Source organism: Halorubellus sp. JP-L1 (assembly GCF_011440375.1).
Classification (GTDB): Archaea; Halobacteriota; Halobacteria; order Halobacteriales; family Natrialbaceae; genus Halorubellus.
The window spans coordinates 953,909-1,008,767 of the sequence record NZ_JAAOIR010000002.1 but is presented as its reverse complement, the minus strand read 5'-3'; the positions used below and the strand labels follow the sequence as shown (position 1 = coordinate 1,008,767).

At 69.6% G+C, this 54,859-nt stretch carries 60 protein-coding genes (1 of these 60 only partly in view); 35 read left to right on the top strand and 25 right to left on the bottom strand.

Annotated elements, in window-relative coordinates; all coding sequences use genetic code 11:
- Positions 1–27 precede the first annotated feature (27 nt).
- On the top strand, positions 28–324 hold the full coding sequence (locus tag G9C85_RS13625) for a hypothetical protein (RefSeq protein WP_166040837.1): 297 nt from the start codon (positions 28–30) through the stop codon (positions 322–324).
- 20 nt (positions 325–344) lie between these two features.
- Here G9C85_RS13625 and gdhB read toward each other — a convergent pair whose 3' ends face one another.
- Positions 345–1,625 (bottom strand): glutamate dehydrogenase GdhB, encoded by a 1,281-nt coding sequence (gdhB, locus tag G9C85_RS13620; protein ID WP_166040835.1) that lies wholly within the window; start codon positions 1,623–1,625, stop codon positions 345–347.
- Between the two features lie 312 nt (positions 1,626–1,937).
- On the opposite strand from gdhB, the gene G9C85_RS13615 reads away from it, so the two are divergent.
- Complete coding sequence (locus G9C85_RS13615; RefSeq protein WP_166040833.1) at positions 1,938–2,195, top strand: hypothetical protein; 258 nt, start codon at positions 1,938–1,940, stop codon at positions 2,193–2,195.
- 41 nt (positions 2,196–2,236) lie between these two features.
- Here the strand turns inward: G9C85_RS13615 and G9C85_RS13610 are convergent, their stop codons facing one another.
- Entirely contained in the window at positions 2,237–2,944 is a 708-nt protein-coding gene (locus G9C85_RS13610) for a DUF2270 domain-containing protein (protein ID WP_166040832.1), read from the bottom strand.
- A 44-nt stretch (positions 2,945–2,988) separates the two neighbouring features.
- The gene (locus G9C85_RS13605; RefSeq protein WP_166040830.1) at positions 2,989–4,038 is read right to left on the bottom strand and encodes a pentapeptide repeat-containing protein; all 1,050 of its coding nucleotides are present in this window, start codon (positions 4,036–4,038) and stop codon (positions 2,989–2,991) included.
- Positions 4,039–4,141: 103 nt separating this feature from the next.
- On the opposite strand from G9C85_RS13605, the gene G9C85_RS13600 reads away from it, so the two are divergent.
- The 3 genes from G9C85_RS13600 to G9C85_RS13590 are packed head-to-tail and all read left to right on the top strand — an operon-like array spanning position 4,142 to position 7,054.
- Positions 4,142–6,028, top strand: a complete 1,887-nt coding sequence (locus G9C85_RS13600; protein WP_166040828.1) for a cation:proton antiporter — start codon at positions 4,142–4,144, stop codon at positions 6,026–6,028.
- Between the two features lie 55 nt (positions 6,029–6,083).
- Positions 6,084–6,629, top strand: a complete 546-nt coding sequence (locus G9C85_RS13595; RefSeq protein ID WP_369680816.1) for a MaoC family dehydratase — start codon at positions 6,084–6,086, stop codon at positions 6,627–6,629.
- Positions 6,629–7,054: a DoxX family membrane protein gene (locus tag G9C85_RS13590; protein ID WP_166040824.1), complete on the top strand. Its 426-nt coding sequence runs from the start codon at positions 6,629–6,631 to the stop codon at positions 7,052–7,054. The genes G9C85_RS13595 and G9C85_RS13590 overlap by 1 nt, the downstream gene beginning before the upstream one ends.
- 64 nt (positions 7,055–7,118) lie before the next feature.
- Here the strand turns inward: G9C85_RS13590 and G9C85_RS13585 are convergent, their stop codons facing one another.
- From G9C85_RS13585 to G9C85_RS13575, 3 genes are all read right to left on the bottom strand, one after another.
- Positions 7,119–7,736: a DUF4382 domain-containing protein gene (locus G9C85_RS13585; RefSeq protein WP_166040822.1), complete on the bottom strand. Its 618-nt coding sequence runs from the start codon at positions 7,734–7,736 to the stop codon at positions 7,119–7,121.
- 178 nt (positions 7,737–7,914) lie between these two features.
- Positions 7,915–9,660 carry an acyl-CoA carboxylase subunit beta gene (locus G9C85_RS13580; RefSeq protein ID WP_166040820.1) on the bottom strand — a complete coding sequence of 582 codons (1,746 nt, stop codon included), beginning with the start codon at positions 9,658–9,660 and terminating at the stop codon, positions 7,915–7,917.
- A gap of 190 nt (positions 9,661–9,850) precedes the next feature.
- Entirely contained in the window at positions 9,851–10,147 is a 297-nt protein-coding gene (locus tag G9C85_RS13575) for a hypothetical protein (protein WP_166040818.1), read from the bottom strand.
- Positions 10,148–10,383: 236 nt separating this feature from the next.
- On the opposite strand from G9C85_RS13575, the gene G9C85_RS13570 reads away from it, so the two are divergent.
- Positions 10,384–10,698, top strand: coding sequence for a winged helix-turn-helix domain-containing protein (locus tag G9C85_RS13570; RefSeq protein ID WP_166040817.1), 315 nt, complete (start codon positions 10,384–10,386; stop codon positions 10,696–10,698).
- A gap of 19 nt (positions 10,699–10,717) precedes the next feature.
- Here G9C85_RS13570 and G9C85_RS13565 read toward each other — a convergent pair whose 3' ends face one another.
- The 4 genes from G9C85_RS13565 to G9C85_RS19265 all read right to left on the bottom strand — a co-directional run bounded on the left by G9C85_RS13565 (position 10,718) and on the right by G9C85_RS19265 (position 13,777).
- Positions 10,718–11,575, bottom strand: coding sequence for a class 1 fructose-bisphosphatase (locus tag G9C85_RS13565; protein ID WP_166040815.1), 858 nt, complete (start codon positions 11,573–11,575; stop codon positions 10,718–10,720).
- Positions 11,576–12,373: a class I fructose-bisphosphate aldolase gene (locus tag G9C85_RS13560; protein WP_166040813.1), complete on the bottom strand. Its 798-nt coding sequence runs from the start codon at positions 12,371–12,373 to the stop codon at positions 11,576–11,578. It abuts the gene before it with no gap.
- A 185-nt stretch (positions 12,374–12,558) separates the two neighbouring features.
- The gene (locus G9C85_RS13555; RefSeq protein ID WP_166040811.1) at positions 12,559–12,960 is read right to left on the bottom strand and encodes a hypothetical protein; all 402 of its coding nucleotides are present in this window, start codon (positions 12,958–12,960) and stop codon (positions 12,559–12,561) included.
- A gap of 247 nt (positions 12,961–13,207) precedes the next feature.
- Positions 13,208–13,777 carry a helix-hairpin-helix domain-containing protein gene (locus G9C85_RS19265; RefSeq protein ID WP_166040809.1) on the bottom strand — a complete coding sequence of 190 codons (570 nt, stop codon included), beginning with the start codon at positions 13,775–13,777 and terminating at the stop codon, positions 13,208–13,210.
- A 169-nt stretch (positions 13,778–13,946) separates the two neighbouring features.
- On the opposite strand from G9C85_RS19265, the gene G9C85_RS13545 reads away from it, so the two are divergent.
- From G9C85_RS13545 to G9C85_RS13530, 4 genes are all read left to right on the top strand, one after another.
- Positions 13,947–14,936: a hypothetical protein gene (locus G9C85_RS13545; protein WP_166040807.1), complete on the top strand. Its 990-nt coding sequence runs from the start codon at positions 13,947–13,949 to the stop codon at positions 14,934–14,936.
- A gap of 12 nt (positions 14,937–14,948) precedes the next feature.
- Entirely contained in the window at positions 14,949–15,368 is a 420-nt protein-coding gene (locus G9C85_RS13540; protein WP_166040805.1) for a hypothetical protein, read from the top strand.
- A 109-nt stretch (positions 15,369–15,477) separates the two neighbouring features.
- On the top strand, positions 15,478–16,341 hold the full coding sequence (locus G9C85_RS13535) for a 3-hydroxyacyl-CoA dehydrogenase family protein (protein WP_166040803.1): 864 nt from the start codon (positions 15,478–15,480) through the stop codon (positions 16,339–16,341).
- A 94-nt stretch (positions 16,342–16,435) separates the two neighbouring features.
- Positions 16,436–17,902 (top strand): hypothetical protein, encoded by a 1,467-nt coding sequence (locus tag G9C85_RS13530; protein ID WP_166040801.1) that lies wholly within the window; start codon positions 16,436–16,438, stop codon positions 17,900–17,902.
- Positions 17,903–17,931: 29 nt separating this feature from the next.
- On the opposite strand, the gene G9C85_RS13525 is transcribed toward G9C85_RS13530, so the two are convergent.
- Positions 17,932–18,519, bottom strand: a complete 588-nt coding sequence (locus G9C85_RS13525; protein WP_166040799.1) for an NUDIX hydrolase — start codon at positions 18,517–18,519, stop codon at positions 17,932–17,934.
- A 58-nt stretch (positions 18,520–18,577) separates the two neighbouring features.
- On the opposite strand from G9C85_RS13525, the gene G9C85_RS13520 reads away from it, so the two are divergent.
- A complete protein-coding gene (locus G9C85_RS13520; protein WP_166040797.1) occupies positions 18,578–19,960 on the top strand; it encodes a hypothetical protein in 1,383 nt (460 codons plus the stop codon).
- A 60-nt stretch (positions 19,961–20,020) separates the two neighbouring features.
- On the opposite strand, the gene G9C85_RS18955 is transcribed toward G9C85_RS13520, so the two are convergent.
- Both G9C85_RS18955 and G9C85_RS18950 read right to left on the bottom strand, forming a co-directional pair.
- Entirely contained in the window at positions 20,021–20,749 is a 729-nt protein-coding gene (locus tag G9C85_RS18955) for a methyltransferase domain-containing protein (protein WP_369680815.1), read from the bottom strand.
- The gene (locus G9C85_RS18950; RefSeq protein ID WP_240148870.1) at positions 20,746–21,165 is read right to left on the bottom strand and encodes a nascent polypeptide-associated complex protein; all 420 of its coding nucleotides are present in this window, start codon (positions 21,163–21,165) and stop codon (positions 20,746–20,748) included. Before G9C85_RS18950 ends, G9C85_RS18955 begins: the two co-directional genes overlap by 4 nt.
- Positions 21,166–21,276: 111 nt before the next feature.
- Between G9C85_RS18950 and G9C85_RS13510 the strand changes: the two genes are divergently transcribed.
- Complete coding sequence (locus G9C85_RS13510; protein WP_166040792.1) at positions 21,277–21,573, top strand: DUF6516 family protein; 297 nt, start codon at positions 21,277–21,279, stop codon at positions 21,571–21,573.
- A 44-nt stretch (positions 21,574–21,617) separates the two neighbouring features.
- Positions 21,618–22,025 (top strand): MarR family transcriptional regulator, encoded by a 408-nt coding sequence (locus G9C85_RS13505; RefSeq protein ID WP_166040790.1) that lies wholly within the window; start codon positions 21,618–21,620, stop codon positions 22,023–22,025.
- 69 nt (positions 22,026–22,094) lie between these two features.
- Here G9C85_RS13505 and G9C85_RS13500 read toward each other — a convergent pair whose 3' ends face one another.
- Positions 22,095–22,574, bottom strand: coding sequence for a PUA domain-containing protein (locus tag G9C85_RS13500; RefSeq protein WP_166040788.1), 480 nt, complete (start codon positions 22,572–22,574; stop codon positions 22,095–22,097).
- A gap of 189 nt (positions 22,575–22,763) precedes the next feature.
- Between G9C85_RS13500 and G9C85_RS13495 the strand changes: the two genes are divergently transcribed.
- Positions 22,764–22,940, top strand: coding sequence for a hypothetical protein (locus tag G9C85_RS13495; protein ID WP_166040786.1), 177 nt, complete (start codon positions 22,764–22,766; stop codon positions 22,938–22,940).
- Positions 22,941–23,067: 127 nt separating this feature from the next.
- Here the strand turns inward: G9C85_RS13495 and G9C85_RS13490 are convergent, their stop codons facing one another.
- Positions 23,068–23,565 (bottom strand): NYN domain-containing protein, encoded by a 498-nt coding sequence (locus tag G9C85_RS13490; RefSeq protein WP_166040784.1) that lies wholly within the window; start codon positions 23,563–23,565, stop codon positions 23,068–23,070.
- 352 nt (positions 23,566–23,917) lie between these two features.
- Here G9C85_RS13490 and dapA point away from each other — a divergent pair, with 352 nt between their 5' ends.
- The 6 genes from dapA (at position 23,918) to G9C85_RS13460 (ending at position 30,013) form a co-directional block, all read left to right on the top strand.
- Positions 23,918–24,850, top strand: a complete 933-nt coding sequence (gene dapA / locus G9C85_RS13485) for a 4-hydroxy-tetrahydrodipicolinate synthase (protein WP_166040782.1) — start codon at positions 23,918–23,920, stop codon at positions 24,848–24,850.
- On the top strand, positions 24,850–25,731 hold the full coding sequence (gene dapB, locus G9C85_RS13480) for a 4-hydroxy-tetrahydrodipicolinate reductase (protein WP_166040780.1): 882 nt from the start codon (positions 24,850–24,852) through the stop codon (positions 25,729–25,731). Before dapA ends, dapB begins: the two co-directional genes overlap by 1 nt.
- Entirely contained in the window at positions 25,728–26,585 is an 858-nt protein-coding gene (locus G9C85_RS13475; RefSeq protein WP_166040778.1) for a 2,3,4,5-tetrahydropyridine-2,6-dicarboxylate N-succinyltransferase, read from the top strand. The genes dapB and G9C85_RS13475 overlap by 4 nt, the downstream gene beginning before the upstream one ends.
- The gene (gene lysA / locus G9C85_RS13470) at positions 26,582–27,922 is read left to right on the top strand and encodes a diaminopimelate decarboxylase (RefSeq protein ID WP_166040776.1); all 1,341 of its coding nucleotides are present in this window, start codon (positions 26,582–26,584) and stop codon (positions 27,920–27,922) included. The genes G9C85_RS13475 and lysA overlap by 4 nt, the downstream gene beginning before the upstream one ends.
- 79 nt (positions 27,923–28,001) lie before the next feature.
- Positions 28,002–28,859: a diaminopimelate epimerase gene (gene dapF, locus G9C85_RS13465; RefSeq protein ID WP_166040774.1), complete on the top strand. Its 858-nt coding sequence runs from the start codon at positions 28,002–28,004 to the stop codon at positions 28,857–28,859.
- Positions 28,856–30,013: a M20/M25/M40 family metallo-hydrolase gene (locus G9C85_RS13460; protein ID WP_166040772.1), complete on the top strand. Its 1,158-nt coding sequence runs from the start codon at positions 28,856–28,858 to the stop codon at positions 30,011–30,013. Before dapF ends, G9C85_RS13460 begins: the two co-directional genes overlap by 4 nt.
- A 21-nt stretch (positions 30,014–30,034) precedes the next feature.
- Here the strand turns inward: G9C85_RS13460 and G9C85_RS13455 are convergent, their stop codons facing one another.
- A complete protein-coding gene (locus G9C85_RS13455; RefSeq protein WP_166040770.1) occupies positions 30,035–31,402 on the bottom strand; it encodes an ATP-binding protein in 1,368 nt (455 codons plus the stop codon).
- A gap of 120 nt (positions 31,403–31,522) precedes the next feature.
- Here G9C85_RS13455 and G9C85_RS13450 point away from each other — a divergent pair, with 120 nt between their 5' ends.
- From G9C85_RS13450 to G9C85_RS13420, 7 genes are all read left to right on the top strand, one after another.
- Positions 31,523–31,990 (top strand): hypothetical protein, encoded by a 468-nt coding sequence (locus G9C85_RS13450; protein WP_166040768.1) that lies wholly within the window; start codon positions 31,523–31,525, stop codon positions 31,988–31,990.
- Positions 31,991–32,344: 354 nt separating this feature from the next.
- Positions 32,345–32,785 (top strand): universal stress protein, encoded by a 441-nt coding sequence (locus G9C85_RS13445; RefSeq protein WP_166040766.1) that lies wholly within the window; start codon positions 32,345–32,347, stop codon positions 32,783–32,785.
- Positions 32,782–35,046 carry an amino acid permease gene (locus G9C85_RS13440; protein ID WP_166040765.1) on the top strand — a complete coding sequence of 755 codons (2,265 nt, stop codon included), beginning with the start codon at positions 32,782–32,784 and terminating at the stop codon, positions 35,044–35,046. Before G9C85_RS13445 ends, G9C85_RS13440 begins: the two co-directional genes overlap by 4 nt.
- A 179-nt stretch (positions 35,047–35,225) precedes the next feature.
- Positions 35,226–36,005 carry an Lrp/AsnC family transcriptional regulator gene (locus G9C85_RS13435; RefSeq protein ID WP_166040763.1) on the top strand — a complete coding sequence of 260 codons (780 nt, stop codon included), beginning with the start codon at positions 35,226–35,228 and terminating at the stop codon, positions 36,003–36,005.
- A gap of 10 nt (positions 36,006–36,015) precedes the next feature.
- Positions 36,016–36,168 (top strand): hypothetical protein, encoded by a 153-nt coding sequence (locus G9C85_RS13430; RefSeq protein ID WP_166040761.1) that lies wholly within the window; start codon positions 36,016–36,018, stop codon positions 36,166–36,168.
- 107 nt (positions 36,169–36,275) lie between these two features.
- Positions 36,276–37,277 carry an ABC transporter ATP-binding protein gene (locus tag G9C85_RS13425; protein ID WP_166040759.1) on the top strand — a complete coding sequence of 334 codons (1,002 nt, stop codon included), beginning with the start codon at positions 36,276–36,278 and terminating at the stop codon, positions 37,275–37,277.
- Positions 37,277–38,065, top strand: a complete 789-nt coding sequence (locus G9C85_RS13420; protein ID WP_193570714.1) for an ABC transporter permease subunit — start codon at positions 37,277–37,279, stop codon at positions 38,063–38,065. Before G9C85_RS13425 ends, G9C85_RS13420 begins: the two co-directional genes overlap by 1 nt.
- Before the next feature lie 28 nt (positions 38,066–38,093).
- Here G9C85_RS13420 and purB read toward each other — a convergent pair whose 3' ends face one another.
- Positions 38,094–39,473: an adenylosuccinate lyase gene (purB, locus tag G9C85_RS13415; RefSeq protein WP_166040756.1), complete on the bottom strand. Its 1,380-nt coding sequence runs from the start codon at positions 39,471–39,473 to the stop codon at positions 38,094–38,096.
- Between the two features lie 167 nt (positions 39,474–39,640).
- Between purB and purH the strand changes: the two genes are divergently transcribed.
- Positions 39,641–41,257, top strand: a complete 1,617-nt coding sequence (purH, locus tag G9C85_RS13410) for a bifunctional phosphoribosylaminoimidazolecarboxamide formyltransferase/IMP cyclohydrolase (protein ID WP_166040754.1) — start codon at positions 39,641–39,643, stop codon at positions 41,255–41,257.
- Positions 41,258–41,383: 126 nt separating this feature from the next.
- On the opposite strand, the gene G9C85_RS13405 is transcribed toward purH, so the two are convergent.
- Complete coding sequence (locus tag G9C85_RS13405; protein WP_166040752.1) at positions 41,384–42,211, bottom strand: hypothetical protein; 828 nt, start codon at positions 42,209–42,211, stop codon at positions 41,384–41,386.
- A gap of 82 nt (positions 42,212–42,293) precedes the next feature.
- Between G9C85_RS13405 and G9C85_RS13400 the strand changes: the two genes are divergently transcribed.
- The gene (locus G9C85_RS13400) at positions 42,294–42,989 is read left to right on the top strand and encodes an SHOCT domain-containing protein (protein WP_166040750.1); all 696 of its coding nucleotides are present in this window, start codon (positions 42,294–42,296) and stop codon (positions 42,987–42,989) included.
- 61 nt (positions 42,990–43,050) lie between these two features.
- The gene (locus G9C85_RS13395) at positions 43,051–43,920 is read left to right on the top strand and encodes a hypothetical protein (protein WP_166040747.1); all 870 of its coding nucleotides are present in this window, start codon (positions 43,051–43,053) and stop codon (positions 43,918–43,920) included.
- 13 nt (positions 43,921–43,933) lie between these two features.
- Here G9C85_RS13395 and G9C85_RS13390 read toward each other — a convergent pair whose 3' ends face one another.
- Complete coding sequence (locus G9C85_RS13390) at positions 43,934–44,395, bottom strand: hypothetical protein (protein ID WP_166040745.1); 462 nt, start codon at positions 44,393–44,395, stop codon at positions 43,934–43,936.
- Between the two features lie 108 nt (positions 44,396–44,503).
- Between G9C85_RS13390 and folP the strand changes: the two genes are divergently transcribed.
- Positions 44,504–47,062 carry a dihydropteroate synthase gene (gene folP / locus G9C85_RS13385; RefSeq protein WP_166040743.1) on the top strand — a complete coding sequence of 853 codons (2,559 nt, stop codon included), beginning with the start codon at positions 44,504–44,506 and terminating at the stop codon, positions 47,060–47,062.
- Here folP and G9C85_RS13380 read toward each other — a convergent pair.
- On the bottom strand, positions 47,059–47,811 hold the full coding sequence (locus G9C85_RS13380) for a DUF6517 family protein (protein WP_166040741.1): 753 nt from the start codon (positions 47,809–47,811) through the stop codon (positions 47,059–47,061). The genes folP and G9C85_RS13380 overlap by 4 nt on opposite strands.
- A 308-nt stretch (positions 47,812–48,119) precedes the next feature.
- On the opposite strand from G9C85_RS13380, the gene G9C85_RS13375 reads away from it, so the two are divergent.
- Complete coding sequence (locus G9C85_RS13375; protein ID WP_166040739.1) at positions 48,120–49,088, top strand: phosphoadenosine phosphosulfate reductase family protein; 969 nt, start codon at positions 48,120–48,122, stop codon at positions 49,086–49,088.
- Positions 49,089–49,186: 98 nt separating this feature from the next.
- On the opposite strand, the gene G9C85_RS13370 is transcribed toward G9C85_RS13375, so the two are convergent.
- The 3 genes from G9C85_RS13370 to G9C85_RS13360 all read right to left on the bottom strand — a co-directional run bounded on the left by G9C85_RS13370 (position 49,187) and on the right by G9C85_RS13360 (position 51,144).
- A complete protein-coding gene (locus G9C85_RS13370) occupies positions 49,187–49,381 on the bottom strand; it encodes a hypothetical protein (RefSeq protein WP_166040737.1) in 195 nt (64 codons plus the stop codon).
- Between the two features lie 108 nt (positions 49,382–49,489).
- Positions 49,490–50,209, bottom strand: a complete 720-nt coding sequence (locus G9C85_RS13365) for a hypothetical protein (protein WP_166040736.1) — start codon at positions 50,207–50,209, stop codon at positions 49,490–49,492.
- 104 nt (positions 50,210–50,313) lie between these two features.
- Positions 50,314–51,144: an aldo/keto reductase gene (locus G9C85_RS13360; protein WP_166040734.1), complete on the bottom strand. Its 831-nt coding sequence runs from the start codon at positions 51,142–51,144 to the stop codon at positions 50,314–50,316.
- Between the two features lie 123 nt (positions 51,145–51,267).
- Between G9C85_RS13360 and G9C85_RS13355 the strand changes: the two genes are divergently transcribed.
- The 3 genes from G9C85_RS13355 (at position 51,268) to G9C85_RS13345 (ending at position 53,654) form a co-directional block, all read left to right on the top strand.
- Positions 51,268–51,624, top strand: a complete 357-nt coding sequence (locus tag G9C85_RS13355) for a hypothetical protein (RefSeq protein WP_166040732.1) — start codon at positions 51,268–51,270, stop codon at positions 51,622–51,624.
- A gap of 93 nt (positions 51,625–51,717) precedes the next feature.
- A complete protein-coding gene (locus tag G9C85_RS13350; RefSeq protein WP_166040730.1) occupies positions 51,718–52,092 on the top strand; it encodes a hypothetical protein in 375 nt (124 codons plus the stop codon).
- 209 nt (positions 52,093–52,301) lie between these two features.
- Complete coding sequence (locus tag G9C85_RS13345; RefSeq protein ID WP_166040728.1) at positions 52,302–53,654, top strand: hypothetical protein; 1,353 nt, start codon at positions 52,302–52,304, stop codon at positions 53,652–53,654.
- 78 nt (positions 53,655–53,732) lie between these two features.
- Here the strand turns inward: G9C85_RS13345 and G9C85_RS13340 are convergent, their stop codons facing one another.
- Together G9C85_RS13340 and gfcR are read right to left on the bottom strand one after the other, a co-directional pair.
- Complete coding sequence (locus G9C85_RS13340; RefSeq protein ID WP_166040726.1) at positions 53,733–54,317, bottom strand: hypothetical protein; 585 nt, start codon at positions 54,315–54,317, stop codon at positions 53,733–53,735.
- A gap of 231 nt (positions 54,318–54,548) precedes the next feature.
- A protein-coding gene (gene gfcR / locus G9C85_RS13335; protein WP_166040724.1) for a transcriptional regulator GfcR crosses the window boundary here: on the bottom strand, positions 54,549–54,859 show its end. It continues 337 nt past the right edge of the window; only the last 311 of its 648 coding nucleotides appear in the window; the start codon falls outside the window, past its right edge — the gene reads right to left on this strand; the stop codon is at positions 54,549–54,551.

The window sequence follows — 54,859 nt, the reverse complement described above, 5'->3', positions numbered from 1 at the left end:
TCCGGCCGTCGCCGGAATGGTCGGTCGATGCTCGATAGCTCCCGGCGGGAGGTCCTCGTCAGCGCCGTCATCAATTCGGTCCCGGACTTCGCGTCGGGTGCGGCGGTCGCGATCGTCGCCCGCCTGACGGGAATCGAAGCGCTCGAAGAGGACGACGAGAGCGAGACGAGCGACGAGACCGACGAGAGCGAGACGAGCGACGAGACCGACGAGACTGGTTCGAGCGACGTAACCGACGAGACCGACGAGACCGACGAGACCGACGAGACTGGTTCGAGCGACGTAACCGACGAGACCGACGAGATCGATTCGAGCGACGACTGACCGGGGTCTTGCTCTCGGCGTCAGGGCCAGAGGCCGCGGGCCTCGTGCGCGTCGGCGACCCTGGAGAGTGCGACGACGTACGCGGCGTCGCGCCACGTGCAGTCGCGGTCCTCGACCTCTTCGCGGACGGCGTCCCACGCCTTCAGCATCTCCGCTTCGAGTTCCTCGTGGACGCGTTCGAGGCTCCACTTCCGTCGGTTGATGTCCTGGAGCCACTCGAAGTACGACACCGTCACGCCGCCGGCGTTCGCGAGGATGTCGGGGACGACGTGGATGCCGCGCTCTTCGAGGATGCGGTCGGCGGCGCTCGTCGTCGGGCCGTTCGCGCCCTCGACGACGATGTCGGCCTGGACGTCGTTCACGTTGTCGGCGGTGATGACGTTCCCGACGGCGGCGGGGATGAGGACGTCGACGTCGAGCTCGAGCAGGTCGGCGTTGTTCATGCGCTGGGCGTCGTCGTAGCCCGAGACCATGCCGGGGCGTTCGTCGTGGTCCTCGACGTCGCGCGTGTCGAGACCGTCGGGGTCGTAGATGGCGCCGTCGACGTCGCTGACGGCGACGACGTCCGCGCCGCGGTCGTCGAGGTAGCGCGCGGCGTTCGCGCCGACGCTACCGAACCCCTGGACGGCGACGGTGACGTCCTCGAGGTCGTAGTCGTAGTACTCGATCGCTTCCTTCGCGACGATGCCGACGGAGCGACCCGGGGCCTTCTCGCGGCCGTAGCTCCCGCCGACGACGGGCGGTTTCCCGGTGACGACGCCGGGCGTCGTCTCGCCCTCCTGCATCGAGTACGCGTCCATGAACCACGCCATCTCCTGCGGGCCCGTGCCCATGTCGGGCGCGGGGATGTCGTGGTTCGGGCCGATGGAGTCCCGGAGTTCCTCCGCGAACCGTCGCGTGAGCCGCTCGACTTCGTCCTCACTGAGGTCCTTCGGGTCGACGACGACGCCGCCCTTCGCGCCGCCGAACGGGAGGTCCATGACGGCGCACTTCCAGGTCATCCACATCGCGAGCCCGATGCACTCGTCCTCGCCGACCTCGGGGTGGAAGCGCAGGCCGCCCTTGAACGGGCCGCGGACGCTGTCGTGCTGGGCGCGATAGCCCGTGTAGACCTCCCAGGAGCCGTCGTCGCGTTCGAGCGGGACGCTCACGCGCTGGACGCGGTCGGGGTGTTCGAGTCGCTCGATGACGCCGCCGTCCACGTCGAGGTGGCTGGCGGCGCGCGCGAGCTGGCGGCGGGCTGTTTCGAGCGCGGTCTCTTCGTCGGTGTCGTCGGAGTCAGTAGGTTTTGCTGTGGCCATGAAGGTACCTCCGGCACGCGGTCGAAGCGGCCGGTGCGACCGCAGCGTGGCTGTGAGAGACGGTGTCACACCGGGTGCCGAGAACTGCCGGCGGTCGATGTCTCGCGACGACGACGCCGGTCATCGACGACCAGTTGCCCGCTCTCGTTTAAAACCGTTCTGATAAGCGTTCGGTTCGTGCCAGTATCTGCGAACGGTACCAGTCGCTGGTCCCTCTTCGAGCAAACGAGACCCCCATTCGGGAGCACGTGGCCACGATGCGGTCCGAAACTCGTCGGATGCGATTACCCTCGAGAGGTCCTATCAAGTCACGTGCCACGACGCGTCCCACTGAACGAACTCGACGCGATGCTCGAAGCGCTCGATTACCCGGTCACGCCAGCGGAGGCCGCGGCGGCGTGCAGCGACGTCACGCTCGAACTCGCCGACGGCGAGGAACCGTTCGCGGACGTCGTCACCGGATCCTCGGCCGACGCCTTCGAGAGTCCCGACGAGCTCGCGAGCGAGGTCATGTCCCTCCTCCCGCGGGAGGCCGTCGGCGAGCCCTACCAGTCCGAGGGCGAGGGCTGACCGAGCGCTCCCCCGGGCGCGAGCGTCGCCGGTGCGGCCGACTACCCCCTGAACGTCGTCCCGGACTCGTACGCCAGCGGCAGGAGTGCGACGACGACGGCCAGCGCGTAGCACGCGACGACGACCGCGAAGATCAGGGTCCCGGAGACGCCCGGAATCGAGGCGGCGTCCGCCAGCGGACGACCCGGCTGGTAGACGGTCACGCGAACGATCCACGAGACCAGCAGGAGCGCGCCGAGACCGAGGTAGACGCGACGGAGCCGGTGCGCCACCGCCTGCCAGAACGACATCGTGTACGCCGGTTCGGCCAGCATCTCGCGCATCGTCTCTTCCCAGTCGCCGTCGCCGGACGAGTCGTCGGCGAAGAGCGCGTAGAAGACGGTCTCCTGGAGCGCGCGGACCCGCGTTCGCCAGACGTCGTACTCGCGGAACCGGTGCGCTTCGACGAGGAGGAACGTCGCCGTCGCGAACATCCCGATCAGGAGGACGTAGTGCGGGTTGTCCGGGTTGGAGAACACCCACGTGAGGATGGCGACGGCGACGACGACCCCCCAGTTCGTCGTCTGGTCGAGTCGCGCCCGCCACGTCGCCGCCCGGTCCATCTCGCCCCTGTAGAGGTCGCCGACGAGCGACGCCACCGTCGACGGGTCGTCCCCGAGGCCGCTCAGGAGGTCGTCGACGGGCACGTCCGTCGCGTCGGCGGACTCGTCGCCGGACTCGGTCGCCGCGGCTCGCCCGTCGTCGCTCACGGCCAACCACCTCCGCGAACGCGACCGGCTGAAATCGCGTGCATCTACCTGATCCTCGACGTCAGCACGAACACGAGCAGGGCGAGGAGCACCGACCCCGCGAGCGACTCCATCGCGGCGACGGCGCGCGTGATCGACCCGATGGGCTGGACGTCGCCGTAGCCGAGCGTCGCGAACGTGATCGCACTGAAGTAGAGGCTCTTCAGGAACACGAACACCATCCACGTCGGCGGTGCCGAAGTCGGATCCGACACCGTGTACGTGATCGGCCGTCCGTCGCCCGTCTCGACGAGACCGCCGGTCAGGGGGAACACCATCGCGGACCCGACGATGACGACGACGGACGTCGCGACGAGCCGCCACGGACTGATACCGTACCGCATGACGAGCCTGGAGCCCTCGAGTCGCAGGACGGAGAGGACGTCGCGGGCGCGCCACGCGGCGCGACGACGTAGGTCCATCTCGCGGAGGAAGTACTCGAGGAGGCGACTGTGGTTGGCGTTGTCCTCGAAGACGCGCTGGATCTCGCGGTACGTCCAGACGGCCGACTCCGTGTTCCGCTCGAACCCGCCGGGCGAGGCGTCGCGCTCGGCGTCGGTCTCGTAGACGACGGTTCGCCCGAACTCGGTGCCCTCGTTCACCCTCGCGTCGGACAGGACGGCGCGGTAGAGGCGGGCCCCTTCGAACGCGGCATCCCGAACGTCCGCGTAGACGAACAGCGCGTCCTCGACGTTCGCGTCGACGAACGTCGCGCCGTGGAGGTCCGCGTCTCGAAAGTCCGCCCGTCGAAGGTCCGCGTCGTCGAAGCAGGCACCGGGGAGCGCCGCGTCGGTGAAGTCCGCGCCGACGAGGCTACAGTCGGCGAACCACCGGACGTCCGGGAGCGAGACGCCACGGAGGATGGCGCCGTCGAGCCGTTCGCCCCGCACCGGGTGCGCCTCGGCGAACGCGGCCGGTGTCTTGTCGGTCGCGTTCGCGTGCCAGATGCATCGCTCGTGGTCCGCCCAGACCGGCCGCCAGCAACTCGCTGCCCCCGGCCCCGAGACGGCGCTGACGTCGTACTCGTAGCCACAGCGCGTTCGCGGAGCGTCCATGGCTACCGGTTTCCCGCCGCGTCGGTTCGCTCTATGGCGTGCACTCGCAAGCACGGGACCGAAGCACGGCCACGGCGTAGTTCCGCCCTCGGAGGACTCACACGTGAGCGTCGACCCGCTGCTCGTCGGCATCGCGGCGGTCGTCGCCCTCGGCGTCGGCGCACAGATCCTCGCGACCCGCTTTCGCATCCCGAGCGTGCTCTTCCTCGTCGTCGCCGGCGTCGTCGTCGGTCCGGCCGGCCTCGGCCTGGTCCCGCGGGACGCCGTTGCAGACGCGGTGCCGTCGCTCATCGGCGCGGGCGTCGCCATCGTCATCTTCCAGGACGGGTTCGCGCTCGACGTCGACTCGATGCGGTCGGTCCGCCGAGAGACGCTCGCGCTGGTCACGGTCGGCGCGGCGGTGACGATGCTCGGGACGGCGATCGCAGTGCGGTACGCGCTCGACGCCTCGTGGGGCGTCTCCCTCCTCGTCGGCGCGCTCCTCGTCGCGACCGGACCGACCGTCCTCGTGCCGATACTCAACGCGGTCGACGCACCCGAGCGAGTGTCGACGATCCTGCGGACGGAGGGGCTCCTGAACGACATCACGAGCGCGGTCGTCGCCGTCGCCGTCTTCGAGGCGGTCACGCTCCAGGAGACGAACGTCGAGGCATTCCTCGTCGAGGTGCTCACCAGACTCGGTATCGGCGTCGCCGTCGGCGGCGTGGTCGCCATCGCGACGTGGTTCGTCCTCAACCGCGTCGACCTCTCCGCCGGGTACGCGGTCCAGAACACGCGCTTGCTCGTGTTCGCCACCGCCATCGTCGCGTACGTCGTCGCCGAGGTCGGGAGCGGCGAAGCCGGCATCGCCGCCGCCGCGACCGCCGGCCTCGTCCTCGGGAACGTCCACGTGCCCTACCGGGAGTCAGTCGACGAGTTCGAGGACGACCTGTCGCTGCTCGTCCTCTCCATCCTCTTCGTCGTCCTCACCACGCTCGTCGAGGTCGAGGGCCTCCTGGGGCTCGGCGTCGGCGGACTCGTCGTCGTCGCAGCCGTCGTCCTCGTCGTCCGCCCGCTCGCGGTGCTGGCGTCGACGTGGACCGGGCAGTTCTCGCTCCGCGAGCGCGTGTTCATGAGCGCCATCGCGCCGCGGGGCGTGCTCACCGCGGGCCTCGCGACGCTGTTCGCCGTCGACCTCCGAGAGTCGAACCCGGAGGCCGCGGCGACCATCCTCGGGACGGTGTTCCTCGTCATCCTCGCCACGTCCGCGCTCGAAGGCGGCGTCGCTCGCCACGTCGCGCGAGCGCTCGACGTCGAGTCCGTTCCGGTGGTCGTCGTCGGCGCCGGCCGCTACGGCCGCCTGCTCGCACGACAGTACGAGGCCGGCGGGACACGCGTCGAACTCGTCGATCCCGACGAGGAACGAATCGAGCGCGGACGCGAGGAGGGGTTCGTCGTGCACGCGGGCGACGGTACGGACACGGACTTCCTCCGGTCCATCGGTGCCGCCGACGCGGGCCTCGTGGTCGCGGCGACGGACGACGACGCCGTCAACCGGGCGGTCGCCCGAATCGTCGCCGACGGTTTCGGGGCGAGCGCGGCGGCGAGGGCGAACGACCCGACCGCTCGCCGCCATCTCGAGGACGCCGGCGCACAGGTGCTCCCCGCGTCGCTCCCCGATGGAGCGTCGGCGGACGTCGAACGCGACGAGGGGTGGATCATGGTGCCCTCTGCCGTCGGCGCGATACGCGAGGTCCCCGTCAGGGACGCCGAGTGGACTGGGCTGACCGTCGGGGACGTGGAGGCGTCCCTCCCGCCGAGCTGCTTCGCGACCACCGTCCGCCGCGACGACGACAGCGTCGTCGCCACGACGGACGTGACGCTCGCCGACGGCGACGTGCTCGTCGTCGTCGGCCGACCGCAGGCGCTCGCAGAACTCGTCGACGTGGGCCCGGACCCCGTCGCGGGCACCGGCTCGACGGGGAGCGAACGCGACGACCACTCGACCTGACCTCGAGCGGGTCTCCCGCGGGACGCCCGAGCCAGCGCCGGAGACCGAACCGTTCTTGCGGGTCGTGGACGCCAGTTCTCGCATGCCCGGTCTGTACTACGAGGAGTTCGAGGAAGGTCAGACGATCGAACACCGCCGTCGACGCACGGTCTCCGAGAGCGACAACCAGCGGTTCTGCGACATGACGATGAACCAGCAGCCGCTGCACCTCGACGAGGACTTCACCGCCGACACCCAGTTCGGGCAGCGCCTCGTCAACGGCCTCTACACCATGTCGCTCGCGGTCGGCATCACCATCCCGGAGACGACCGACGGCACCATCGTCGCAAACCTCTCCTACGACGACGTCGAGCACCCGAACCCCGTGTTCCACGGGGACACCATCCGCGTGCAGTCGACGGTCACCGACAAGCGCGAGACGAGCTCCGGCGAGCGCGGTCTCGTGACGATGCGCGTCGAGGCATTCGTCGTCGACGCGGACGACGACCGACTCGAGAGCGGTGACGACGACGAAGCGGACGACGCCGACGACGACGAGGAACTCCTCGTCTGCGAGTTCGAGCGAACCGTCCTCTCCCTGAAGCGCGAGCGCGCGGAGTGATGGCGCGGCCGGACCGGCTAGACGCCGTCCGCGAGCGCGCCGGCGCGCTCGCGGGCCGCGCACCCCCTTCGACGACGCTCGCGCGCTGGGCGCTCGGCGCGACCCTCGTCGCCGCGGGCGTCCACAAGCTCCTCGACCCGACGGGGTGGACCGTCTACGTCACCGACTGGCTCGCGCCGTGGCTCGTCGTCTCGCCGACGACGTTCATGCTCGCGAACGGGCCGCTCGAGATAGCGTTCGGTGCGGCGCTCCTCGCGAACCGCTACGTCGCGTTCGCGGCGTTCGTCGCCGCCGTCTCCCTCGCCGCGACCACCGGCTACCTCGCGATCGTGTGGGCGACGACCGGCGCGTTCGGCGACGTCGTCGCGCGCGACGTCGGACTGACCGGGCTCGCGGTCGCCGTACTCGTCGACGAGATGCGCTGACCTCCAACGAGATGCGCTGAACCCCAGAAGCGTCCGCGTGCGAGCAGTGCAGGCAGTCGCGTGGTCAGCCCGTCGTGGTGTCCGTGCCGTCCTCGGACGACACGGTCGTACTCGTCGCCTTCGTGCCGGTCCCCGTCCCCTCGCTTTCGTAGGTGACCGTGACCTCGTTCGACACCGGCTTGATGTTGTACGACGACCCCTGTCCGCGCTTGACGGGCGTGAAGTCGGCCGTGAACGACGTCGTCTCGTCCGCGCGGATCTCGAACTCCTTGTTCATCTTCAGGCCGTTGCTCGGAACCTTCACTTCGGCGTCGCCGCCGCCGTCCGCGAGCGTCGCGTCGACGTCGTCGCTCACGGCGACGCGCAGCCACTCGTAGTCCTCGGCGTCGAGCTCGGCTTCGCTCACGAGCTGGGACTTCTCGTTCTTCACCTCCGTCAGGTCGACCTCGGCGTCGTCGACCTCGATGGTCTCGGGTTCCTTGGCGTCCTCGGCCGCGGACATGACGTCGATCGCGGTGACGGTGACGACGCAGGACTCGAAGTCCGCGATGTCGCCGGGGTCGTCGCTCACGTGCGTCGCGAGCGTCCCCGTGGAGCCGTCGCCCGTGAGACTGCCGAGGCAGCCGCTGATCGCCGCGAGTGTCGATGCCGTCGCCGTCCCGAGTAGCGTGCGTCGTTGCATGGACCCACACTCGGGTCGTACCACGGAAAGGGGAGTTGCCTAGTGGTTGAACGTCCAACGGTAACCGAGTGGTCGCGACGCGGTCAGGAAGACGCGCTCGAAGCGCGCCGCGAGACGAGGAAGCCGTACGCGGCATCCGCCCGCGTCAGAGGACGGTGCCGTGGTTCGGACCGACTCTTTAGAGGACGGTGCCGTGTTTCTTGTCCGGGAGGTCCTTGTCGACGGTCTCGTAGAACGCGAACCGGTTCTCGAGCTCCTCGCGGAGGGTGCTCGGCGGCACGATCTCGTCGATCACGACCTCGCTCGCCATCCGATGGACGTCGATGTCCTCGCGGTACTCCTCGCGGAGTTCCGCCTCGCGCTCGGCGCGCTCCTCGGGGTCGTCGATGTCGTTCAGCTTGTTCGCGTACACCGCGTTGATCGCGGCCTCGGGGCCCATGATCCCGATCTCCCCGCTCGGGAGTGCGATCGTGGAGTCCGGGTCGTACGCCGGCCCGCTCATCGCGTAGATGCCCGCGCCGTAGGCCTTCCGCACGACCACGCACTGCTTGGGCACCGTCGCACTGCTCGTCGCGTAGATCATCTTCTTGCCCTTCTCGAGGATCGCGTCCTTCTCGACGCCCGACCCCGCCATGAACCCCGGCGTGTCCGCGAGGTACAGGAGTGGGACGTTGAACGCGTCGGACTTCCATATGAACTCCGCGGCCTTCTCCGCGGCGTCCGGGAAGATCGCGCCGGCGCGCGCCGCCGGGTTGTTCGCGACGATCCCGACCGGCCGGCCGTCGATGTGCGCGTACCCCGTCACGATCTCCTCGCCGTAGTCGGGGCGGAGCTCGAAGAACGAATCCGCGTCCACCACGCGCTCGATCAACTCGCGGATGTCGTACCCGCGGTTGGGCTCCTGCGGGATGACCGAGTCGATGCCCTCCGGGGACTTCTTCGGCGGCTTCGGGTCCGCACGCGGCGGATCTTCGTCGCTGTTGTTCGGGAGGTAGGTTACGAGTTGGGAGACGAGTTCGCGCGCGTGCTCCTCGTCCTCCGCGACGAGGTCGGCGCTCCCGGACTCCTCCGCGTGCATGCGCGCACCGCCGAGGTCCTGCATCGAGATGTCCTCGCCGGTCACCATCTTCACCATCCGCGGGCTCGCGATCGCCATCGCGCTCATCCCCTCGACCATGATCGTGAAGTCCGCGAACACGGGCGTGTACGCCGCTCCCGCGATACAGGGGCCGTAGAGCACGCAGATCTGTGGGACGCGCCCGGAGAGCATCGAGTGATTGTAGTAGTACTTCCCGATGCCTTCGCGGTTCGCGAAGAACCCCGACTGCTGGTCGATGCGACCCCCCGAGGAGTCCATCAGGTACAGCACGGGTTTGGCGGTCTTCAGCGCGCGCTGTTGCATCCGGAGGAACTTCTCGACGCCCTTGCCCGCCATCGACCCCGCCTTCACGGTGAAGTCGTTCGCCATGAAGTGCACGTCGCGGCCCTCGAAGTCGGCCGCGCCCGTGATGAGGCCGTCCGCGGGAATCCGGTCGTCGGCGTCGAACTCCGCGAACTTCCCGTCCTCGAACAGCATCCCGTCCTCGCCGAACCAGTGCTCGATGCGATCGCGGACGAACAGCTTCCCCTGCTCGGAGAGGCGCTCCTTGTACTTCTCGGGGCCGCCCTCGAGGATCTCCTCGATCTCCGTCCACAAAGCGTCCTCGCGCTCGGTCGGGCCGAGTTCGTCCTCGACGGCGGCTGCGACCTCGCCGACGTCCGCGGGCGTCTCATCGACCGCGCCCTCCGGTGCCTCCTCGACCGCGGCGGGTTCGTCGGCGTCCCCGACGAACACTTCCACGTCGTCACCGAAGCGCTCGGCGAGCGCCCCGGCGATCGCCGAAGCCTCGTCCGCGCTCGCCCCGTCGCTGATTCGAACCTTCATGGGGTTTCCTGCACGCGGCGCCGAGAGAAAGGTTTCCCTTTCGGTCGCGGCGACGTTCGCCGACCCCAATATCGAGGAGAGGCGATACCCGGCCGGCTGAGGCGGGGAGCGGGCGTCCTGAACCACGGGACGCGAGCGAGAACCGGGAGCCAGGTGGCGAGTGAAAGGACTTTGCCGCCAAGTGGTGGCGCTACAGGTGGCCGTATCGGAGTTCGCGCCGCAGGCGCTTCGCCGCGGTGACGAGCGCGATGGTGCCGGCGCCGACTGCGGCGAGGACCGCGACCGAGAGCACCATGCCGAACGCGGCGTAGTGGAATGCGCCCGCTCCGAGCAGCGGGATGGCCCCTGCGAGCGCGAGCAAAGCGGCCTCGAAGGCGAGGAATCTGACCGCCCACGGGTACCTGACGAGCAGCGTGCCGAGCGTCTCGCGGTCGAGCGAGAACTCGAAGGAGTCCGTCGAACGTTCGTGTTCGTGGATCTGTGTCATCGTCCAACGGGACGTGGTGACGCCAGCCGGGTATGAAACCGGCCAAGGCTTTGCTCCGTGAAGTCACGGGACCGGGTCGTCGCGCCATCGACAAAGATTGCCGCCGTTCGTCGGAGCGAACGAGTCGATCTCGTTCGCGATCGCGTTCTCGATCCGTGAAACTCCCCGCCTGAGGGCAGAGACGGCGACGTACTTTGGTCGAAGCCTTTTCGGGAGGGAGCGATTGTCTCCCGACCGTGACCGGGGAGTGGGACGCCGAGACGCTGTTCGACGTGTTCGAGCGCAGGACCGCCCGCAAGATACTGGCGTTGACGTCCGTCGAGCCGATGTCCGCCCAGGAACTGGCCGAACGCACGGCCGAGTCCGAGCCCACGGTCTATCGGCGGCTCGACGCGCTCGAGGAGCACGACCTCGTCGAGGAGCGCACGCACGTGGACGCCGACGGGAACCACTACAGCGAGTACGAGACGAACCTCGAGGAGATCTGCTTCCAGCTGGAGGACGGCGGGTTCACGATAGACGTCACGTATCGCACGGAACTCGTCGACTGACGGTCGAGCGTCTCGACGCTCAGTCGAGTGCGTCCTCGAGACGGCCGACGAGCGACTCGTTCCCCACGTGGAGGGGAACGCGCTGGTGGACGTCGTCGGTCGGTTCGACCGAGAGCAGCGACTGCGTGCCGTCGCTCGACGCGCCGCCCGCGCACTCGACGATGTACCCGATCGGGTTCCCCTCGAACTGGAGGCGGAGTTTCCCGTTCGGCGCCGAGTCGAGCGCGGGGTACGCGAACACGCCGCCGTACTCCAGTACCTGGTTCACGTCGGCGATCATCGCACCGCCGTACCTGAGCTTCAGTTCCTGCTCGACCTCGCGCGCGTACGTCTCGAAGTCCGCGGGCCAGTCGGGGACGCGACCGCCGAATCCGTACACGACGGGGTCCTCGGGCAGCGTCACGTCCGCCTCGGTCTCGCGCAGTTCGCCGTCGACGACCTCGTACTCGGTGACGGTGCCGTCCCGGGCCACCGTCATCGACGTGATCGGGCCGTACAGTACGAACGCGGCCGCGACGAGGTCCTCCCCTCGCGCGGGGAGGTCGGCGTCGTACACCGCGACGATGGTCCCCATCGCGTTGTTCGACTTCAGGTTCGACGAGCCGTCGAGCGGGTCGACCGCGACCGACAGGCCCTCGCCGACGTCGACGACGCCGTCGCGTTCCTCGCTCGCGTACTCGCCGACGCCGTCGATGTCCCCGAGGCGCTCCTCGAAGAGTTCGTCGGCGTGCACGTCCGCGGCGAGCTGGCGTTCGCCGCTCGCGTTCGCGGTCTCCCGGTAGCTCCGACGGCCGACGAGGCCGCTACGGACGTCCGGCGCGGTCTCGGCGACGGTCTCGACGACTTCGTCGACGGTGGCTTCCAGACTCGCCGGCATCTACTGGACGGCGTCGAGCGCGCTCTCGGCGGACTGTTCCTCGTAGATGACCTTCTCGAGCGCGTCGAGGATCTGGACGGGGTTGTCCCGCTGGAAGACGTTCCGGCCGACCGCGAGCCCCTTCCCCCCGGCGCCGATGCACTCCTCGACCTGCTTGAGGAAGTCGTAGTCGTCGCTCTTGGAGCCGCCGGACATGATGACCTTCGTCTTCCCCGCGGCGTCGACCGCCCATTCCATCGCTTCGGGCGACCCGGGGTACTTGACCTTCGCGACGTCCGCGCCGAGTTCGAGCGCGAGTCGCGCGGCGTACGCGATCGTGTCCGGGTCCCGGTCGCTCCGGAGACCCTGCCCTCGCGGGTACGACCACATCACCATCGGGAGGTCGTGAGCGCGAGCGCGCTCCTGGGCGCGCCGGAACTCCTCGGCCATCTCGATCTCCTCGTTCGACCCGCCGTAGAGCGTGAACCCGACGGCGTCGGCGTCGAGTTCCTCGGCGGCGTAGTCCACCGAGCAGTTGACGGCGGAGTCGGGTTCGCCCCGCCAGAGGTTCGACGTACCGTTGAGCTTCGCGAGGAGGTTCACGTCGTCGGCGTAGCTCGGGTGGTACGCCTCGGCGACGCCCTTCTGGACGGCCATCGCGGTGACGGCGTCGTGCGTGCCGACGTCGAACACCGTCTCGGGGTCGATGGTCTCGGGGACGGGCTCGAAGTCGACGGGGCCGTGTTCGAGGCCGTGGTCCATCGCGAGGATGAGTATCTTGCCGTCGCGAACGAGTGGCGTGTCGTCGATGGGTCGCATACGTTTCAGGTTCCGCGAAGCACCCATATATCTCCTGTGGATGCTGAATCCGGTATCGGCCGCATACCCGCTCTATGGAGCGTTTACTCCGATTCCAGTGAATACTACTCGCGGCGTTCGACCGGAGTGCCGGCCCGGTCGTCGGACGGCCTGCTCGACGTGCCGTCCGGGACGGCCAGGGGCGGTTACTGGCGGGTGCGCGCTCGGTACTGCCAGGTCCGCACCTGGGACAGGCCGACGTCGAGTTCGGCCGCGAGTCGACGAGAGTCCGCCGCGACGAGGTCGTCGACGTCGTGGACGCCGAGTGCGCCGAGGTGTGCGGCGGTCGGCACGTCGAGGCCGTCGACGCCCTCGAACGCCGCCGCACACGAGCGCGCCTCGACGAGCGCTGCAGAGGCGTCCGCCACCCGCGCTGCGTCGTCGACGAGCCGATTCGGGTCGTCGCCGCGGTCAGTTCCCTCGACGCTCGCACGAATCCAGTCGCGTTCGCCGTCGGTGAGCGCGTCGAGGGATTCCGCGCGCGCCGCGAGGGGATGCCGGCCGCCGAGCGTCGCCTCGTCGCCGGCCGCGTAGTCGTTCGCTGTCATCTCTCCGTCCCAGTAGACGTCGTCGAAGACCGTTAGTATGCGCCGCCTCCCGTCTCGAGCGGTCGGCGTCGTCGAAGCACAACCTCCCCATACGGTCGTTCAGGCGACGCCTAGCGAGACGACGCCGGAAGCTGATTCGAGGACTCGCACTCGTCGCGATCGAAACGTCACAGTCGTCGCGATCGAAAGGCCACAGTCGTAGCCATCGACGCAGGTGCCTTCGATGCTCGCGCGCACCGTCGCGCAGTCAGTCGGCTCGGTCGCGCGCCTGGAACCGCCACGTCCGCACCGCCATCACGTTCAGGTCGAGGAGGTCGGCGACGAGGCCCGCGTCCGCGAAGGAGAGCTGGCGGACCGACGTCACGCCGACGTCCGCGAGCCGTTGCGCGTCCGCCGGCCCGACGCCGGAGACGGCGGTGACCGGCGTCGGGCGGTCGTGGTCCGCCCAGATGTCCTCGGGTTCGCGCTCCACGGGGTCGTACTCGGGGACGCCCATCTCCTCCCAGTCGCTCGCGCTCGCCGCCACCCAGTCGCGCTCGCCGTCCTGGAGGCCCGTCACCTCGTCCGAGCGGTCCTCGATGCCCTCGCCGAACGTCGTCGAGTACGGGAGCGAGAACTCGCGGCGGAGCGCCGTCGCGGTCTCGCGACCGATTCCGGCCGCGAGCAGGTCGCGGTAACTCACCGCGCGCTCGCGGACGTCCACCGCAGCGATGTCCGCGTCGGCCAACGCATCGGCCCCGTCCTCGTCCACCCCGGGGAGTGCGGTCCGGTCGGCCGCGGCGTCCCCACCCTTGCACTCCGTTTCCTCGCTTGCCACGTTGTCCAATCCAGCACCGCCCGATGCTTCAATCTTTTTCGTAACTCCGCCGTCACGTCCGGAACTCCCGTAGCGATTTCGTACTGCGGTTTCGATACGACGGGTCCCCTGGGTCGGGAGGTGCGGCCGATGGTTCAAATGCGGGAACGCGGAAGGGTCGAGGATTCGAATGGACCGCAATCGACGAACGGACGAGACGGACGAAGCGGCGAGAGAGTCCAACGAAGCAGCGACACACTCGATGGTCGACGACGGCCTGCGTCGGAGGGACGTCCTGAAGACAGCGGGAACCACGGGAGTGCTCGCGAGTCTCGCGACCACGACGGCTTCGGGGGCGGCTCCGACGCGCGAGCGGGGAGAGTACAGCTATCGCGGGACTCGCAGCATCGAGTACGAGCCCGTTCGCGGCGGGTTCGAGTACGTCGAGCGCTTCGAGAGCGACGAACTCCGGTCGGTCGTCGGTCGGCGCGTCGTCGTCCTCGACGAGGGACGCGTCGAGCGACGGGACCTCCCGGTGCGGTACCGCGACCGCCGTGGTCCGTTTACGGTCGAGTTCGAGGACACGGCGTACCTGGCGTCTCTCGACGAGTGGGCGGCCCAGGAGGCAGAGACGAGACGTCGCGTCCGGTCGACGGCCGAGGCCCCCGTGCCGTCGATCGAGACGCTGCCGCTGTACTCGTACGCGTCGGCGTCCGGTGGCATCGCGGAGCGGACCGGGCCGATCAGCGTCGTCTGGGACACGTTCCGCGACGCCGGCCAGATCCAGTACGAGATGCAGCACCTCGACGTCTGGTCGGGCGAGTGCTGGTGTTCGGCACTCCCGAGCAAGGACCGGTTCGTCGTCCTCGACGACGGGTCGGCGCCCGCACAGCACGCCGGGTTCGCGAAGGGAACGGGCTACCTGGGCGCGCAGTGGCACGCACGCCTCTGGGACCTCCCGGACGGTCGCGTCGTCGCCCAACCCCACTACGACGTCGCGGACCACTGCTTCGGGCTGGAGTGCGACTTCCGGTTCGACGAGGCTCGGGCGACCGTCGCCGAGTCCTTCGCGTCGAACGTGGGAGATTACGGCGTGGACGCGAAGTGGTCCGGGAACGGGAGCGGCTACGGGGGCGACGAGAGCGCCGACGGCTGGACAAAAGTTATAACGCGGAACTGATAGGTATCGGCCATGAACGCCGTCGCGGACTTCGATGGTGCCCGGCGGGACGACCTGTTCCGCGTCGCAGTCGCGACGTCACTGGGCGTCGTCGGTCTCTACGTCGCGGTCGTCGCCACCGGAGCGCTGCTACACGGGTCGGTGTCGCGTCCGAGCGGCGACGTGGTGTTGGTCCTGTTCGGTCTGTACGCGTTCCTGCTGGGAGCGTGGTGCGGTGTCAGGGGACTGTCGGACGCGGGCACGGTGGTCGTCAGCGGCAGTTACATCGTCGGGATACTCGTCGTGCTGCCGGTGGCCGAGTACGTGGAGCCGAACGGGTCCCTAGACGACCCGAACCTCCCGTTGTTGGCCGTCCTGCTCGTCATGGTACTGGGAGTGGTCCAGGCGATCTCGTACGTCGGGTACCTGGTCGGCGGCGTCCTCGCGGACTGACAGCGGCAGTCTCGTCGGACGCCGACGGTCGGCGCCACGCTCCGCGTGGCGGACACCTGCAGCGACCGAACCTCACACATTTTTACTGCCGTTCGGAGAACCACGAGGCATGGTACACGCACTCGGCGAGATCGATCGCGTCGGCGTCGTCGGCGCCGGCACGATGGGGAGCGGGATCGCACAGGTGGCGGCGCAGGCGGGCTACGACGTGACGATGCGGGACATCGAGCGCGAGTTCGTCGAGAACGGGTTCGACACGATCGAGGACAGCCTCGACCGGTTCGTCTCCCGCGACAGCATCAGCGTCGACGAGAAGACGGCGATCCTCGATCGCGTCGAGGGAACGACGGCGCTCGACGATCTCGGGGACTGCGACGTCGTCGTCGAGGCGGCCCTCGAGGACATGGACGTGAAACAGGACATCTTCGGGGACCTCGCCGAGATCGTCGACGACGAGTGCCTGCTCGCGACGAACACGTCGACGCTCTCGATCACGACGATCGCGAGCGCGATCGACAGCGAAGCGCGCGTCGTCGGCTTGCACTTCATGAATCCCGTACCGGTCATGGAGGGGGTCGAGATCGTCGAGGGCGAGAAGAGCAGTAAAGAGGCGCTCGAGGTCGCGCACGCGTTCGCGGAGGACCTCGGGAAGACGACGTGGGAGTCCGACGACAAGCCGGGGTTCGTCGCGAACCGCATCCTGATGCCGTGGATCAACGAGGGCATCCGCGCGTTCGACGAGGGCGTCGCGACGAAGGAGGACATCGACACGGGGATGGAACTCGGAACGAACGTCCCGATGGGGCCGCTGACGCTCGCGGACCACATCGGCCTCGACATCTGCCTGCACGCGAGCGAGACGCTCCACGAGGAGCTCGGCGACCGCTACAAGCCCGCGTACCTCCTGAAGCGGAAGGTCGACGCCGGCGACCTCGGGAAGAAGACCGGCGAGGGCTTCTACGAGTACGAGTAGCGGCCGACTTCGGGCGGTTTGCGCGCGTGAGGAGACTTCAGGCCGCGTTTCACCTAGGCACGCATTCATGTCGAAGCACATAGAATACGAGTGCATGAGTCGAACCTCGGTCTCCCTCCTCGTCGTCGTCGCCGTCGCGGTCCTCGCCGGGGTCGCGGCCGTGCCCGCGCCGACTTCCGGCGCGCATCCGCCCGTCCCGCTCTGCGGTGGCTGCACGGGTGGGTTCGAGAATGCAGCCGACGCGCACGGCGCGGACGCGACGGTGACCGGGAGCGAACTCGACGTCCAGTTCCACGCGAACGGGACGGCGACCGGCGAGGCGAGGGTTCGCGTCGACGAGCGCGCGGCCGACCGGTTCCACGAGAACGCGTCGCTGCTCGACGCCGTGGCTCGCGACGCGTTCGCGACGCCCGAGCGCTCGGAGCCCTCCCACCGGGCCGACTCGGCCGTGATTCGCGACGTCGAGCGCGTGGACGCCAGCATCGACGACCGGACCGTGACGGTCCGGTTCGCGCTCCCGGACGTCTCCAGCGACGGTTACGGTGGCGTCGTCTACACGGACCGCTTCGTGCGGAATTCGACAGTCGGCGGCATCGACGTCGCGGTCGACAGAGCGACGATGACTGGCCCGGAGGGCTCGGTGCTGGTGCGCTCTCCCCACGGCTGGGGCGAAGACGAGATCGTCCTCGAACCGGGTTCGAACGCGCAGTACACGAGCTACGGCGGGTACGTGGCGTGGGCGGAACGCGGCGGCGTCGGTGGAGCCCTCGGCGGTGAACTGGCGGCGTTCGCGTCCATCTGGACTGCGGAGGCGAGCACTGAGCTCCCGGCCGCGGCGGCGACGGCGTGGGTGGCGAGCGTGCTCGCCGGCGCGCTGGCGGGCCTGCTCGTACTCTCCGGGCCGACGGTCGGTCGGGTGCTCGGGTCGCTCGCGGCGGACGCGCGCTGGCTCGCGGTCGGGTACGCGCTCGCGACCGTCGGCTGTCTCGCGGCGACCGTCCTCGGGTTACTCTGGCTGCGCGAGGACTGGCTGGCGCTCGCGTTCCTCGGCGTCGCTCCGGGCACGACCGTGGCCGCGGGCGCGACCGCGGTCCTCGCCGTCGCCGACGGGCCACCGGGCCGCAGCGCGGTCACGTCGCGCGTCCCGACGGTGGCGTTCTACGCGCTACCGGTCTTCGGCGTGCTCGCGGTCGCGGCGGCCGTCGCCGCGCCCGAACTCGCCTCGCTCGCCGTGGCGTCGGCGAGCGTCCCGCTCGTGGGCGTGCTCGGCCTCGCCAGCGCTCGCGGCGTCGCGCCCGCGGCCGGGGTCGCGGCGACGTTCGCGCTTGCACCGCTCGCGTTCGCGTTCCCGCTGCTCTCGCCGTCGATGATCGGGACGCCGTCGCCGATCGCCTGGGTGGTCGTCGTCGCCGCGCTCGGCGCACCGCTGTTCGCGCTCGGTCGCCGCGCAGGAACGACCCCACGGGAGCCACCTCGGGGCGTCGCCGCCGACACCGACGAGGACGTCGACGCCGGTCTCGAAGACGACCGCGACGCCGACGACTCCGCGACCGCGAACTAACGGTCGTCAGCGCGCTCCGCGGCCGCGAACTAACGGTCGTTAGCGCGCTCCGCGGCCGACAGGTAACCGGCCCGCTCTGCGAGCAACAGCGGCGTGAGCGTCCACCCGGTCGCGTCGGGCGCGGTCGCGGTCGCGAGCGCGTCCTCGGGTGGAACGACGTGGACGTCGAGGAACTCGTCGTCGTCCGGGTCCGCGCCGTCGTCGGTCGGTTCGACGTCGGTCGCGACGGCGACGCCGCGGCGGACGCGCGCGACGCCCATCGGACGGTACGTCTGGACGACGTCGACCTTCTGACTCGCTACCCGGTACCCGGTCTCCTCGCGGAGTTCCCGGCGGGCGGCGGCAGCGAAGGACTCGCCCTCGCGGACGCCGCCCGCGGGACACTCCACGCAGGTCTCGCCGAACGTCGGCCGGTACTGCTCGACGAGCACCACGTCGCCGTCGGGCGTCAGCGCCACCACGGCGACCGCTTCCGGCGTGTCTTCGTCGCCCGCGTCGACGAACGCGTGCTCGTCGTGGACGCCGTCGGGGCGCCGGACGCCCTCGCGGACGAGCGCGAGCGATCCCGCGGTCGCGACGCGCTCGGCGTCGTCCTCGTGTTCCCACTCGTCGACCATACCGCGAGTCCGAGTGGTGCGGACAAGACACTTATCCTCGCGTTCGGATGCTCCAGACATGCAACCCGGCCGTCCCGCCCTCCCTGTCGCGCTCGCGGTACTCGCGGTATTGTCCGTCCTCGCACCGCTCGCGGCCGTCCCCGCCGCGGCGAGCACGCCACCCGAACCCGTGTGCCCGGTGTGCGCGCTCGACCGCGGGTACGCGAACGACGCCACGGACGTCGAACTGAAGGTGACCCGCAGCACGGTCGAGATGCGCGTCCGCGATGACGGCAGCGCACGATTCCGGGCGCGCGTCGCGGTCGACGACGCGACCGCGGACGCACTCGCGGACAACCGGAGCGCGGTCGACGCCGTGGTCGCCGAGGCCTTCGAGTACCGCTACGTCGGTCACGAGCACGGGGCGCGGAACGTCACGGCGACGTTCGCCGACGGGGAACTCGTCGTCGGCTGGACGATCCCCGACGCGGCCCGCGACGGCCCCGGTGGGACGACGCTCGTGACGCTGTTCGGCGAGCCGAACGACGGCATCACGCTGCACGCGGACCGTCTCGAACTCTACGGCCCCGAGGGAAGCAGCGTCGCGAATCGCCCGCAGACCGGCGTCGTCGAGGAGTACGCGGCCGACGCAGACGGGTCGCGAGACGGCGAGCGCGTCGCCTGGAACGGCGACGCCGACTACGAGTCGCGCGCGCACCTCGACGACGGGACGTACGTCGCGTTCGCGCCGAACGACGACGTCCTCGCGCGAGCGAACGCCGAACTCTCGGTCGCGCTCGCGGTCGGCCCGACGATGCTCTCGGACGCGCTCGTCGCCGGCGGCCCGAGCGCGGTCGTCCTCGCCGTCATCCTCGGCGCGTGCCTGTTCGTCCTCGGCGGGAGTGCGCGCCCCGAGCGGGACGCGTCCGTCCTCGCGGCGCTCGGGGGCGTCGTCGTCCTCGGCGGCGGCCTGTACGCGCTCGTCGGGGGGTACGGGCCACTCTCGACGCGGAACTTCGAACTGCTCGCACTCCCCGCGGGCATCGCCGCCTTCGGCGTGCTGTCGGCGCGTGCGCCGGCCGTCGCGAACCTCCGCGAGGCCGCGCTCCGGGTCGCCGCGACCGTCGGCGTCGGCGGCGGCGTCGCGTTCGCGCTCTCCACGTCGTTCCTCTCGGTGATGGCCGCGATCGTCGCGGTCGCCGTCGGCGGGTTCTACCTCGTCGGCGTCTACGACCAGCGCGTCGGCTGGCCAGTCGCCGCCGTCACCGCGCTCGTCCTCGCGACCCCCGTCCTGGGCGTCCTCCCGTCGACGCCCGTCGGCGGGTTCGGGCCGGGGTTCGTCGGCTTCCTGCTGACGCCGATGGCGCTCGTCGCAGCGCTCCTCGGCGTCGTCGCGTACCGGATCGGTGCCGGGAACACCGTCGCCGGCGACCGCGTCGTCGACGCACGGACGACCGCGTGACGCAGTCGACGCGATCGTGCGGCCCCGCCGCGCGTCCGCGGCGAGGCTCGACCGCGAGAATCAGTAGTGCCGAGCGTACGTGAGGTAGCCGGTGTGGCCGACGCCGCCCGTCGACGGCCGCGACCCCCGGTCGTCGAAGTCCATCGGGCGCTGGATGGTCTCCTCGGTTCGAACGTCCTGTAGCCCGACATCGCGTGCGGCCGCGACGGCTTCTCGGGTCTGCTCGACGAACGGCGAGTACACCGCGACGAACCCGCCGTACCGGAGGACGTCGGGCGCGCGCTCGACGACCTCGTTCGCGTCGCCGGTGTCGAGCGTGAGGACGTCGAACGCCTCGTCGACGTGCTCGTCGAGGTGCTCGGTGAGGTCGCCCGTGCGGACGTCCACGGCGTCGTCGACGCCGGCGAGTCGCATGTTCTCGCGTGCGACGTCGGCGAACTCGGGGTCGCGCTCGTACGTCGTGACGTTCGCGCCCATCCGGCCGAGGTACGCGGAGAGGACGCCCGTGCCGGTGCCGGCGTCGAGCACCTCGTCGCCGGCCGCGACGCCGGTCTCGCCGACGATCAGGCCGACGTCCCGTGGCATCATCGGCGCGCCGGTGCGCTCGAAGTGCTCGAAGAGGTCCGGGCCGCGGAGCGGTCGCACCGTGAACGCTTCGCCGAGATGCGTCTCGAGGACGTCGCCGTGCTCGACGTCCTCGGGGACGTCGAGCACGCCGAGGTCGGTGTGGAGTTCGTCCCCGGGCGCCCGCAGGTACTCGCGGTCGCCGTGGACGAGCAGGACGCTCACTCTTCGAGCGCGGAGACGGCCGCGGCGAGGTCGCCGTCGTTCGCCTCGAGGGCCTCGCGAGCCTGGTCCTCGGGGACGCCGGCGCGCATCGCGACCAGTTCCACGTCGTCGTCCGGGATGCCGCCGTCGCCACCGTCGGAATCGACTGCTCCGGCAGCAGCGTCGCCGTCGCCGGACTCGATCGCGCTCGCGTCGCCGCTCCCTACCTCGCGCGAGTCGGGCGAGCCGACGACCTGGTAGGTCTCCTGACCGCGCGCGTCCATCTTCGTCACTTGCGCGTCCGAGAAGTACAGCTCCTCGTCCGCCGTTCGGATGATGACCTCCTCGACGTCGAGTTCGTCGACGTCGATGCCCATCTGCTTCATCATCTGCTGCATCTTGCGCGGATTCATGCCGCCGCCGCCTCCTCCAAACATACCCGTGAATGCACCGTCGACCAGCAAAAGGGTGACGAACGTTCCGCTCGCCCGATTGTTGGTGCATCCACCAACAATATTTTATCCGTGGAGACCGAACCAACACCGGGGATGGCCCCAGATGACGTCGAGGTATCGACGATCCTCGACCGCCGCTACGACTTCGGGACCGGCGTCGTCCGAATCCGCGTGCTTCGCGTCCCCGAGTCGGAGAAGTTCCCGGACGGCGTCAAGTACGCGTTCCACTACGGCGAGAAAGGCGGCGACGATCCACACATCCGGTACGACAACCACCACGGGACCCACGAACGACACGAGGGCGATCGCGTCGAGGAAGTCCGATTCACGGGCTACGAGGCGCTCCTCGAACGCTTTCGACGGGAGATTCCAGTCGCGCTCGACCCGTGACCCCCCGACCGAACCACGCAGTCCAAATCCACGGTGACGACACGATGACCCACGATACGCTCACGATCCGCATCGAATCGCCCGACGAGTTCTTCGACGACGTGGAGACGGACCTGCGTCAACTCGACCGCGGGAACGGACCCGAAGCGAAGCGTACGCTCTCGCTCCCCGACGAGGCGGCGCTCTCGCGCGTCCTGAACACGAAGAACGTCGAACTCCTGCGGACCATCGCGACCGAATCGCCCGCGAGCGTCCGAGAGCTCTCCCGTCTCGTCGACCGCGACGTCAAGAACGTCTCCACGGCAGTGAACGAACTCGAATCGCTCGGCTTGCTCGACCTCGAACCCGACGGGCGTGCGAAGCGCCCGACAGTCTGGTACGACGGGATCGACGTCGAGCTCCGCCTGCATTCCGACGAGACCGACGACGGCTCGGCCGGTGCAGTCTCGTAGGTATCCGTTACGAGCGTGAAGATCGACGCGAAAGCAGCGAGCGAGAACCGTCGAGACGCCCCAACTCGGTCAGTCGTCGGCGCCGTCGCGGACCTGGACGGCCATCCCGGCGTCGAAGTCGAGCATCGCGCTGGCGGGGAGTTCCGCGCGGCCGACGGCGAGGACGTCGCCCGATTCCTCGTGGACGACCGCGACCTCGTCGTAGGGCCGTATCTGGGGGTCGGCGTCGCCGACGAACTTCGCGAAGACGTTCTTGCCGTCGCGGACGAACGGTTCGCTCTCGTCGCCGACGACGACGCGGTACGCGCCGTCGTCGAGGCCGTCGACGAGCCTGCGGCCGGCTTCGATGCCGAGCGTGTACCGGCCGTCGGTGCCGAGCGTGACGAGGCGGCCGTCGTCGACGGCGACCTGCTCGATGCGGCCGCTGGACGTGCGCTTGACGTCGTACGCCTCGCCCCCAGGGAAGAGCGCGTCTCCGGCGCCGGCACCGAACTGGTACGTGGCGACGGTCCGGGCGTGAGCGACGTCCTCGAAGGCGTCCGTGGTCATGGACCTGGGTTCGCGGTGGGCTGGTGAAAGCGTGTCGAACGCGACCGCGCCTGCGTCCCGCCGGACCGACCGAACTATCACGGTCGATCACGCCACCCACCCGACGCGGTATGTGAAGCGGTACCATATTTCTCACCTAGTTGCGTAGAGAAAGATATAACCTACGAGCGCCCCTTCTACACTGTACGCATGGACACGCAAAAGGTCGCACTCGGAGCGCTCCTGCTCGTCGCGAGCACGGCCGCGCTCTTCGCACTCAGCCCGCAGAACAGCACGATCCCCCTCGTCGTCGGTGCCGTAGCCTCCCTCACGATGGCCGCCGGCGCGCTCCTCGTCGGCGCCTCCGGCGAAGGCCGCCCGGTCTAACCACCTCGCTGTTCCTGCGGCCCGGACCTCTCTCTTCCGACGGTTTCCGCAACTCTCGTTCTCGTATTCTTTCCGTCACGAAGGAGCCGAATGACGCGTCGGCGGTGACCCGTCGCCGCTCGCGTCCTCAGAGGAGGAACGTCTCGTGGCGCTCCTCGAGGTCGATGAACTCGTCGACGGCCTCGACGAGGTCCTCGCTCGTCGACGTCTGGAACCCCATCGCCTCGACGCGCACGCCCTCGTGCCGGAGGTGCGAACAGAGCCGCGAGAAGTCGCCGTCGCCCGTGCAGAGCACGACCGTGTCGACGTGGTCCGCGAGCGTGACGGCGTCGAGACTCATCCCGACGTCCCAGTCGGCCTTCTTCGAGCCGTCCGCGAACGTCTTGATGTCCTTGATCTTCGTCTCGAACCCAATGTCGACGAGCGCGTCGAAGAACGACTCCTCCTCCTCGTGGTCCGCGCGGATCACGTACGCGATGGCGCGCGTCAGCGTCCGATCCTGGACGGCCTTCTCCAGGAGCGCGGAGTAGTCGATGTTCCGCGTGTACTTCGACTGCGCGGTGTGGTAGAGGTTCTGCGAGTCCGCGAGGACCGCGACTCGCTGGCCCGGATGAATGTCGGTCATACTCGGGCATGCGTCCGTCTCCGTGAAGGGTCTTGCTACCGACCCCGTCCTCCTCGCCAACGACGCCCTCATAAGCCATGCGTCAACTAGAACCACGGTACTGGTCGCGAGCACGGGCACGTTCTGCGAGCGACACAAGCATTATACCTCTCGGACCCCCTGGACACTGGTAATGCGGACCGCCACGTCTCGACCGGCACGCTTCCGGCCCGAGAGTGGCACACCTCGTTTTACATTCGGTAAACGGACGCAATAGCTGCTCGTAGCGGGCCTGGCACCCCCGTTCCGGGCGATCCCGACGGTTCGAATCGCGTCCGAGACCACGAGAATCCGACAGCGTACCCCATCCAACATGACACACGACATCGACCTTCGCGGCGTTCACCCCGCACTCACCACACCCATGACCACGGACGGCAGCATCGACTTCCAGACCCTCCGCGAGAACGCCCAGCGCGTCGAGGCCGCCGGCGTCGACGGCGTCGTCCCCGTCGGCTCCACCGGCGAGTCCGCGACGCTCAGTCACGACGAACACGTCGAGGTCGTCGAAGCGGTCGTCGACGCGGTCGACGACGTCCCCGTCATCGCGGGCGCCGGGTCGAACAACACGCGAGAGGCGCTCGACCTCGGTCAGCGCTCGGTCGACGCCGGCGCGGACGCGCTCCTCCTCATCTCGCCGTACTACAACAAGCCCGAGCAGCGCGGCCTCCGCTCGCACTACGAGACGCTCGCCGACGAGATCGACGCCCCCCAGATCGTCTACAACGTGCCCTCGCGGACCGGCCGCAACATCGAGCCGGATACCGCGGTCGCGCTCGCCGACCACGAGAACGTCGTCGGGTTCAAGGCCGCCTCCGGCGACCTCGGGCAGATCACGGAGATAATCGAACGCACGCGCGACGACGACTTCGCGGTGCTCTCCGGCGACGACGCGCTCACGCTCCCCATCCTCTCGATCGGCGGCCACGGGACGATCTCGGTCGTCGCGAACGTCGAACCGGAGCGGACGACCGCGATGGTCGGCGCGGCGCTGGCCGGCGACTACGAGACCGCGCGCGACATCCACCACGAGCTCGGCGACCTGACGCGCGCGCTGTTCTGGGAGACGAACCCGATCCCCGTCAAGGAGGCGATGCACGTCCGCGGCCACCACGGCCCGACGCTCCGATCGCCGCTCTCCCGGCTCGCGGACGAGTACCGCGACGACCTCGAGGCCGTCCTCGACGACCTCGACGAATATACGCAGCACTCGGACCACGACCGGCTCGCGGAGGTGGACTCCTGATGCGCGTCGCGGTCACGGGCGCGACCGGGCGGACGGGCGGCGAGGTGCTCGAGGCGGCCGTCGACCGCGACGTCGACGTCGCGTTCGCGACGGCGCGGAACCCGCCAGCGTCGCCGATCGCGGGCGTCGACGTGGCCGCGAGCGACGACTTCGCGTCGCTGCTGGCGACCCACGAACCGAACGTCGTCGTGGACTTCACGGGGCCCGAGTCGACCGTCGAGTACGCCGAGGCGTGCGCGGCGGCCGGCGTCGCGTTCGTCACCGGCACGACGGGCCTGAGCGACGACCAGCAGGCGGCGCTCGACGCGGCGGCGGACGAGGTTCCGGTCCTGCAGGCGGCGAACTTCGCGCGCGGCGTCCAGGCGCTCCTTGGGGTCGTCGGGGACGCGGTCGCCGCACTGCCGGGGTACGACGTGGAACTCGTCGAGGCGCATCACAACGGGAAGCGGGACGCGCCGAGCGGGACCGCCGTGGCGATGCTCGACGCGGTCGACGCCGCACGCGAGGACCACGGTATCGACGCGGGCGCCGCGAGCGGCGAGCGCGTCCACGGCCGCGAGGGCGAGTCTCGCCGCGAACCTGGCGAGGTCGGCGTGCACTCGCTGCGCGCCGGCGACGTCCCGGGGGAACACGAACTCGTCATCGCGGGGAACCACGAGGAACTGCGCCTCCAGCACCGCGCGACCGACCGCGGCGTGTTCGCCGCCGGCGCGCTCGACGCCGCCGAGTGGCTATCGAGCCGGGACGCGGGCTGGTACGAGTTCGCGGACGTCGTCGCGGTCGACGACGACAGGCCGGGCGTCGGCGACCCCGACGATCCCGCAGATATCGTCGGTACCGACGGCGGTCAAGTACCCGTAGACGCAGGTGACGAGCAATGAGTCTGGACGCAGACGTCGCCGACCTCTGGGCGGCACACGAGGCCGGCGAACTGGACGCGGACGCCGAGCACGTCCACGACGTCCTCCACGAGTTCCTCGGCGCGCTCGAGTCGGGCGAGGTCCGCGCCGCGGAACCGACCGGGAGCGGCGACGGCGCGGACGGTGGCCGTGCTGACGCGTGGGAAGCCAACGAGTGGGTGAAGCAAGGCATCCTCCTCGTGTTCGCGACCCACGGCATCGACCAGTACGAGTACGGGGGCGTCACCTACAACGACGTCCTCCCCCTCCAGGATACGAGCGACTACGGCCAGCGTGGGTCGCGGAACACGCCCGACGGCACCGTCGTCCGGGCCGGCGCGCACGTCGGCGCGGACTGCATCCTGATGTCGCCGTCGTTCGTGAACATCGGCGCGCACGTCGGCGACGGCACGCTCGTCGACTCCTGCGACACCGTCGGCAGTTGCGCGCAGATCGGGGCGGACGTGAAGCTCGGCGCGAACGCGCTGATCGGTGGCGTGCTCGAACCCGTCGAGGGAACGCCGGTCGTCGTGGAGGACGGCGTCTCCCTCGGCGCGGGCTGTCGCGTGACGTCCGGGTTCGTCGTCGGCGAGAATTCGGTCGTCGGCGAGAACACCCTTCTCACGCCGCGCATCCCCGTCTACGACCTCGTCGACGACGAGGTTTACTACGGCGAGTTACCCGCGAACCGGCGCGCGTTCCAGCGGTACGTCGAATCGAGCGTGAGCGACGAGGACCTGATACCTGGCAGCGCCTACAAGCCCGCGGTCGTCGCGACGTCGCTGGAAGCGGAGACGCTGGAGGCGACCGAGCGCGAGGAGGTGCTCCGGGAATGACCGACCAGTCCGCGGGGCGTTCGGCACTCGACGGCGGCCCGGCGGTCCGCCGGCTCGCGGACTGGGACGCCGAGGCCCTGCTCGCGCTCCGCGAGCAGTACGGCAGTCCGCTGTACGTCCTCGACCTCGACCGCGTCCGCGAGAACTACCGGCGGCTCGACGCGGCGTTCCCGGACGCGGACGTCCACTACGCGGCGAAGGCGAACGCGCTCGGTCGTCTCCTCGACGTCCTGCACGACGCCGGCGCGGGCGTGGAGTGCGCGAGCGCCGGCGAGGTCGTGCGCGCGCTCGACGCCGGGGTCCCCGGCGACCGCGTGCACTACACTGCCGTGAACCCGCCAGCGCCCGACCTCGACACCGTCGTCGAGCTCTGGACGGACGGTGTCGCCGCGGACCTCACCGTCACCGCGGGCGCCGAGGACACCGTCGCGCGCCTCGCGAACCGCGGGTACGACGGGCGGTTCTGCGTGCGCGTCAACCCCGGCGTCGGCGCGGGCCACCACGAGAAGGTCCGGACTGGCGCCGACGCGAAGTTCGGTGTCCCGATCGAGCGCGCGCTCGACGTCGCACGCACCGCCCGCGCCGCGGGCATGGACGTCGTCGGCGTGCACGCCCACGCCGGCTCCGGCATCCAGGACGCCGAGGACCTCGACGCGCACCGCGAGATGGTCGCGCGCGTCGGCGACGTCGCCCGCGACCTCGACGCCGAGTTCGACCTCGAGTTCGTGGACGTCGGCGGCGGCTTCGGCGTTCCCTACCGCGAGACCGACGGCGCGCTGGACCTCGACGCGGTCTCGGACGCCACCCGCGATGCGCTCGGCGACGTCGACGCCGAGCTCGTCGTCGAACCCGGGCGCTACCTCGTCGCCGACGCCGGCGTCCTCCTCGCCGACGTCAACACCGTCAAGCAGACCGCGGAGACGACCGTCGTCGGCGTCGACGCCGGCATGACGACGCTCGCCCGACCCGCGATCTACGGCGCGTACCACGCGCTCCGGAACGTTAGCGCCGACGGTGAAGACTCGGGCACCGACGAACCCTCGTCGGCAGCCGAGGCCGATACGGCGACGCGAGTGGGTGACGGTCGCGGCGAGGTGCGTGCGACCGTCACCGGCCCCATCTGCGAGAGCGCGGACGTGTTCGCCGAGGACCGTCCGCTTCCCGAGCCGCGTCGCGGCGACGTCCTCGCGCTCGGGAACGCCGGCGCGTACGGCTACGAGATGGCGAGCAACTACAACTCCCGACCCCGGCCCGCGAGCGTCGTGCTCGCGGACGACGATGCGACGCTCGCGCGACGACGCGAACCACTGAGCGACCTGACGACTCTAGAACTATGACCGGACAGCAAACTGATCGAGAGCGGACCGACCTTCACCGACAGACGAACGCGGTACAGCACGCCCTTCGAGTAGAACCATGACCGGACACGGCACCGTCGACTACCGGAAGTACAACGGCACCGGCAACGACTTCGTCGTCGTGGACGCGGACGAGTACGTCCCCGACCGGGCGGCGTTCGCGACCCGGCACTGCGATCGTACAGACGGTGTCGGCGCCGACGGCGTGCTGTTCCTCGCGCTCGAGGCCCGCTTCGACCCGCCGCGGGTCGTGATGACGCTCGTCCAGCCCGACGGCTCGACGGCCGCGATGTGCGGGAACGGCGCGCGCGTCGCCGCGGAGTGGGCGATGGAGCGCACGGGCGCGGACGAGGTCATGATCGACACGCAGGCCGGGACGCGGCACGCGCGCCGCGACGGCGACGAAGTGAGTATCGAGATGGGCGAACCGCGCTTCGAGCCGGAGGTCGTCCCGCTCTCGGAGGCGTACGACGAACCGATGCTCGCCGAGGACCTCGAGGGCTACGCGGTCACGGGCGTGAACACGGGCGTGCCGCACGCGGTCGGCTTCGTCGAGGACGTCGCCGACGTCGACATCGACGAGGTCGCGCCACCCATCCGGAGCCACGAGGCGTTTCCCGAGGGCGCGAACGTCACGTTTGCGTCCCGGCGCGACGACGGCGGGTTCGACCAGCGGACGTACGAGCGCGGCGTCGAGGGCGAGACGGCGTCCTGTGGGACGGGCGCGGTCGCGATCGCCGCGGCGGCGCGCGTCCACGAGCGCATCGACGACGACGTCGTGCGCGTGTCGCCGCCGGGCGGCGACCTCGTCGTGTCGTTCCCCGAGAACGGGGCGCCGACGTTGACGGGGCCGGTCGTCCACGAGTTCGACGGCGAGGCGACGGCGTCCATCGAACGCGTGGAACCGAAGGCGTGACCCAGAGCCAGTTCGACCCGGTCTCCTTCCTGGCGTCGCTCGCGGCGTTCGAGACGCACGAGTCCGTAGAGGACGCGAGGGCCTTCCTCGTGGACGCGCTCGTCGAGCGCGGCGTGGACGCGACCGTCGACGACGCCGGGAACGTCCTCGCGACCGCGGGCGACCGGGACGCTGGTCCGCACGTCGTCCTGAACACGCACGTCGACACGGTACCGCCGGACGTCCCGTTCGAGCGCGACGGCGACGTCCTCCGCGGCCGTGGCACGTGCGACGCCGGCGGCCCGATGGCGGCGCTGGTCGCGGGGTTCCTCGCCGCCCACGCCCGCGACGCGGAAGCTGAAAACGGGGGAGACGGCCCGGGGGGCGCGGTGACGCTCGCGGTGACGCCCGACGAGGAGACGCTGAGCGAGGGCGCGCATCACCTCGTCGCGGGCGGACCCGACGGTGGTCCGGTCCCCGCGATCGCGGACGCGGACGCGTTCGTCGTCGGCGAACCGACCGACCTCGCCGCGTGCACGGCGGCGAAGGGCCGGTTCCAGGGAACGCTCTCGCTCGGTGGCGAGAACGCGCACGCGGCGGAGCCCGAGTCTGGCACGAACGCCGTCGCGGCGCTCGAAGACGCACTCGCGGCGATCCGGACGTTCGACGACCGCACGGACGCGCCACCCGTCCACGACCAGCTCGGTGCGGCGACGCTCGCGCCCACGGTCGTCGACGGCGGCACGGCGACGAACCAGGTGCCCGCGCAGGCGTCGGTCGTCCTCGACCGGCGGTCCGTACCGCCCGAGACCGCCGACGGATTCCGCGCGGCACTCCTGGAGCACGTGCGCGAGCACGTCGCGGCCGAGGTGGGCGTCGACTTCGCGTTCACCGACAGGGAGACACCGTTCCTCGAAGCGTGGGCGACCGACCCGGACGCCGCAGTGGTCGACGCGCTCGTCGACGCCGGCGCGAGCGACCCGCGACCGTTCGGTGCAGCGACGGAGGCGTCGTACTTCGCCGCGCTCGCGCCCACCGTCGTCTTCGGACCGGGCGTCCTCGCGGACGACGACGGCGCGGTCGCGCACTCCCCGCGCGAGTACGTCCGCGCGAGCGACGTCGAGGAGGCAGCGCGCGTCGTCGAACGAGCGCTCCTGTCGCTCCTCGACGCCTGAAGACCACCTGAAGAAGCCACCTCACTCGTCGTCGCGCCCGTCCATCGGCGCGAGTGCGTCCGTCGACCCGCCCTCGGACGACTCGTCGTCCTCGACGTCCGCACTCTCCTCGTCCGCGCCCTCGCCGTCCGCACTCTCCTCGTCCGCTCCGGTCGGCGCTATCGTGGACCCGAGCGACTTCATCGACCGCGTGATGCCGCGGCCACCGCGGCGCGCGAGGTGCGCCGTCATCTGGCCGAGCTCCCAGACCGGGTCGCCGTTCGCCTCGCGAGCGCGCTCGTCTCGCGCTCGCGTCGACTCGTCGACCGTCTGCGTCTCCACGATCTCGACGTCCGCGCTCGACGCCGACCCGGGCGAACGCCCGCCGTTCGCGGCCGCGGTCGCACTCCCGTCACTTGTCGCGTTCGCGTCCGCGCTCTCCGCCGCGTCGGCCTCCGCCTCAAGTGCCTCGATGCGAGCTTCGAGTTCGGCGATGCGGTCGTTCTTCGCGGCGAGTTCCTCCCGTAGCGCCTCGACGTCGTCCGACGCCGGGTCGTCGCCGGCCTCGAACGCGTCGAGTATCTTCTCGTCGACGGACTGGAGCGACGGCCGGTCGACGTCCTCGAGGCCCGGCGTCGCGCCCGCGTCGAACGTGCGCTTCCGGCGGAACCGGATGCGCTGGAGGTCGTCGTTCCAGTCCGCCTGCAGGAGCGCCTCGCCGTCGTCGAGGTCTTCGACGATCTCCGCGTACTCCTTCCCGAGGAGGTCCGCGACGAGGTCGGTGTCGTTCTTCCACGTGAGGCGGTGCCAGACGAGCCAGTCGCACTGCGTGATGAAGTCCTTGTCCACGGCTGCGGGGCGCTGCGAGAGCCCGCAGAGGCCGAGGCCGCGCTTCCGGCCGCGCTTGGCGATCCGGAGGAGCGCGTCGCCCGCCTCGTCGAGTCCGCGCCCCTGCGGGAGGTACTCGTGGACCTCCTCGACGAGCAGGAGGAACGGCTTCCGGTGCTCGGCCTCCCTCGCGAATAGCTGCTTCGCGAGCGCCGTCACGGTATCCCGCGCGTCCGCCTCCTCGAGGTAGCCCGAGCAGTCGAGGATGACGGGGACGTTCTCCCCGAGCGCGAGCGTCGCGAGCGTCCCCGCGTCCTCGGGGCCGACCTGGACGTCGCATCGCTCGCCGGCACCCGCGTGCAGGAGCTCGTACTCCTCCTTCAGGCCGTAGTACTCGCCGTCCGTATCGACGATGCACAGCGATAGCCCGCAGTCCAGCAGTTCCTCGGCGAACACGCTCGCCGTGTTCGACTTCCCGGCACCGGACTTGCCCGTGACGAACCCGCGACCGCCGAGGACGTCCATCAACGGGACGGTCTCGCCGTCCGCACCCACCTCGATCTCGTCGGGGACGCCACTCATTCTCACAGGACGTAACGAGGCGGCGCGTATGGGTCTTGTGCCCCGCGAGGCGCCGTTCGGTTCGAAAACGATGGTCGAACGCGCAGGAAGGCTTTTGTATCGTGCACCGGACGCCGAACCATGGACGTCCCGGTGCCGTCGAGTCGACGGACGCGCGCGATGCTCGCGGTCGGTGCGAGCACCGTCCTCCTGACGGCGTGCTTCGTCGGCGTGTTGGCGCTCGTCCGCGGGGAGATCGCTGGATTCGGCGACCGACTCCCCATCTACGCGGTCGCGATGGGGGTGGCGTTCGTCGGCGCACTCCTGCGGGCGGAGCAACGGTACGGGCCGGACGCGCCCGGTCCGGGTGCGGCCGACGGCGGCGGGTTCGGTGGCGGCGCGATTCTCACGACCGCGCTCGGCGTCGCCGTCGCGACCGTCGTACTCGTGTCGTTCGCCGGCGAAGGCGTCGTGTACGCGGTGCAGTCGCCGGGCGAGGTGCTGACGTCGACGCTACTGCTGTACTTCGTCGCCGCCGGCCTGATCGCGACCGGCCTCGGCTACTGGGGGCTCAGGCACTGGCGCGAGTTCGCGACCGGACCGTCGTAGCCGCGACTCGGATCCCGCCGGATCGACCCGGTTCGACCGCTGGAGGACGAGAACTTCTGGGTCGGTCCGCTCGATGGTCCCAGAGCGACGTCACTCGTCGTCGAAGAGTACGAGCGGTGCGTTCGTGCGTGCTCCGATGGTCGTCGTCGGCTTCCTCGCAGTGTTCGACGTCGACGAGTCATCGCACTCCGCGCCCCTCCACATCGAGTTCGATCTGGTGGATCACACGCAGTTTGCTTTCGAAAGCTCGCAATCGCGGGCGTGTATTTGTATCATCGAACTATTTCCACGCTCTCGTTTCGGAATCCGGCATTCTTGCGGAACGGTTAAGTGAACCGAGGTGAACCGTCGAGTATGAACCAGCACGGGGACGACGTCGACCGAGACCTGCTCGCGCACGTCCTGCTGCCGGTCGCCAACGAAGCGGACGCGTCGGCGACCGCAGCAGCGCTCGAACCCTACGAACCGGGGCACGTCACCGCGCTACACGTCGTGGAGAAGGGCGAGGGCGTCCCGGACAAGACGCCAGTGGAGCAATCGGAAACGGTCGCCGAGAGTGCGTACGCCGCCGTCCGGGCCGTCTTCCCGGACGCCGACGACCACACCGCGTACTCGCGGGACGTCGTCGACGCCATCTTCGAGGCCGCCGCGGACGTGGACGCGACCGCCATCGCGTTCCGTCCGCGCGGCGGGAGTCGCATCGTCCAGTTCCTCGCCGGCGACCGCTCGCTGAAACTCGCCACGACGGCGGACCGCCCCGTGATCGCACTCCCCGACGTCACAGCCGGCGAATGAGCGACGACGAACTCGCGAAGGACCTCGGCCTCGTCTCCGCGATGACGATCGGCATCGGGACGATGATCGGCGCCGGCATCTTCGTCCTCCCCGGCGTCGCCGCGAACGAAGCCGGCCCCATCGTCGTCGTCTCGTTCGTCGTCGGCGGCGTCATCGCGATGGTGAACGCGCTCTCGATCTCAGAACTCGGAACGGCCATGCCGAAGGCTGGCGGCGGCTACTACTACATCAACAAGGCACTCGGGCCGATGTTCGGTTCGATCGCCGGGATGGGCGACTGGATGGGGCTCGCGTTCGCGTCCGCGTTCTACTGCATCGGATTCGGGCAGTACCTCGCCGTCTTCGTCGGCCTCCCCGAGGTCGCGTTCCTGAACCCCATCCAGCTCGGCGCGCTCCTCGCCGGCCTCCTGTTCGTCCTCGTCAACTACGTCGGCGCGAAGGAGACCGGCGGCGTCCAGAACGTCATCGTGTTCGTGCTGCTCGCGATCCTCACCGCGTTCTCACTCGCGGGCTTCTCGTCGTTCGACTACGCGACGCTCACCGCCAATGGCGGACTCGCGCCGTTCGGCTACGAGAAGATACTGCCAGGGACCGCGCTCGTGTTCGTCTCCTTCCTCGGGTACGCGAAGATCGCGACCGTCGCCGAGGAACTGAAGAATCCCGGCCGGAACCTCCCCATCGCCATCCTCGGGAGCGTCGGCATCGTCACCGTCATATACGCCATCCTCGTCTCGACGATGCTCGGCGTCGTCCCGTGGGCCGAACTCAGCGAGGACGCGCCCGTCGCCCAGGCCGCCGAGATAGCGTTCCCGGCGTCGATCGGACCCATTGGCGGCGTGGCCGCGGCCGCCGCGACCGTGATGACCCTCGGCGCGCTCCTCGCCACGGCGTCGTCGGCGAACGCGTCCATCCTCGCGTCAGCGCGCATCAACTTCGCGATGGGGCGGGACAAGATCGTCACGAACTGGCTGAACGAGATCCACCCGAACTTCGCCACGCCGTACCGTTCGATACTCGTCACGGGCGTCCTCATCCTCGTGTTCATCGCCGCGCTCGGCCGCCAGATCGAGGTGCTCGCGAAGGCCGCGAGCGTCCTCCACCTCGTCGTGTACGCGCTCATGAACGCGGCACTGATCGTGTTCCGAGAGGCGGACGTCCCCGAGTACGACCCCGACTTCACGGTGCCGTTCTATCCGATCACGCCGATCCTCGGCGCGACGCTGTCACTCGGCCTGGTCGGGTTCATGGACGAGATCGAGATCGCGCTCTCCGGGGCGTTCGTCGTCGCCGCCGTCCTCTGGTACGTCGTCTACGCGCGAGGGCGGACCGAGGAGGAGGGCGTGCTCTCGGAGTACGTCCGTCGACGCGAGGGTGCGCTCCCCGATCAGGTCGTGAGCGCCGCCGACGCCGTCGCACCGAACGGGACCGGCGGACCGACGATCATGGTCGCGCTCTCGAACCCGCGCACCGAGAGCGCGCTCGTCACGCTCGCAGCCGCGATCGCCAAGCACGACGGTGGCCGCGTGCTCGCCACGCACGTCGTCACCGTCCCCGACCAGACGTCGCTCGAGACCGCTGCGGCGAACCGGGATCGACTCGACGTCGCGTCTCAGGGATTGCTCGACGACGCGAAGGCGGACGCCGAGGCGTTCGACGTCCCGATCGATACGAAGACCATCCTCTCGCATCGCGGTATCGACGAGGTATTCGACGCCGCCCGGACGAACGACGCGGACGCGGTCGTGATGGGGTACGGCGGCGCGCAGTTCGCGGGCGGTCGCGCCGAGGGAGCGCTCGACGAACTCACGCACGACCTCCCGTGCGACTTCCTCGTGTTCGACGGGGAGACGCTCGACCCGTCCGACGTGCTCGTACCGACGGCCGGCGGGCCGTCCTCGGACCTCTCCGCGGAGGTCGCGCGGGCGCTGCAGGCGACGGTCGGCGTCGACGTCTCGCTCCTCCACGTCGTCGACCCCGGCGACGAGACTGCTGGCCGCGAGTTCCTCGCCGACTGGGCGGCGAGCCACGACCTCTCCGACGCGGAGTTGCTGGTGAACTCCGGCGACGTGGAGACGGAGATCCGCCACGTGGGCGCCGAGTACGGCATGGTTATCGTCGGTGCGACCGAGCGCGGGCTGCTGTCCCGCGTCGTCCGTGGGTCGCTCGCGATGGACGCTATCGAACGACTCGACGTGCCGGTGCTGTTGGCCGAGCGACCGACGTCGCGCTCCGTCCGCGATCGCCTGTTCGGGCGTCGGTGACGACGGGCAGCATTGCACGCTGGGGCGACCCCAAGCGGGCAGCCGACGGCAACCGACCACCCTGGGTCCGGGACACGCGAGAGAACTCGTCTTTCCGGAGAAACTATGTGTATGCGAGTCGATTTTCGCAATATACCCGGTCGAGGTTTTCGGGACCGAAGACTGACGATGAACTCCCCATGACACGCACCAGCACGGACCATCGGCTCGACGAGATAGACCGATACATCCTGCACGCGCTCATGCAGGACGCACGCAACACGACTGCGGCCGCGATTGCTGAAAGCCTCAGCGTCTCAGGTGCCACTGTACGGAACCGCATCCAGAAGCTCGAAGACCAGGGCGTCATCCGCGAGTACCCGACCCAGGTCGACTTCGAGCGCGCCGGCGGGAAGCTCACCAACCTCTACCGGTGCAACGTCCCGGTTCCCGAACGCGAAGCGCTCGCGCACAAGGCACGCTCTATTCCAGGCGTCGTGAACGTCCGGACGCTGATGACCGGGCGAGAGAACCTGCACGTGCTCGCCGTGGGCGAGACCACCGCGGAACTCCAGCGCATCTCGAGAACGATCTCGCAGCTCGGCATCGAGATCGAGGACGAGGACCTCGTCGAAGACGAGTTCTTCAGCCCGTACGCGCCGTTCAATCCGGACACCGACCGGGAGGAACGGTGGCCGAACGACTTCATCAGTCTCACCGGCGACGCCGACATCGTCGAGCTGACGGTGCAGTCGAACGCGCCGATCGTCGGCCGGTCGTTGAAGGACGCCGTGCAGGCGGAGATCCTCGACGACGACACGCTCGTCATCGGCATCGAGCGCGACGACCGCGAACTGACGCCGCACGGCGACACCGTCGTCGAAGCCGACGACATCGTCACGGTTCTCTCGCGGGCGTCCACGGACGCCGACGGACTGGACGCGTTCCGAGCACCGGCGGCCGAATCGACACGCCAGTGAGTGCCCTTCGATGAGCTCGATCGCCACGCTCGTCAAGCGCCTGTTCGGTCCCGACGACGACGCGCTCTACGAGTGCCGGAACTGCGGGCAGACGGTCGATACCGCGGTGGAGGCGTGCCCGAACTGTGGGGCCAACGAGATAGCCGAGTACCGGGTCGACTGACCGAACGACGGCGGTCGCCCGATCCCACGACTGTCGCGAGTGAAACGAGCGGCAGGGGTGGACTCTGCGGGAGTAACTTCATGCACGCAATCCCTGTAGGGTGTGGTATGGCTGCGATCACCGTCTCCGCCCTGACGAAGGACTACGGGGACGTCCGCGCGAACGACGACGTCGACCTCGCGGTCGAGGCGGGCGAGATATTCGGGTACCTCGGGCCGAACGGCGCCGGGAAGACGACGACCATCCGGACGCTGATGGGGTTCCAGTCGCCGACGAGCGGCACCGCGACCGTCCTCGGCGCGGACGTCCACGACGAAGACGCGCTCGTCGAGGCGAAGCGTCGCGTCGGCTACCTGCCCGCGAATCCGGCGTTCGACGAGGACGCGACCGGCCGCGAGGTCCTGGACCTCCACGCGAGCCTCAAGGGCGACTCGCGTCGCGACGAACTCCTCGACCTGTTCGACGTCCCCGTCGACCGCGAGGTCCGCGGGTACTCGACGGGCCAGCGGCAGAAGCTCGGGCTGGTGCAGGCGTTCATGCACGACCCCGACCTCCTGATCATGGACGAACCGACGTCGGGATTGGACCCGCTCGTCCAGCGGACGTTCAACGACTTCGTTCGCGGGGAGCGCGCGGCCGGGAAGACCGTCTTCCTCTCCTCGCACGTCCTCAGCGAGGTCCGGCGGGTCTGCGACCGCATCGGCATCATCCGCGACGGCCGGATCGTCGAGGTCGCGTCGGTCGCGGACGTCCTCCAGCGCTCGGGGAAGTTCGTCCGCGCCCGCGTCGCCGCCGACCTCGACCGCGAGGACGTCGCGCTCGACGGCGTCCACGAACTCTCAGTCTCCCCAGTGGCGGGCGACTCGACCCAGAACGGGGACGGGATCACCGAGCTGACGTTCACGTACACGGGGTCGTTCGACGCGCTCGTCGACTACTTCCACGGGTACCACGTCCTCGAACTCGACGTCGAGGAGGCACCGCTCGAACAGGTGTTCATGCGGTTCTACGACGACGGAGAGCTCGACGCGACCAGCGTCGCGAGCGACGACGAACCCGAGACCGCGGTCGCGCGGGACGCCGGTGGCGACGCCGGAGGTGACGTCTGATGCTGGAGTTCGCGCGCTACTACGGCCGCCGACGCGTGAAGGGAGCGCTCGCGATGACCGCCGGATTCGCGCTGCTCGTCGCGCTCTACGTGTGGATGTTCCCGTCGGTCAGCGAGGGCATCGACCTGGACGCGTACACCGAGACGCTCCCGCCCGCGCTCCGCGAGGCGTTCGGCCTCCAGTCGCTCGGCACCATCGAGGGGTTCCTCGCCGCGGAACTGTACGCGTTCGGCTGGGTGCTCCTGCTCGGCGTCTACTTCGCGTACGCCGCCGCCGGCCTCGTCGCGGACGACGTCGACCGCGGTCGCATGGACATGCTCCTCTCGCTCCCGGTGACTCGGTCGCGCGTCCTCCTCGAGAAGTTCGCGAGCGTCCTCGTCCCGCTCGTCGTCGTGAACGTCGTCACGCCCGTCGTCGTCGCCCTCGCCGTCCTCGGCATCGACGAATCTATCTCGCTCGCCGACCTCGCGATGGTGCACGCACTGTCGGTGCCGTACCTGCTCGTGGCGGCCGCCGTCGGCCTGCTCGCGAGCGTCGTCTTCGACCGCGCCAGCGTCGCGCAGCGCGTCGCCGCCGGCGGGTTCTTCGGGCTGTTCCTCATCGACTCCGTCACCGCCGGCACCGACGTCGCTGCCCTCGGCGCGCTGTCGCCGTCGCGGTACTACGACCCGACCGCGATACTGGTCTCCTCCGAGTGGGACTTCGCGGGTGCTGGCGTCCTGCTCGCGGGCACGCTCGTGCTACTCGCCGCGAGCCGCACGTACTGGCAGCGCAAGGACGTCGCGTGATCGGCCGTCACTCGACGTCGTGCTGTCGCTACTCGACGTCGTCGACGAGGGCGCTCGCCACGCCGACGTACCCCGTCGGCGTGAGCGCCTTCAGTTCTTCGCGGACGCTCTGGTCGACGTCGAGGTCGTCGAAGAGCTCGTGGAAGTCGTCCATCGTCACGCGCTTCCCGCGCGTGAGGTCCTTCACGCGCTCGTAGGCGTCCGTGTCGCCCTCGCGCCGGAGGATGGTCTGGATGGCTTCGCCGAGAATCTCGGGGGTCGATTCGAGGTCCTCCCGCATTACTTGTTCGTTCGGGACGACCTTCGCGAGCCCGTTCTGGGTCTTCCCGTACGCGATCAGGCAGTGCGCGAACGCCGCGCCGACGTTCCGTTTGACCGTCGAGTCCGAGAGGTCGCGCTGGAGGCGGCTCGTGGTGACGTACTCGCCGAGGAACTGGAGGTCGCTGTTCGCCTTCGAGAGGTTGCCCTCGCTGTTCTCGAAGTCGATCGGGTTCACCTTGTGGGGCATCGTCGAACTCCCCGTCTCGCTCGCGGTAGCCTCCTGGCCGAGGTAGCGCTGACTGACGTACAGCCAGACGTCGCGGTCGAGGTCGAGCAGGACCTGGTTCGCGCCACGGAGTCCGTCGAACAGCGCGGCCAGGTCGTCACAGGGGTTGACCTGGGTCGCGAGCGGCGTGAACTCGAGGCCGAGGTCGGCGACGAACTCGCGGGCGAACGCGCGCCAGTCGACGTCGGGGTACGCGGCGTGATGCGCGGCGTACGTCCCGGACGCGCCGGCGAGCTTCCCCGACAGCGAGTCGGCGGCGTCAGCGACGCGTGCGGTCGTGCGTCCGAGGCGGGCGGCGTACACCGCCATCTCCTTCCCGAACGTCGTCGGCGTCGCCGGCTGGCCGTGCGTGCGAGCGAGCATCGGGACGTCGCGGTGCTCGCGAGCCATGTCAGCGAGCGCGTCCCGGATCTCGCGGAGCTCGGGGAGGAGGACGTCCTCGACCGCTCCCTTCGCGAGCAGGCGGTGTGCGAGGTTGTTCACGTCCTCGCTCGTCAGCCCGAAGTGGATCCAGTTCGCGGCGTCGAGGCCGTCGGGGAGGTGCAGGCGGACGTAGTACTCGACGGCCTTCACGTCGTGGTTCGTCGCCGCGAACTCGCCGTAGCCGTCTACCTCGATCTGTTTGACGACCGCCGCGTCCTCGGTCGTCCAGTCCTCGTAGCACGAACGCAGTTCCGCGGCCTGATCGTCCGATATCGAGAGCGGGGTGGCGTCGAGGTCGGCAAGCGCGAGGAGGTACTCGACCTCGACCTCGACGCGGGCTCGCATGAGCGCGGATTCGCTCGCGTACGGCGCGAGCGGGCTGGTTCGCGAGGCGTACCGACCGTCGAGCGGCGAGACGGCCAGCAGGGGGTCTGTCATGCGCGAGAGTGCCACCGGCGGCGGGAAAAGCGTGTCGGAAAGTCACCACACGCACATGCATACAACGAGAGAATTCCGACCGAGAGAACGCACGAGTATGCGCGTTCGTGGATATATCCGCGGTCTCGACCGCAACTACTAACCCGCCGGCCGGCCCGCTTTCAGACATGACACGCATCGCGGGGCTCGCCTCGAACCGCGGCCGGAACCTCATGCACGTCCAGGACCTCCAGCCCGGCGGCGCCGAACTCGCCGTCGTCGCCTCGAACCACGCGGACGCGCCCGTCCTCGAGAAGGCCGAGGACCGCGGGATTCCGACTGTCGCGGTCGAACGCGGCGACGACGAGTCCCGCCGCGAGCACGAGCGGCGACTCGTCGACGCGCTCGCCGAATACGACGTCGACCTCGTCTGCCTCGACGGCTACATGCGCGTGCTCTCCGACGCGTTCCTCGACGCAATGGGGACCACGATCAACGTTCACCCGAGCCTCCTCCCGTCGTTCCCCGGCATGGACGCCTGGGGGGACGCGCTCGACGCCGGCGCGAAGACCACCGGCTGCACGGTCCACGTCGTCACCGACGCGACGGACGACGACGGGAACGTCGTCGAGTCCGAGATCGACGCCGGCCCCATCGTCACGCAGGAGCCCGTTCCCGTCTACGAGGGCGACGACGAGGACTCGCTGAAGGAGCGCGTACTCTACGAGGGCGAGTTCCGGGCGTACCCGCGTGCAGTGAAGTGGTTCGCGGAGGAGCGCGTCGACGTCGACCGCGACGCGAACGCGGTCAGCGTCGCTGGCGACGAGGCGGGTGCCCTCCCCGAGCGTCGCGTCGTCACCGAGGACCGCCACGCCGACCTCCGGTACGGCGAGAACCCCCACCAGGACGCCGCACTCTACGCGGACGCCACGACCGAGGAAGCGAGCGTCGTGCACGCCGACCAGCTGAACGAGGGCGCGAAGGCCCTGAGCTACAACAACTACAACGACGCGGACGGCGCGCTGAACCTCATCAAGGAGTTCGACGAACCCGCCGCTGCCGTCATCAAGCACACGAACCCCGCCGGGTGCGCGACCGCCGACTCGCTCGCGGAAGCGTACGCTGACGCGTTAGCGACGGACGCGAAGTCCGCGTACGGCGGCATCGTCGCCCTCAACCGCGAGTGCGACGGCGAGACCGCCGAACTGATCGCGGAGTCGTTCAAGGAGGTCGTCGTCGCGCCCGGCTACACCGACGACGCGCTCGACGTCCTCACGGCGAAGAAGAACCTGCGGGTGCTGGACGTCGGCGAGATTGGCGACGTGACGGAGACGTTCACGAGCAAGGAGCTCGTCGGCGGCCGGCTCGTCCAGGAGCGCGACCTGGCCGCGGTCACCGTCGACGACCTGGAGGTCGTGACGGAGCGCGAGCCGACCGAGGAGGAACTGGAGACGATGCTGTTCGCGTGGAAGGTCCAGAAGCACGTGAAGTCCAACGGCATCGTGTTCGCGAAGGACACCGAGACCGTCGGCCTCGGCGTCGGGCAGGTCTCGCGGGTCGACGCGGTCGAGATCGCGGCGATGAAGGCCGAGCGCGACGCCGAAGGCAAGACCGCGGAGGGCGGCGTGATGGGGTCGGACGCGTTCTTCCCGTTCCCGGACGCCGTCGAGAAGGCCGCCGAAGCCGGGATCGAAGCGGTCATCCAGCCCGGCGGCTCCAAACGCGACGACCAGGTGATCGAGGCCGCGAACGAACTCGGGATGACGATGGTCATGACCGGGCAGCGGTGTTTCCGTCACGATTAGTGACGGAAGCTCGTGACAGCGGAGCTGTCACGGTGCTTTAGACACGACTGAGCGAAGCGAAGGAGTGTCTAAAGTCAGCGAGTCGCAGCGCGCGAGCGAACGACGGTGGACGCGTTCCGGAGGCGGTCAGTCGCTTCCGGTCGTCGTTCCGTCGTCGACGGGCACTGTTCTGGTGACGTCGTCCAGTCCCCAGTCGATCGTCACGGGGAGTTCGTCGCGGTCGGTACAGAGGCACTGGAAGGCGAGGCCGAACGTCTCCTCGCCGCCGGGGTCGACCCTGTAGGTGTGCGTCCAGTAGAGTCCGGGTGCGTCGTCGTGCGTGAGGAGGACGTCGAGCGCGCCGGGTTCGTCGCCGAGCGCTCGTGCAGTCGTCCACGCGCGGGCCCGGCGTTCGGCGGGGACGGCGTCGGGCCAGTCGACGTCGACGCGCCACGTCGGCGGGTTCGAGAGCCGGGAGCGCGTCGCGTCCCCGAAGGGATACCGGTACTCCCGGTCGGGGGCGTCGACGACGAGCGCGCCAGATTCCAGTTGTTCGCCGGCGGGTACCGGGAACGCGAGTTCCGGGACGTCGTCGCCCGCGCCCTGCAAGCGGTACTCGCTTCCGCCGTCGACGCCGTCGCCACCGACGCGCTCGTCACCGATGTGCTCGCCGTCGACGCGCTCGCCGTCGAACGCGACCGCGAACGGGAGGTCGTCGAGCGCGCCGTCGTACGCTCGACAGTCGCACTCGAGTACGACGAACGCCGCGTCTGGACTCCCGTAGACGGTGGCGCGGTCGCCGGTGTCGTCGACGAACGAGGACCGGACGCCGAGCGCGCCGAGCGTCACTCGGCCGGCGTCGAGTTCGACGGCGTCGCCGTCGCCGACGGTGCCCTCGTCGCCGAGGACGCTACAGCCGGCGACGGACGCTACGGCGGTCGTGGAGAGCGAAGCGAGGAGCGATCGACGTCGCATCTCGCGCTGGTACGCATCCGGTCGACAAGTGTCTTCTCGTGAACGGCGCACGCTTTTGACTCCCCCCGCGCTAGCGGTGGGTATGAGTCTGCTCTCCGACCGTCGATTGCGGTGGCTGGCAGTCGCGTTCGCGGTCGTCGTGCTCGCGGGCGTGAGCGTCGCCGCGATCGGTGCCGTCGCGGTCGCGTCGACGCTCGCCGGGGTGCTCGTGGGCGACGTGGGAATCCTGACGCTGTTCGGCGTCGCAGCGCCGGTCGCGCTGGCGTCGGTCGGCTTCGCCGCACTCGCCGTGGCGCTGCTTTCCTGGGCCGTCGTCCGGTCGGTTCGCGTCGCCGAGCCCCCACGAAGCGACCGGCTCGCTGCCCGGGCGGCGCTCGCGGAGCGATTCGTCCCCGGGCTTTCCGACGTCGGGCTCTCGGACGCGCTCTCGCCGACGCCGGCGGACCGCCGCGAGGCGCTCAAGGAGCGGTACGCACGCGGCGACCTCGACGAGCGCGAGTTCGAGCGCGAGATGGCCGCGCTCCTCGCCGACGAGGTCGGCGCGTTCGACGGATTCGACGGGGTCGACGATTTCGATACCGTCGAGGCGCGACTGGAAGCGCTCCAATCCGAGTACGAGGACCCACCGGCACCGAGCGAGGCGTCGGCAACGACCGAGGCATCGGCCGCGACCCGTGCGACGGCAACGACCGAGGCTTCGTCCACGGTCGACGAATCCGCCGTCGGTGACGCGGCGGGGAACCGGCAACCGGTCGCCGCGGACCGCGACCGGCCCTGACCGTCTCCCGAGCGGTCGAGCGCTCGGAGGTTTCTTCTGGACGACGCCCGTCCGAGGTCGCATGGGGTTGTTCGACGCCGTTCGGCGAGCGCTCGGCCGAGGCGACGAGGACGGGAAAACGGGTGGGGACGCCCCCTCGAGAAGCGACGGCGCTGCGAGGAGCGACAACGACGCGTCGTGGGGACTGGACGCCGACGCCGCGGCGGTCGACCCGCAACCGGGGCCGCGGCGTCGCGGTGGCGGGCACGGCCGGCACTGGGATACCGCCGTCGACGGCGACGAAGCACTGCGCGCGGTGGTCGCGCGGACGCTCGACGAGGGCACGGTCCAGGGGAGTCGCGTGCCGGGCGTGGACGCCGTCGAGTACGGCGCCGGGACCCTGCGGTGTCGCGTCCTCCGGCGCGACGGCGACGTCGTGACCGCGTTCCCGGTCGCGGACGGCGTCGCGCACGAGACGACCGTCACCGAGGTGACGCAGTGGGCGAACGACCTGGAGGCCGACGCCAGCGTCGTGCTCGGCCCGGAGGAGTTCGCGACGTACGGCGCGAGCGCGTGGCGGGTCGGCGGCGTCCCGCTCGGCGACGCCAGCGTCGAGATCGCGGCGCTCGCGTACGCCGTCGAGCGCGCGGACGAGGCGGCGTACGAGACCGCCGACGGCGGCGAGTTCTCCACGCGGGAGATGGCGGGATTCGCGCCCGTCGACGGCGGCGGCGTCGCCGACTACGCGTTCCAGACGACGGTGCGGGAGGTCCAGCGCGTCCCGTTCTTCGACGCGAACGGCTACCGGTTCCGCGTCCCGCTCACCAGAGATGGGGAGGAGACCGACTACGATACGTGGCTGTACGCTGGCGCACACGCCATCGACGGTCGCGTTCCCGAGGCCGGAGAAGACGTCTCCGGCGCGTTCTGGGTGCAAGCGGACGTTCGGTGACGCGGACCGCGTCTCAGCCGTCCAGCACCTGATCCCGGACGCGGAGGCGGTCCAGGCGGTGGTACGCGTCCCCCGCGCGTACCTCGTGATGCCGCGGCCCTTCACCGTGCGTCTCGCGGTAGCGGTCCGTCATGTCGCCGAAGTCGCCCAGTAGCGACCGGAACGTTGCGGGATCCTGGCTCTCGCAGGCGACGGCGCCACCGCGAGCCAGGACGAAGCGAATCAGCGACTGCGAGGGCTCAGTTAGATCGCGGTAGCGGACGACGGCGGACTCGTCGCCCGGGGCGTCGAGCGGCCCGTCGAACGACACCGAGGCGACGACCCGTTCGGTCGAGCACTCGCCGCGCTCGTGGACCCCCTCGGGCGGGTCGGCGGCGGTGAACTCGGCAGTCCCGGTTCCCGGGAAGCCGTTCAGACAGCCGCTTCCGCTCGTCGCGAAGACGCTCGCTCCGGCGAGGACGGTTCGTCTGCGCACGCACCACGGTTCGACCGCGTCCATCAAGAACCCCGGCGTTGGGTGAAACGCGGATTTGGTCGACCCGCCTTCGACATTACTAAGCGCCGCCGTCTGGTCCCTTCAGGCATGCAGTATCACGAGGCGGCGAACTTCCTGTTCGACCTGCGGCGGTACCGTCCCAGTCCGGGGACGGCGTCGACCGCGCGCCTCCTCGACTCGCTCGGGAATCCCCACGAGGGCGTCGATTTCGTGCAGGTCGCGGGGTCGAACGGGAAGGGGAGTACGGCGCGGATGGTGGAGTCCGTGCTGCGGGAGACCGACCGCACGGTCGGGCTGTTCACGTCCCCGCACCTGGAGGACGTCCGCGAGCGCGTGCGCGTCGACGGGCGGAAGGTCACTCGGGAGGCGGTCTGCGAGTTCGTCGAGGCGTCGCGCTCGCACGTGCGGGAGCGGGCGGCCGACGGCGAGTCGCCGACGTTCTTCGAGGCGATGACGGCGCTCGCGCTCTGGTACTTCGGAGAGCGCGACGTCGACGTCGCGGTGCTGGAGGTCGGGATCGGCGGGAAGTTCGACGCGACGAGCGTCGTCGACCCGGTGGCGAGTGCGGTGACGAGCGTGACCCTCGAGCACACGGGCGTGCTCGGGGACACGATCGCGGAGATCGCGACGGACAAGGCCCACGTCGCGCCGACGGACGCGCCGGTCGTGACGGGCGCGACCGGGGAGGCGCTCGCGGCGGTCCGCGAGCAGGCCGGCGACGTCCTGACGGTCGGTTCGGCAGCGGACGCCGGGAACACCGGCGACGATGCCGCGACCGACGACGATCCCGCGACCGACGACGACGCCTCGCCGGACGTTCGCGTGACGTACGGCGGTCGGACGAACCACGCGGAGGCCGCGGTCGGCATCGAGACGGACGACGCGGGGCGGCTCGACGCGCGGATTCCGCTGCTCGGCGAGTACCAGGCGGTGAACGCGGGGATCGCGGCGACGCTCGCGCGACAAGTGGCGGGCGTGGACGACGAGACGCTCGCGCGAGGGCTGCGGTCCGCGCACTGGCCGGGCCGGTTCGAGGTCGTCTCGCAGGAACCGCTCGCGGTGCTCGACGGCGCGCACAATCCAGGCGCGTGCGAGGGGCTGGCGTCGACGCTGTCGACGTTCGAGTACGACGACCTCCACCTCGTCGTCGGCGCGATGCACGACAAGGACCACCGCGGGATGGCGGCAGCGCTTCCGGCGCCCGACGCCTGTTACGCGTGCGAACCGGACCTCGCTCGGAGCGAGGACGCCGACGTGCTCGCGCGCGTGTTCGGCGCGAACGCCGAGACGGCGTCGTCGTGGACGTCGGTCGCGAGCGCGGTCGACGCGGCGCTCGACGCGGCCGACGCGAGCGACTGCGTGCTCGTGACGGGGTCGCTGTTCGCGGTCGCCGAGGCCCGCGAGCGCTGGACGCGACTGGAGGTCCCCCGGACCGTCCGCGACCTCGAGGACGCGACCGCGCGCCTCGAGGGGGCGAACGTCGCAGACCAGGACGTCCATCGGCTCCGGACCGCGGGCGTCCACCGCGTCCTGACGACGCGCGTCCAGGACCGGCAGGCGCGCCGACTCGAGGCGACGATGGCCGCGGCCGGCGGGCAGTGCGCGGTCTCCGGCGTCGACGGCAACGACGAGCGCAAGGACGTCGTGCTCATGGGGACGCTCGCGCAGTTCGACGAACTCGTCGCGACTCTCGCGGACGAGCCCTACGGCCTCGACCAGTTCGCCGAGGAGGTCGGGGACGCCCTCGATCTCGCCGCGACCGACGAAGACGGACGGACTGCTGCGAGCCCGAACGCGACCGACGACCGCTGGCCGTGGGAGTCGGGGACGGCCGTGATGGGCATCCTGAACGTCACGCCGAACTCGTTCTTCGACGGCGGCGAGTACGAGCACGTCGCCGACGCCGTCTCGCGCGCAGAGGAGATGGTCGCGAACGGCGCGGACGTCGTCGACGTCGGCGGGGAGTCGACGCGTCCGGGCGCCGACCCCGTGTCGGTCGCGGACGAGATCGACCGCGTCGTTCCCGTCGTCGAGGGCATCCGCGAGGCGGGCCTCGACGTGACCATCTCGGTGGACACGCGGAAGGCCGCAGTCGCGGACGCGGCCCTCGACGCGGGCGCGGACGTCGTGAACGACGTGTCCGGACTCGACGACCCCGAGATGCGGTTCGTCGCCGCGGAGCACGACGCCGGGCTCTGCGTGATGCACTCGATCGACACGCCCGTCGACCCCGAGAACGCCGTCGCGTACGACGACGTCGTGGACGACGTCCTCGACCAGCTCAGAGAGCACGTCCTCCTCGCGGAGAAGGCGGGCGTCGACCGCCGGGACGTCCTCGTCGACCCCGGCCTCGGGTTCGGGAAGACCGCCGCGGAGTCGTTCGAGCTCCTCGATCGCGTCGACGAGTTCGCCGCGCTCGACTGTCCGGTACTCGTCGGGCACTCCCACAAGTCGATGTTCGCCGCGATCGGCCGCGAGAGCGACGAGCGACTGTCGGCGACGGTTGCAGGGACCGCGCTCGCCGCGGACCGCGGCGCGGACGTCGTCCGCGTGCACGACGTCGACGAGAACGTCGCCGCTGTCGACGCCGCACGCGCCGCTCGCGACCCGGAGACGCTCGACGGACGGGACGAAGAAGACGACTAGATTTCGCGCGCGACGCTGGTGGTCGGACCGCTCGCGACGCCGGTGGTCGGACCGCTCGCGACTGCGGCGGGTGCGTCACCGCCCGCGAGCCGTTCGTTCGCGGTCGCGTTCTCGTCGGTCTCGTGCTCGATGCCTTCGAGCATCGCCATGACCTCCTGTTCGCCGGCGGGGAGCTTCGTCGGGTGGCCGCCGATGGCGACGACGATGTCGTCGCCGTGCTGGACGCGCGTGACGTACAGTCGGACCTGGACCTGTTCGCCGCCGAAGGTCGTGTTCGTCGTGAACACGCCGACGCGCGCGTCCTGCCCGAGGACGGTCGCCGTCTCGTTCTCGACGAGCGTCGCGTCCTCCAGCGACCCGAACGAGGTGTCGCGCTCCGACGTGAGGTTTGCGACGAGACCCGAGTACGACATGTTCGCGTACGGGTTCGTCGTGTGCCCGAACACGTCCACGCGATGCGTCGAGAACACCGTGAGGACGCCCGTCGTCTCCTCGGCGATGTCGTCGTACTTCTCGTAGCGCGCGTACCAGTTGTGGACGCTGACGTCCCGCCCGGACACCGTCTGGTTCACGACGACCTCCTCCCGAAGCTGTTGCTCGTACCCCGTCGCTTGCTTCGCGTCGTCGCTGACTGACACCTGGTTAGCTTCGTACACGAGCGGTTCCTCGCCCGTGACGAACCCGATGCAGCCGCTGGTCGCGACCACGACGACGAGCGCCACGACGCCGACACTCCGCGTCCAATCCATGCACGTCTCGAGAGGGAGCGCTCCAATCAACCTTCCGGCTACCTCGCTCGGCGCTGGGAGCGGCCGTGGACGGTTGACGCGGGACGACCTGCTTGCCGGCCGCTACGTGATCACGGCCGTGGACCCGAACTGCTGAGCGCAGACGGTCGCGGCTCGCGTCCGACACCGGCCCACGTACTCGCACTGCGGCTTCGTAACGGGGTACCTGATTCGCCGAATCTGGCGCGTAGGCTTGTTATACCGTACCATATCGCCCGTGAGTCGTCCAAAAGACACTTCAAGGGCGCCGTAATTACATCTCATTACAGATGGCCGACTTCCCCGACTACCTCGACGTCGACTACACGGACGGCGAAGGCGAGAACCCCGAGGACTACCCCTCGGTCGAACACAAGATCGAGAAGGCGATCGAGGTCACGAAGAAGGGCCTCGAGGAGTACGAGAACCCCGTCGTGATGTGGACGGGCGGCAAGGACTCCACGCTCACGCTGTACTTCGTGAAGGAGGTCGCTGACCGCTTCGACCTCGAGGTTCCCCCGGTCGTCTTCATCGACCACTTCCAGCACTTCGACGAACTCATCGAGTTCGCCGAGCACTGGGCCGACGAGTGGGACCTCGAGGTCATCTGGGCGCAGAACGACGACATCGGCCAGCTCGTCGACGAACGCGGTCTCGAACCCGGCGACGACATCGCCATCGACGACCTCAGCGAGCACAACCAGCACCACGTCAGGGAGATCTTAGAGTACGAGGAGGACTCGTTCCCGTTCCTGCTCGACACGTACGTCGGCAACCACCTCCTGAAGACGGTGGCGCTCAACGACGCCATCGAGGAGTACGACGTCGACGGCATCCTCAGCGGCGTCCGCTGGGACGAACAGGAAGCCCGTGCGGACGAGACGTTCTTCAGCCCGCGTCACGACCCCGACATCTACCCGCCCCACGACCGCGTCCAGCCCATCCTCCACTTCGACGAGGCCGCGGTCTGGGACGCGTTCTGGCACTTCGTCATCCCGGACGTCGTCGAGAACTACCCCGAAGAGGGCTACGTGCCCCAGAGCGACGACGACCTCCCCGAGGGCGTCGACCAGGACGACGTCCCCGTCAGCCCGAAGTACTTCGCGGGCTTCCGCTCGCTCGGCAGCGAGGTGTCGACGGACAAGTCCGCCGCCGAGCCCGCGTGGCTCCAGGACCTCGACAACACGACCGAGCGCGCCGGCCGCGCCCAGGACAAGGAGGACCTGATGGAGCGCCTGCGCGACCTCGGCTACATGTAACTCAAGTCGACCACGCACCCCGCAGAACGCGCTTCTCCGTTTTCCCGCCCGGTACCAGCGTCGCCGTCGCGTCGCGAACCCAGCAGCGCGAGCGTGCCTCAGGCGCCGCGTGCGCGGTACTCGCCGTGCTTGATGCCGAGGAACAGACAGAGCGCGCCGAAGACGAGTACCGACGGCGCGACCATCATCAGGACGATACGCGTGGGCATCGTGTCTGTGACGAGCAGTGCGGCGACGGACGCGACGACGACTGCGACGAAGACGCCGTACGTCGTTGTCTGGTCGAACTCCATGCGTTCGCGTTCGAGCGCGGCGAGTAGAAGATGTCGGTCCCGGAACCGGAGACCCGGAGCCGTTGGCGGCGGGCGCGGGCGCTAGCTACTCGGGTCGAAGGGCGCTAGCTACTCGGGTCGAACGGTGTTCGCGAGCGCGACGAGGACGCCGAGGAACCAGCCGAGCGGGACGGAGATGCCGAGCCACATCAGGACGTACGCGACGCCGGTGAGGTCGTACTGGCTGCGGAGGTAGTCGTTGATGCCGCCGAGCGCGAGGACGTTGTCGAGGAACCAGATGGCGATGCTCTCGCTCCCACCGAAGACGACGTCGCCGAGCGTCGGCGAGTAGAACGCCGCGACGACCGGCGGGAGGAACACCGCCGTCATCGCTGCAGGGTACGCGAGCACGATGGTGGTGATGCGGCCGCCGACCTTCGAGAAGACGTACGCGAGGCCGGCACAGGTCGTCGCGACGACGGCCGCGACGAGGACCGCCAGGAAGCCGCTGAACGTGAACCTGAAGTACGCGCCGACGGTGAGCGCGCCCCAGACGAGGACTGCGACGAACAGCGTGCCGAGGAGTCCGAGGCGTGTCGTCGTCGAGTCCACGGCGCGAACGCCGTGGCGCGCCATCACACCGAAGAGCGCGAAGGGGTACGCGAGGGCGACGGCGAGCGCGCCGAACACCGACCACGCGCGGTACGCGACCATGCCGCTGGTCGTCTCCGGCTTCCACTTCCCGAGCACGGACGCGTTCTCGCTGCGCTGGCGCGGGAAGAACAGTTCCATCCACGACTCGTGCAGGCGGCGCAAGTCCACGCGAGCACCCTCGACGACTCCGGTCATACGCTATCGCACGCCGGCCACCGTTTGAATGCTTTCGGCTAGCGACGGACGGTCAGCGAAGTCGACGGAGCCGCCACCGGGACGTGATCTGTCGGAGCGCTCGCCTACCAGGGCGCGAACCCGGGGTCGACCTCGCGCGCGTCGCGGTCCAGGCGCGCGATGCGTTCGAGGTCGCCGTCGTCGAGGTCGACGCCGAGACTCAGCCAGTTGTCCTCGATGTGCGCGTGCCCGGTCGCCTTCGGAATCGCGGTGACGTCCTGCTCGCGGAGCCACGCGAGACTCACCTGCGCCTCGCTCACGTCGTGCTTCTGGGCGATCTCCGAGACGACGGGTTCGTCGAACACCGACCCACGCGCGAGCGGCGAGTACGCGACCACCTCGACGTCGTGCTCGTCGCAGGCCGCCCGGAGCTCGTCCTGCTGGAGGAACGGATGGCACTCGACCTGGTTCGCGAACACGTCCGCGTCGAGCACCTCGCGTGCGGTCTCGAGGTTCTCCGGTTCGAAGTTCGACACGCCGACGCGCTCGATCGTTCCGTCTTCGGCGAGTTCGTCGAACGCACCGAGGGTCTGCGCTGGGTCGTACGTCCGCGCCGGCCAGTGGACGTACAGGAGGTCGACGTAGTCGACGCCGAGGCGGTCGAGGCTCGCCTCGGTCGACGCGAGGACGTCGTCGTGCGCGAGGTTGTCGATCCAGACCTTCGTCGCGAGGAAGACGTCCTCGCGGTCGACGTCGGCAGCCGCGATGCCGTCGCCGACGGCGGCCTCGTTCCCGTACGCCTGCGCGGTGTCTACGTGCCGGTACCCCATCTCCAGGGCTGTCCGAACGGAGTCCGCGCACTCCTCGGGATCCTCGTTCTGCCAGGTACCGATGCCGAGCATGGGCATGCCGTCGGCGTGCGGGACGTCGCTCGCCGTTCGCGCTGGTGTCGTCATACTCGACACCAGTCGCTTTTCGTTGAAAGCGGTTGGGATGGTGGTCACGTCTCGAGAACGTCGAACGGGGACCCCGACCGCGAGTCGGTGGTATATAACACGCTCGCGTTCGTTCACCGGGGCATGGAGTACGTCTACGTCGTCGCAGCGGCCGCGATCGCCGTCGTCGGGTCGATGTTCGCGCTCGCGGTGCTGCGGAAGGGACGGAACGCGGAGTCGAGGAAGTCGGCGCGCGCGCATGCCGACGCCCAGGATCGCGACCCGCCGGTCGCGCTCGGGGAGACCTACGAGTTCGGCGTGCACGAGTTCACGACCCATCACTCCGGGGAGTCGATCGCGGTCGGGAAGGTCGAGGGATTCGTGCTGTTCGTCGAGGACGTCCCGGGAGACGTTCAGGTCGGGGACGTCGTCGCCGCGACCGTGCTGTCCTGGAACGACGGCCGGACATCGGCCGACGCCACGTTCGAGCGCGAGGTCTGAGTCACTCGAGCAACTCGCCCAGCGGCCGACGGCGGGGCGGCACCGAGGTATTGCGACCCTACTTTCATGAGGCCCCCCGGTGACGGGTCCTGCATGGCAACAACGCTCTCGGGCGTCGTCGTGTTCGTCGTATCGCTCCTCGTCGGTGGCGCCGCGATCTACGCCGGCGCACTGGTCGCGCTCAAGGGTCGGGACTACACGCACGCCGTCGTCACGGCGCTCCTCGGCGCGCTCGCGTGGACGGGCGTCGAGGTCGCGCTCGCGTGGGCCGACGTGAACGTCGGGTCGCTCGCGAGCCTCCTCGCGCTCGTCGTCTGGGTCGGCGTCGTCAAGTACCGCTACGACGCCGGATGGCTCCGTGCCGCCCTCATCGGCGTGTTCGCGTGGGTCGCCGCGCTCGTCGCACTCGCCGTCCTCGGCCCGCTCGGCGTCCCCGGCATCGACGCGTACGGCGTCCCCGGGGCGTAAAGACTCGATTACCGGGGGACGGCGGAGGGTACGGTCGCGACCGACCCGCTGCGGGTCGTCGCTCACCTCGCCACCGACCGGGGTCGTGACCGATCGCGCCGTCACTCGAGGTCGACCCGGGAACTGGTCGGTTCTTCTCCGGCAACTGGTAACCAAAACTCATCTACTGGGGCGGAAAGCATACCTTACCGTACGTCCCGGTGCTGGCTGTGAATCGACGCCAGTTCCTGGCGTCGGGCGTCGCAGTAGGCGGCGGTTTCCTCGGGGATCGCACGCTCCGCGCCGCTCGGCGACACCTCGGCCTGTGGCGCGCGCCGGCACCGCCGCGTGCGTCCACGGTCACTCGCGACCCGGACGTGTCCGCGCAGGTCGCGAGCGTCGACGGGGCCAGCGTCTCCCTGTCGGTGGCCGCGACGGCGTCCCGCGATCCGTTCCGGGTCGTGGTCGTCAGACGCACGTACCCGGAGGGGTCGGTGCTGGGGCGCGCTCGGAGCGACGTCGTCCGCGACACCACGGGCGTCGACCCGGACGCGGGCGGGATCGATCTCGACGTCGACGTGCCGTTCGACGGAACCGAAGGCGAGCGCGACCCGTGGTTCTACGAGGTGTACGCGCGACCCGGCCCGGACGGAGAACGCCGCGCGTACCTCTGCGAGTCCGCGCCGTACGTGCGGCTTACCGACGGACGCGTCGAGCGCGCGCCGCGGGTCGCCGCGCCAGGGCAGCCGTTCGACGACGACGGGTTCGACCGGCGTCGCGACGGGAACGACTACGCGCTGTCGTACCGCTGGCGGGGGCTCGACGGCGACACGTGGACGGTCGACTACCGCGTTCGGCGGTCGACGCACGAGGCGGCCGTCGACGCCGACCGCGGCTACGTGAAGACCTACGAGGAGTCGCTGTCGAGCCCCATCGCCGCCGACCTGCTCGCGCACCTCGACGCCACCGCCAGCCCGACGACCGGAACCGACGAATCGCGCCCGGACGCGGGCGAGGACACCGACGGCGGCCACGGCCTCGACGACGCTCACGACCTCGACGACGCTCACGACACCGACGGTGGCCACGACCTCGACGACGCTCACGACGTCGGCCTGGCGTCGCTCTCGCCGGGGCGTCGGTTCGAGGCGGTCGTGAACTTCGTCCAGGGGATCACGTACGCACACGACGCCCGGACGACCGACGCGTACGACTACCATCGAACCGTCGAGGAGACGCTCGTCGCCGGCGTCGGCGACTGCAAGGACCGCACGTACCTGCTCGGCGGCCTCCTCACCGCTGGATTCGACTGCGAGACCGCACTGCTCTTCCAGTCCGGCCACGTCCTCCTCGGCGTCCACCCCCGGGACGTCCCCGACCTCCCCTACGCGTACGAAGCCGTCACCATCGGCGACGACGAGTGGGTCCCGATCGAACCGTCGCTGCACGTCCCCGTCGGCCGCTATCCCTCCCAGCCGTTCCTCGCCGTCTACGGCGGCGGCGAGTGGCGGTACCACGACCCCGACGCCATGGTCCGCGGCGCCGACCGCGTCGTCGGCACCTTCTACGACTACGTCGCCTGACGCGAGCAATCGCTCGTCGAGCGCGCGAAATACAGGAGAATCGCAGGTCGCGCCAGTGCACCCGCTCGAGTCGGCCGTTCAGCTGATGAACTTGTTGTCGCGCCAGTTGACGCCGCTCTTCCCGTTCCCGTCCTCGCCGGGGCCTTCGACGACCTCGATGCTCGCCGGGCGTTCCTCGCCGTCGACGATGCGGTGAGCCATGAGTTCGCCGTCATGGCTCGTGATCGCCGTGAGCGTCCCCTTCTCGGCGAGCTTCGCGATCTCGCGGAGCACCTGGAACATCTCGTACTGGAGCAGCGAGTTCTGGAGGACGGTCTCGCGGTCGCCCTTGAACGCCGCGAACTCGACGAGTTCGCTCTCGATCTCCTCCTCTTCGTCCTCCTCGTCGCCCCACGTCGGTCCGTCGCGGATCTCGTCGGGATCCTCCTCGTACACGCGGTTCTCGGTGACGCTCGCCTTGAGCTGCGCTGTCGGCGTGTACTTGCTGACCTTGTCGACGGCGATGGCTTTCAGGATGAGCGTGTTGTTCCGACGCGTGATGTCCACGTCGTCGACGTTCGCGGGCAGTTCCGGGTTCGCGTCGAAGTAGTCCCGGACGTCTTCGAGTGGCAGTTCGAGTGTCGAATGAAGTCGATAGACGTGACCTGTTTCGTCTGTTGACATGGTAAGAGTTTACGGCGCCGCCGTGTGGCCCGGCCGCTTGGGCTATAGTAGGACTGGCGAGTTTATATGACCTGCTGTTTGTTCCATCGATCCTGCGGCGGAATGTCGAGTTTTAGTCCGTGAACTGGCCGAACGTGTGAGAATAGCACCCACGGAGTTCGTCGGCGGTTCGTAGCAGTTTGCCGGCGGTTCGTGGCGGTATCACCCACCTACGCGCCCCGGCCGCGGGACTCAGGCGCCGTCGTTCCCGACGCGAAGCACCTGCAGGAGCGAGTGAACGGGAACGCCGTCGATCTCGTCGTGGCCCTGCTTGTCGACGAGAACGCACGCCGCGACCGGCTCACCGCCCTGCTCCTTGACGGCCTCGATGGTCTCCGTGAGCGTCGTGCCGCTCGTGATGATGTCGTCGACCACGTAGCACTGGCGGTCCCGGATCTGCGCGAAGTTCCGCGAGAACGAGCCACCGTGTTCGTCGAGGTCGCCCTCCTCCCACTGGTGCTTGCGGGGCGCGTACGTCCCGAGGTCGGTGTCGAGTTCGCGCG

Coding starts and splice junctions, on each gene's coding strand:
- G9C85_RS13625 (WP_166040837.1), top strand. CDS start 28: ATGCTCGATAGCTCCCGGCGGGAGGTCCTCGTCAGCGCCGTCATCAAT.
- gdhB (WP_166040835.1), bottom strand. CDS start 1,625: ATGGCCACAGCAAAACCTACTGACTCCGACGACACCGACGAAGAGACC.
- G9C85_RS13605 (WP_166040830.1), bottom strand. CDS start 4,038: ATGGACGCTCCGCGAACGCGCTGTGGCTACGAGTACGACGTCAGCGCC.
- G9C85_RS13590 (WP_166040824.1), top strand. CDS start 6,629: ATGGCGCGGCCGGACCGGCTAGACGCCGTCCGCGAGCGCGCCGGCGCG.
- G9C85_RS13585 (WP_166040822.1), bottom strand. CDS start 7,736: ATGCAACGACGCACGCTACTCGGGACGGCGACGGCATCGACACTCGCG.
- G9C85_RS13580 (WP_166040820.1), bottom strand. CDS start 9,660: ATGAAGGTTCGAATCAGCGACGGGGCGAGCGCGGACGAGGCTTCGGCG.
- G9C85_RS13575 (WP_166040818.1), bottom strand. CDS start 10,147: ATGACACAGATCCACGAACACGAACGTTCGACGGACTCCTTCGAGTTC.
- G9C85_RS13565 (WP_166040815.1), bottom strand. CDS start 11,575: ATGCCGGCGAGTCTGGAAGCCACCGTCGACGAAGTCGTCGAGACCGTC.
- G9C85_RS13560 (WP_166040813.1), bottom strand. CDS start 12,373: ATGCGACCCATCGACGACACGCCACTCGTTCGCGACGGCAAGATACTC.
- G9C85_RS13555 (WP_166040811.1), bottom strand. CDS start 12,960: ATGACAGCGAACGACTACGCGGCCGGCGACGAGGCGACGCTCGGCGGC.
- G9C85_RS13545 (WP_166040807.1), top strand. CDS start 13,947: ATGGACCGCAATCGACGAACGGACGAGACGGACGAAGCGGCGAGAGAG.
- G9C85_RS13540 (WP_166040805.1), top strand. CDS start 14,949: ATGAACGCCGTCGCGGACTTCGATGGTGCCCGGCGGGACGACCTGTTC.
- G9C85_RS13535 (WP_166040803.1), top strand. CDS start 15,478: ATGGTACACGCACTCGGCGAGATCGATCGCGTCGGCGTCGTCGGCGCC.
- G9C85_RS13530 (WP_166040801.1), top strand. CDS start 16,436: ATGAGTCGAACCTCGGTCTCCCTCCTCGTCGTCGTCGCCGTCGCGGTC.
- G9C85_RS13525 (WP_166040799.1), bottom strand. CDS start 18,519: ATGGTCGACGAGTGGGAACACGAGGACGACGCCGAGCGCGTCGCGACC.
- G9C85_RS13520 (WP_166040797.1), top strand. CDS start 18,578: ATGCAACCCGGCCGTCCCGCCCTCCCTGTCGCGCTCGCGGTACTCGCG.
- G9C85_RS18950 (WP_240148870.1), bottom strand. CDS start 21,165: ATGTTTGGAGGAGGCGGCGGCGGCATGAATCCGCGCAAGATGCAGCAG.
- G9C85_RS13510 (WP_166040792.1), top strand. CDS start 21,277: ATGGCCCCAGATGACGTCGAGGTATCGACGATCCTCGACCGCCGCTAC.
- G9C85_RS13505 (WP_166040790.1), top strand. CDS start 21,618: ATGACCCACGATACGCTCACGATCCGCATCGAATCGCCCGACGAGTTC.
- G9C85_RS13500 (WP_166040788.1), bottom strand. CDS start 22,574: ATGACCACGGACGCCTTCGAGGACGTCGCTCACGCCCGGACCGTCGCC.
- G9C85_RS13495 (WP_166040786.1), top strand. CDS start 22,764: ATGGACACGCAAAAGGTCGCACTCGGAGCGCTCCTGCTCGTCGCGAGC.
- G9C85_RS13490 (WP_166040784.1), bottom strand. CDS start 23,565: ATGACCGACATTCATCCGGGCCAGCGAGTCGCGGTCCTCGCGGACTCG.
- dapA (WP_166040782.1), top strand. CDS start 23,918: ATGACACACGACATCGACCTTCGCGGCGTTCACCCCGCACTCACCACA.
- dapB (WP_166040780.1), top strand. CDS start 24,850: ATGCGCGTCGCGGTCACGGGCGCGACCGGGCGGACGGGCGGCGAGGTG.
- G9C85_RS13475 (WP_166040778.1), top strand. CDS start 25,728: ATGAGTCTGGACGCAGACGTCGCCGACCTCTGGGCGGCACACGAGGCC.
- lysA (WP_166040776.1), top strand. CDS start 26,582: ATGACCGACCAGTCCGCGGGGCGTTCGGCACTCGACGGCGGCCCGGCG.
- dapF (WP_166040774.1), top strand. CDS start 28,002: ATGACCGGACACGGCACCGTCGACTACCGGAAGTACAACGGCACCGGC.
- G9C85_RS13455 (WP_166040770.1), bottom strand. CDS start 31,402: ATGAGTGGCGTCCCCGACGAGATCGAGGTGGGTGCGGACGGCGAGACC.
- G9C85_RS13450 (WP_166040768.1), top strand. CDS start 31,523: ATGGACGTCCCGGTGCCGTCGAGTCGACGGACGCGCGCGATGCTCGCG.
- G9C85_RS13445 (WP_166040766.1), top strand. CDS start 32,345: ATGAACCAGCACGGGGACGACGTCGACCGAGACCTGCTCGCGCACGTC.
- G9C85_RS13440 (WP_166040765.1), top strand. CDS start 32,782: ATGAGCGACGACGAACTCGCGAAGGACCTCGGCCTCGTCTCCGCGATG.
- G9C85_RS13435 (WP_166040763.1), top strand. CDS start 35,226: ATGACACGCACCAGCACGGACCATCGGCTCGACGAGATAGACCGATAC.
- G9C85_RS13430 (WP_166040761.1), top strand. CDS start 36,016: ATGAGCTCGATCGCCACGCTCGTCAAGCGCCTGTTCGGTCCCGACGAC.
- G9C85_RS13425 (WP_166040759.1), top strand. CDS start 36,276: ATGGCTGCGATCACCGTCTCCGCCCTGACGAAGGACTACGGGGACGTC.
- G9C85_RS13420 (WP_193570714.1), top strand. CDS start 37,277: ATGCTGGAGTTCGCGCGCTACTACGGCCGCCGACGCGTGAAGGGAGCG.
- purB (WP_166040756.1), bottom strand. CDS start 39,473: ATGACAGACCCCCTGCTGGCCGTCTCGCCGCTCGACGGTCGGTACGCC.
- purH (WP_166040754.1), top strand. CDS start 39,641: ATGACACGCATCGCGGGGCTCGCCTCGAACCGCGGCCGGAACCTCATG.
- G9C85_RS13405 (WP_166040752.1), bottom strand. CDS start 42,211: ATGCGACGTCGATCGCTCCTCGCTTCGCTCTCCACGACCGCCGTAGCG.
- G9C85_RS13400 (WP_166040750.1), top strand. CDS start 42,294: ATGAGTCTGCTCTCCGACCGTCGATTGCGGTGGCTGGCAGTCGCGTTC.
- G9C85_RS13395 (WP_166040747.1), top strand. CDS start 43,051: ATGGGGTTGTTCGACGCCGTTCGGCGAGCGCTCGGCCGAGGCGACGAG.
- folP (WP_166040743.1), top strand. CDS start 44,504: ATGCAGTATCACGAGGCGGCGAACTTCCTGTTCGACCTGCGGCGGTAC.
- G9C85_RS13380 (WP_166040741.1), bottom strand. CDS start 47,811: ATGGATTGGACGCGGAGTGTCGGCGTCGTGGCGCTCGTCGTCGTGGTC.
- G9C85_RS13375 (WP_166040739.1), top strand. CDS start 48,120: ATGGCCGACTTCCCCGACTACCTCGACGTCGACTACACGGACGGCGAA.
- G9C85_RS13370 (WP_166040737.1), bottom strand. CDS start 49,381: ATGGAGTTCGACCAGACAACGACGTACGGCGTCTTCGTCGCAGTCGTC.
- G9C85_RS13365 (WP_166040736.1), bottom strand. CDS start 50,209: ATGACCGGAGTCGTCGAGGGTGCTCGCGTGGACTTGCGCCGCCTGCAC.
- G9C85_RS13360 (WP_166040734.1), bottom strand. CDS start 51,144: ATGACGACACCAGCGCGAACGGCGAGCGACGTCCCGCACGCCGACGGC.
- G9C85_RS13355 (WP_166040732.1), top strand. CDS start 51,268: ATGGAGTACGTCTACGTCGTCGCAGCGGCCGCGATCGCCGTCGTCGGG.
- G9C85_RS13350 (WP_166040730.1), top strand. CDS start 51,718: ATGGCAACAACGCTCTCGGGCGTCGTCGTGTTCGTCGTATCGCTCCTC.
- G9C85_RS13340 (WP_166040726.1), bottom strand. CDS start 54,317: ATGTCAACAGACGAAACAGGTCACGTCTATCGACTTCATTCGACACTC.